Annotated in this window: 57 protein-coding genes and 1 riboswitch (2 of these 58 running past the window's edge); of the genes, 17 read left to right on the plus strand and 40 right to left on the minus strand. The window is 65.8% G+C overall.

The annotated features are described in order from the left end of the window. Positions 1–654 carry the 3' end of an APC family permease gene (locus ACFO0J_RS10815; protein ID WP_376813092.1) on the plus strand. It extends 789 nt beyond the left edge of the window, so the window shows 654 of its 1,443 coding nt (coding positions 790–1,443); its start codon lies off the left edge, out of view; its stop codon occupies positions 652–654. 52 nt (positions 655–706) lie between these two features. Here ACFO0J_RS10815 and pdxR read toward each other — a convergent pair whose 3' ends face one another. The 5 genes from pdxR to ACFO0J_RS10840 all read right to left on the minus strand — a co-directional run bounded on the left by pdxR (position 707) and on the right by ACFO0J_RS10840 (position 6,221). Further along, the gene (gene pdxR, locus ACFO0J_RS10820; RefSeq protein WP_376813093.1) at positions 707–2,215 is read right to left on the minus strand and encodes a MocR-like pyridoxine biosynthesis transcription factor PdxR; all 1,509 of its coding nucleotides are present in this window, start codon (positions 2,213–2,215) and stop codon (positions 707–709) included. A gap of 12 nt (positions 2,216–2,227) precedes the next feature. After that, positions 2,228–3,058 carry an ABC transporter permease subunit gene (locus ACFO0J_RS10825; protein WP_376813094.1) on the minus strand — a complete coding sequence of 277 codons (831 nt, stop codon included), beginning with the start codon at positions 3,056–3,058 and terminating at the stop codon, positions 2,228–2,230. Positions 3,059–3,093: 35 nt separating this feature from the next. Continuing rightward, positions 3,094–3,909 (minus strand): taurine ABC transporter ATP-binding protein, encoded by an 816-nt coding sequence (locus ACFO0J_RS10830; protein WP_376813239.1) that lies wholly within the window; start codon positions 3,907–3,909, stop codon positions 3,094–3,096. A 113-nt stretch (positions 3,910–4,022) separates the two neighbouring features. After that, complete coding sequence (tauA, locus tag ACFO0J_RS10835) at positions 4,023–5,066, minus strand: taurine ABC transporter substrate-binding protein (protein WP_376813095.1); 1,044 nt, start codon at positions 5,064–5,066, stop codon at positions 4,023–4,025. Positions 5,067–5,360: 294 nt separating this feature from the next. Next, on the minus strand, positions 5,361–6,221 hold the full coding sequence (locus ACFO0J_RS10840) for a DMT family transporter (protein WP_376813096.1): 861 nt from the start codon (positions 6,219–6,221) through the stop codon (positions 5,361–5,363). Between the two features lie 197 nt (positions 6,222–6,418). On the opposite strand from ACFO0J_RS10840, the gene ACFO0J_RS10845 reads away from it, so the two are divergent. From ACFO0J_RS10845 to ACFO0J_RS10870, 6 genes are all read left to right on the plus strand, one after another. After that, the gene (locus ACFO0J_RS10845) at positions 6,419–7,489 is read left to right on the plus strand and encodes a YeiH family protein (protein WP_376813097.1); all 1,071 of its coding nucleotides are present in this window, start codon (positions 6,419–6,421) and stop codon (positions 7,487–7,489) included. Positions 7,490–7,590: 101 nt separating this feature from the next. Then, complete coding sequence (mltG, locus tag ACFO0J_RS10850; protein WP_376813098.1) at positions 7,591–8,598, plus strand: endolytic transglycosylase MltG; 1,008 nt, start codon at positions 7,591–7,593, stop codon at positions 8,596–8,598. 3 nt (positions 8,599–8,601) lie between these two features. After that, on the plus strand, positions 8,602–9,261 hold the full coding sequence (gene tmk / locus ACFO0J_RS10855; protein WP_376813099.1) for a dTMP kinase: 660 nt from the start codon (positions 8,602–8,604) through the stop codon (positions 9,259–9,261). Continuing rightward, positions 9,258–10,295 carry a DNA polymerase III subunit delta' gene (gene holB / locus ACFO0J_RS10860; RefSeq protein WP_376813100.1) on the plus strand — a complete coding sequence of 346 codons (1,038 nt, stop codon included), beginning with the start codon at positions 9,258–9,260 and terminating at the stop codon, positions 10,293–10,295. The genes tmk and holB overlap by 4 nt, the downstream gene beginning before the upstream one ends. Before the next feature lie 50 nt (positions 10,296–10,345). Continuing rightward, on the plus strand, positions 10,346–11,128 hold the full coding sequence (locus ACFO0J_RS10865) for a TatD family hydrolase (protein ID WP_376813101.1): 783 nt from the start codon (positions 10,346–10,348) through the stop codon (positions 11,126–11,128). 66 nt (positions 11,129–11,194) lie between these two features. Continuing rightward, the gene (locus ACFO0J_RS10870) at positions 11,195–12,049 is read left to right on the plus strand and encodes an ankyrin repeat domain-containing protein (RefSeq protein WP_376813102.1); all 855 of its coding nucleotides are present in this window, start codon (positions 11,195–11,197) and stop codon (positions 12,047–12,049) included. A 29-nt stretch (positions 12,050–12,078) separates the two neighbouring features. On the opposite strand, the gene ACFO0J_RS10875 is transcribed toward ACFO0J_RS10870, so the two are convergent. From ACFO0J_RS10875 to ACFO0J_RS10895, 5 genes are all read right to left on the minus strand, one after another. Then, the gene (locus ACFO0J_RS10875; RefSeq protein WP_376813103.1) at positions 12,079–13,146 is read right to left on the minus strand and encodes a sulfate/molybdate ABC transporter ATP-binding protein; all 1,068 of its coding nucleotides are present in this window, start codon (positions 13,144–13,146) and stop codon (positions 12,079–12,081) included. Beyond that, positions 13,143–14,033 (minus strand): sulfate ABC transporter permease subunit CysW, encoded by an 891-nt coding sequence (gene cysW, locus ACFO0J_RS10880; RefSeq protein ID WP_376813104.1) that lies wholly within the window; start codon positions 14,031–14,033, stop codon positions 13,143–13,145. The genes ACFO0J_RS10875 and cysW overlap by 4 nt, the downstream gene beginning before the upstream one ends. Positions 14,034–14,051: 18 nt before the next feature. Next, positions 14,052–14,906, minus strand: a complete 855-nt coding sequence (cysT, locus tag ACFO0J_RS10885) for a sulfate ABC transporter permease subunit CysT (RefSeq protein WP_376813105.1) — start codon at positions 14,904–14,906, stop codon at positions 14,052–14,054. Positions 14,907–14,909: 3 nt separating this feature from the next. Beyond that, complete coding sequence (locus tag ACFO0J_RS10890) at positions 14,910–15,923, minus strand: sulfate ABC transporter substrate-binding protein (protein WP_376813106.1); 1,014 nt, start codon at positions 15,921–15,923, stop codon at positions 14,910–14,912. Between the two features lie 136 nt (positions 15,924–16,059). After that, the gene (locus ACFO0J_RS10895; RefSeq protein ID WP_376813107.1) at positions 16,060–16,899 is read right to left on the minus strand and encodes an RsiV family protein; all 840 of its coding nucleotides are present in this window, start codon (positions 16,897–16,899) and stop codon (positions 16,060–16,062) included. Positions 16,900–17,004: 105 nt separating this feature from the next. Between ACFO0J_RS10895 and arsC the strand changes: the two genes are divergently transcribed. Together arsC and ACFO0J_RS10905 are read left to right on the plus strand one after the other, a co-directional pair. Then, positions 17,005–17,349, plus strand: coding sequence for an arsenate reductase (glutaredoxin) (gene arsC / locus ACFO0J_RS10900; RefSeq protein ID WP_376813108.1), 345 nt, complete (start codon positions 17,005–17,007; stop codon positions 17,347–17,349). A gap of 43 nt (positions 17,350–17,392) precedes the next feature. Next, complete coding sequence (locus tag ACFO0J_RS10905) at positions 17,393–18,199, plus strand: bestrophin-like domain (RefSeq protein WP_376813109.1); 807 nt, start codon at positions 17,393–17,395, stop codon at positions 18,197–18,199. An 87-nt stretch (positions 18,200–18,286) separates the two neighbouring features. Here ACFO0J_RS10905 and ACFO0J_RS10910 read toward each other — a convergent pair whose 3' ends face one another. Further along, positions 18,287–19,546, minus strand: coding sequence for an NAD(P)/FAD-dependent oxidoreductase (locus ACFO0J_RS10910; RefSeq protein WP_376813110.1), 1,260 nt, complete (start codon positions 19,544–19,546; stop codon positions 18,287–18,289). Positions 19,547–19,691: 145 nt separating this feature from the next. After that, a complete protein-coding gene (locus ACFO0J_RS10915; protein ID WP_376813111.1) occupies positions 19,692–21,551 on the minus strand; it encodes a methyl-accepting chemotaxis protein in 1,860 nt (619 codons plus the stop codon). Between the two features lie 193 nt (positions 21,552–21,744). On the opposite strand from ACFO0J_RS10915, the gene ACFO0J_RS10920 reads away from it, so the two are divergent. Both ACFO0J_RS10920 and ACFO0J_RS10925 read left to right on the plus strand, forming a co-directional pair. Further along, entirely contained in the window at positions 21,745–22,041 is a 297-nt protein-coding gene (locus ACFO0J_RS10920; RefSeq protein ID WP_376813112.1) for an acylphosphatase, read from the plus strand. Between the two features lie 138 nt (positions 22,042–22,179). Next, on the plus strand, positions 22,180–22,608 hold the full coding sequence (locus tag ACFO0J_RS10925) for a DUF411 domain-containing protein (protein WP_376813113.1): 429 nt from the start codon (positions 22,180–22,182) through the stop codon (positions 22,606–22,608). A gap of 42 nt (positions 22,609–22,650) precedes the next feature. On the opposite strand, the gene ACFO0J_RS10930 is transcribed toward ACFO0J_RS10925, so the two are convergent. The 14 genes from ACFO0J_RS10930 to ACFO0J_RS10995 form a co-directional block, all read right to left on the minus strand. Then, complete coding sequence (locus ACFO0J_RS10930; RefSeq protein WP_376813114.1) at positions 22,651–23,931, minus strand: OmpA family protein; 1,281 nt, start codon at positions 23,929–23,931, stop codon at positions 22,651–22,653. Further along, positions 23,928–24,743, minus strand: coding sequence for a motility protein A (locus tag ACFO0J_RS10935; protein WP_376813115.1), 816 nt, complete (start codon positions 24,741–24,743; stop codon positions 23,928–23,930). The genes ACFO0J_RS10930 and ACFO0J_RS10935 overlap by 4 nt, the downstream gene beginning before the upstream one ends. A 224-nt stretch (positions 24,744–24,967) precedes the next feature. Next, the gene (locus ACFO0J_RS10940) at positions 24,968–25,867 is read right to left on the minus strand and encodes a hypothetical protein (protein WP_376813116.1); all 900 of its coding nucleotides are present in this window, start codon (positions 25,865–25,867) and stop codon (positions 24,968–24,970) included. A gap of 20 nt (positions 25,868–25,887) precedes the next feature. Then, positions 25,888–26,514: a HutD/Ves family protein gene (locus tag ACFO0J_RS10945; protein WP_376813117.1), complete on the minus strand. Its 627-nt coding sequence runs from the start codon at positions 26,512–26,514 to the stop codon at positions 25,888–25,890. A 23-nt stretch (positions 26,515–26,537) separates the two neighbouring features. Beyond that, positions 26,538–27,473 carry a formimidoylglutamase gene (gene hutG / locus ACFO0J_RS10950; RefSeq protein WP_376813118.1) on the minus strand — a complete coding sequence of 312 codons (936 nt, stop codon included), beginning with the start codon at positions 27,471–27,473 and terminating at the stop codon, positions 26,538–26,540. Then, the gene (locus ACFO0J_RS10955; protein ID WP_376813240.1) at positions 27,470–28,237 is read right to left on the minus strand and encodes an amino acid ABC transporter ATP-binding protein; all 768 of its coding nucleotides are present in this window, start codon (positions 28,235–28,237) and stop codon (positions 27,470–27,472) included. Before ACFO0J_RS10955 ends, hutG begins: the two co-directional genes overlap by 4 nt. Before the next feature lie 14 nt (positions 28,238–28,251). Further along, the gene (locus ACFO0J_RS10960; protein ID WP_376813119.1) at positions 28,252–28,920 is read right to left on the minus strand and encodes an amino acid ABC transporter permease; all 669 of its coding nucleotides are present in this window, start codon (positions 28,918–28,920) and stop codon (positions 28,252–28,254) included. Continuing rightward, complete coding sequence (locus ACFO0J_RS10965; RefSeq protein ID WP_376813120.1) at positions 28,917–29,660, minus strand: transporter substrate-binding domain-containing protein; 744 nt, start codon at positions 29,658–29,660, stop codon at positions 28,917–28,919. Before ACFO0J_RS10965 ends, ACFO0J_RS10960 begins: the two co-directional genes overlap by 4 nt. Before the next feature lie 36 nt (positions 29,661–29,696). Beyond that, positions 29,697–30,455 carry an IclR family transcriptional regulator gene (locus tag ACFO0J_RS10970; RefSeq protein WP_376813121.1) on the minus strand — a complete coding sequence of 253 codons (759 nt, stop codon included), beginning with the start codon at positions 30,453–30,455 and terminating at the stop codon, positions 29,697–29,699. 157 nt (positions 30,456–30,612) lie between these two features. Beyond that, a complete protein-coding gene (locus ACFO0J_RS10975; protein WP_376813122.1) occupies positions 30,613–31,548 on the minus strand; it encodes a LysR family transcriptional regulator in 936 nt (311 codons plus the stop codon). Between the two features lie 4 nt (positions 31,549–31,552). Continuing rightward, on the minus strand, positions 31,553–32,722 hold the full coding sequence (locus tag ACFO0J_RS10980; protein WP_376813123.1) for an ABC transporter substrate-binding protein: 1,170 nt from the start codon (positions 32,720–32,722) through the stop codon (positions 31,553–31,555). Positions 32,723–32,747: 25 nt separating this feature from the next. Further along, a complete protein-coding gene (locus tag ACFO0J_RS10985; RefSeq protein WP_376813124.1) occupies positions 32,748–34,634 on the minus strand; it encodes an FAD-dependent monooxygenase in 1,887 nt (628 codons plus the stop codon). Positions 34,635–34,789: 155 nt separating this feature from the next. Next, positions 34,790–36,070: an arsenic transporter gene (locus tag ACFO0J_RS10990; RefSeq protein WP_376813125.1), complete on the minus strand. Its 1,281-nt coding sequence runs from the start codon at positions 36,068–36,070 to the stop codon at positions 34,790–34,792. Next, positions 36,070–36,645, minus strand: a complete 576-nt coding sequence (locus tag ACFO0J_RS10995) for a TMEM165/GDT1 family protein (RefSeq protein ID WP_376813126.1) — start codon at positions 36,643–36,645, stop codon at positions 36,070–36,072. Before ACFO0J_RS10995 ends, ACFO0J_RS10990 begins: the two co-directional genes overlap by 1 nt. Positions 36,646–36,722: 77 nt before the next feature. Then, positions 36,723–36,860, minus strand: a riboswitch (yybP-ykoY riboswitch). An 87-nt stretch (positions 36,861–36,947) separates the two neighbouring features. Here ACFO0J_RS10995 and nadA point away from each other — a divergent pair. Then, positions 36,948–38,087, plus strand: a complete 1,140-nt coding sequence (gene nadA, locus ACFO0J_RS11000; RefSeq protein WP_376813127.1) for a quinolinate synthase NadA — start codon at positions 36,948–36,950, stop codon at positions 38,085–38,087. A 67-nt stretch (positions 38,088–38,154) separates the two neighbouring features. Continuing rightward, positions 38,155–39,027, plus strand: coding sequence for a carboxylating nicotinate-nucleotide diphosphorylase (nadC, locus tag ACFO0J_RS11005; protein ID WP_376813128.1), 873 nt, complete (start codon positions 38,155–38,157; stop codon positions 39,025–39,027). 53 nt (positions 39,028–39,080) lie between these two features. On the opposite strand, the gene nadB is transcribed toward nadC, so the two are convergent. Together nadB and ACFO0J_RS11015 are read right to left on the minus strand one after the other, a co-directional pair. Beyond that, positions 39,081–40,715, minus strand: coding sequence for an L-aspartate oxidase (gene nadB, locus ACFO0J_RS11010; protein WP_376813129.1), 1,635 nt, complete (start codon positions 40,713–40,715; stop codon positions 39,081–39,083). 105 nt (positions 40,716–40,820) lie between these two features. Then, complete coding sequence (locus ACFO0J_RS11015; RefSeq protein WP_376813130.1) at positions 40,821–41,153, minus strand: c-type cytochrome; 333 nt, start codon at positions 41,151–41,153, stop codon at positions 40,821–40,823. Between the two features lie 225 nt (positions 41,154–41,378). On the opposite strand from ACFO0J_RS11015, the gene ACFO0J_RS11020 reads away from it, so the two are divergent. Next, positions 41,379–41,870: a thioredoxin domain-containing protein gene (locus tag ACFO0J_RS11020; protein WP_376813131.1), complete on the plus strand. Its 492-nt coding sequence runs from the start codon at positions 41,379–41,381 to the stop codon at positions 41,868–41,870. Here ACFO0J_RS11020 and ACFO0J_RS11025 read toward each other — a convergent pair. The 6 genes from ACFO0J_RS11025 to ACFO0J_RS11050 all read right to left on the minus strand — a co-directional run bounded on the left by ACFO0J_RS11025 (position 41,827) and on the right by ACFO0J_RS11050 (position 46,922). Beyond that, the gene (locus tag ACFO0J_RS11025) at positions 41,827–42,543 is read right to left on the minus strand and encodes a slipin family protein (RefSeq protein ID WP_376813241.1); all 717 of its coding nucleotides are present in this window, start codon (positions 42,541–42,543) and stop codon (positions 41,827–41,829) included. The two genes, ACFO0J_RS11020 and ACFO0J_RS11025, sit on opposite strands and share 44 nt — an antisense overlap. Positions 42,544–42,611: 68 nt before the next feature. Next, positions 42,612–42,941, minus strand: a complete 330-nt coding sequence (locus tag ACFO0J_RS11030) for an NfeD family protein (RefSeq protein ID WP_376813132.1) — start codon at positions 42,939–42,941, stop codon at positions 42,612–42,614. Between the two features lie 89 nt (positions 42,942–43,030). Continuing rightward, a complete protein-coding gene (locus tag ACFO0J_RS11035) occupies positions 43,031–43,411 on the minus strand; it encodes a DUF488 domain-containing protein (RefSeq protein WP_376813133.1) in 381 nt (126 codons plus the stop codon). Continuing rightward, positions 43,408–44,805, minus strand: a complete 1,398-nt coding sequence (gene fumC / locus ACFO0J_RS11040) for a class II fumarate hydratase (protein WP_376813134.1) — start codon at positions 44,803–44,805, stop codon at positions 43,408–43,410. The genes ACFO0J_RS11035 and fumC overlap by 4 nt, the downstream gene beginning before the upstream one ends. Before the next feature lie 4 nt (positions 44,806–44,809). After that, positions 44,810–45,919, minus strand: coding sequence for a type I glyceraldehyde-3-phosphate dehydrogenase (locus ACFO0J_RS11045; protein WP_376813135.1), 1,110 nt, complete (start codon positions 45,917–45,919; stop codon positions 44,810–44,812). A 22-nt stretch (positions 45,920–45,941) separates the two neighbouring features. Next, a complete protein-coding gene (locus tag ACFO0J_RS11050) occupies positions 45,942–46,922 on the minus strand; it encodes a D-2-hydroxyacid dehydrogenase (protein ID WP_376813136.1) in 981 nt (326 codons plus the stop codon). 99 nt (positions 46,923–47,021) lie between these two features. Between ACFO0J_RS11050 and ACFO0J_RS11055 the strand changes: the two genes are divergently transcribed. After that, positions 47,022–47,633 carry a glutathione S-transferase family protein gene (locus ACFO0J_RS11055; RefSeq protein WP_376813137.1) on the plus strand — a complete coding sequence of 204 codons (612 nt, stop codon included), beginning with the start codon at positions 47,022–47,024 and terminating at the stop codon, positions 47,631–47,633. Between the two features lie 89 nt (positions 47,634–47,722). Here ACFO0J_RS11055 and ACFO0J_RS11060 read toward each other — a convergent pair whose 3' ends face one another. The 6 genes from ACFO0J_RS11060 to proC all read right to left on the minus strand — a co-directional run bounded on the left by ACFO0J_RS11060 (position 47,723) and on the right by proC (position 53,608). Further along, positions 47,723–48,424: an ABC transporter ATP-binding protein gene (locus ACFO0J_RS11060; RefSeq protein ID WP_376813138.1), complete on the minus strand. Its 702-nt coding sequence runs from the start codon at positions 48,422–48,424 to the stop codon at positions 47,723–47,725. A gap of 2 nt (positions 48,425–48,426) precedes the next feature. Beyond that, complete coding sequence (gene livG, locus ACFO0J_RS11065; protein ID WP_376813139.1) at positions 48,427–49,191, minus strand: high-affinity branched-chain amino acid ABC transporter ATP-binding protein LivG; 765 nt, start codon at positions 49,189–49,191, stop codon at positions 48,427–48,429. Continuing rightward, on the minus strand, positions 49,188–50,423 hold the full coding sequence (locus ACFO0J_RS11070; protein ID WP_376813140.1) for a high-affinity branched-chain amino acid ABC transporter permease LivM: 1,236 nt from the start codon (positions 50,421–50,423) through the stop codon (positions 49,188–49,190). Before ACFO0J_RS11070 ends, livG begins: the two co-directional genes overlap by 4 nt. A gap of 1 nt (position 50,424) precedes the next feature. Continuing rightward, a complete protein-coding gene (gene livH / locus ACFO0J_RS11075; protein ID WP_376813141.1) occupies positions 50,425–51,354 on the minus strand; it encodes a high-affinity branched-chain amino acid ABC transporter permease LivH in 930 nt (309 codons plus the stop codon). 96 nt (positions 51,355–51,450) lie between these two features. Beyond that, positions 51,451–52,569, minus strand: a complete 1,119-nt coding sequence (locus tag ACFO0J_RS11080; RefSeq protein WP_376813142.1) for a high-affinity branched-chain amino acid ABC transporter substrate-binding protein — start codon at positions 52,567–52,569, stop codon at positions 51,451–51,453. Positions 52,570–52,774: 205 nt separating this feature from the next. Further along, on the minus strand, positions 52,775–53,608 hold the full coding sequence (gene proC / locus ACFO0J_RS11085; RefSeq protein ID WP_376813143.1) for a pyrroline-5-carboxylate reductase: 834 nt from the start codon (positions 53,606–53,608) through the stop codon (positions 52,775–52,777). Between the two features lie 201 nt (positions 53,609–53,809). Here proC and ugpB point away from each other — a divergent pair, with 201 nt between their 5' ends. Continuing rightward, a complete protein-coding gene (gene ugpB / locus ACFO0J_RS11090) occupies positions 53,810–55,120 on the plus strand; it encodes a sn-glycerol-3-phosphate ABC transporter substrate-binding protein UgpB (protein ID WP_376813144.1) in 1,311 nt (436 codons plus the stop codon). Positions 55,121–55,139: 19 nt separating this feature from the next. Then, positions 55,140–55,538, plus strand: partial view of a sn-glycerol-3-phosphate ABC transporter permease UgpA gene (gene ugpA, locus ACFO0J_RS11095; protein ID WP_376813145.1) — the 5' portion only. Its footprint extends 483 nt past the window's final position; only the first 399 of its 882 coding nucleotides appear in the window; the start codon lies at positions 55,140–55,142; the stop codon falls past the right edge of the window.

A 55,538-nucleotide genomic window follows, 5' to 3' on the forward strand; every position in this document is an offset into this window, starting at 1 on the left:
CTGGCCATCCCCTGGCTGGACCTGGTGGATCTGCGCGAAATCTGGGGCACGGGCTGGGCCGTCCAGCAGGTGCTGGGCACGGCCGGCCTGGCCGCGCTGGTGGTCGCGCTCTGCATGGGCATTTTCACCGGCCTGATCGGCTTCTACATCTCGTGCAGCCGGCTGATGTTCGCCATGGGCCGCGCCAAGGCGCTGCCCGCCGTGTTCTGCCGCCTGCATGGCAAGCACGGCACGCCGTGGGCCAGCATCGTGTTCGTCTGCGCGATCTGCCTGCTGGCGCCCTGGTTCGGCCGTTCCGTGCTGCTCTGGATCGTGGACATGTCCGCCGTAGGGATCTCGATCGCTTTCATCTACTACTGCGCCGTCGCCTACCGGCTGTTCAAATGGACCGCATCGCAGCGGGCGCCGGCCTTCTGCAAGGAAGTCGCGCCGGGCAAGAAGCTGATCGCGCTGGCGGGCATGCTCTGCAGCATCGGCCTGCTGGGGCTGCTGCTCGTGCCCGGTTCGCCCGCGTTTCTGGAAACGCCTGCCTGGATCGCGCTGGGCTGCTGGGTACTGATCGGATTGGGGTTCTATCTGACGTTGGCGCGCGAATACTGCAACACGCCGAAAGCGGAGATGGATCGGCTGATCCTCGGGCACGCCGCGGCCTGAGCGTGAATGCGGCGAAGGCGGGCGCTGCGATGCGCCCGCCTTCGGTTGCTTCTCAGCGGGACGACTGCGCCACGACCCCGGCCAGCGCGGCGATGCCTTCGGCGATCTTGTCCCGATCGATGGACGAGAAGCCCAGCCGGATGTGCCGGTGGTCCTGCGACCGGGGATCCTGATAGAAGACCCGGCCGGGCTCGATCACCACACCGGCCTGCAGCGCCGCTTGCGCGAGCCGGTCGGTGTCGAGATAGGGCGGCCCCTCCACCCACCAGGACGAGCCGCCGTGGATCGGTCTGCCGCTGAATTGCGGCAGATGGGTCCGGACCGCTTCCTGCAGCACCTGGGCCCGTTCGGCATAGACCTGGGACAGCCGGCGCAGCAGCGCATGATAGTGTCCCAGCGAAATGAACAGTGCGAACGCCCGCTGCAGATAGGCGGGCGGATGGCGGATCATCAGGCGGCGCAGGGCGCGCAGTTCGACCATCAGTTCGCGCGGCGCCACGATGTAGCCCAGGCGAAGCCCGGGCGCGAAGCTTTTCGACAGGCTGCCGATGTAGAGCACGCGGCCGTGCTTGTCCAGGCTCTTGAGCGCCGGCGAGGGATGCCCGTCGTAGCGGTTCTCGGTCTCGTAGTCGTCCTCGATCAGGATGCTGTCCGTGCGGCTGGCCAGTTCCAGCAGCGCGACCCGCCGCTCCATGGACAGCGTGGCGTTGGTCGGACACTGATGGCTGGGCGTGACGAACACATAGTCGCACTCCCTCAGCGCGGGCGAAGGGATCAGGCCCTCGTCGTCGACGGGCAGGGGGATCAGGCGCTCGGTGCGGTGCGCGAAGATATTGCGCGCATCCGGATAGCCGGGGTCTTCCATGCCGACCACGGTGTGGCTGTGGATCAGCAGGGTGGCCACCAGATAGAGTGCATGCTGGGCGCCCAGCGTGACCATGATCTCGTTGTCCTCGGCCCAGATGCCGCGCCGGGGCAGCACCTGGTTGCGGATCGCTTCCACCAGGGCGGAATCGTCGCTCGCGATCAGGTCCGGCGCCCACATGCGGATGTCCAGCACGGACAATGCCCGCAGGCAGCATTCGCGCCATTCGGCCGTGGGAAACTGCTTGGCGTCGAACTGGGCGTAGCTGAAGGGATAGGGCAGGCTTTGCCAGTTGGCCGGCTTGACGATGTTGCGCTGGGAAAACGGATGGAACACCAGGCGCCTGGACCAGTCCGCGCCGGTGCGCGGCGGCGGTGCGGCGGCCGGCGCATCCGCCGGGACGGCCTGCTGGTTGGCCATGCCCTTGGCCACGTAGTGGCCGCTGCGCTCGCGGGATTCCAGATAGCCTTCGACCACCAGTTGCTGATAAGCGAAGACCGTGGTGTTGCGCGCGACTCCCAGGGCCCTGGCCAGTTCCCGGCTGGACGGCACTGGGGCGCCCGGCGGCAGGTGCCCGCTCAGGATGGCGGACACCAGCATCTTGCGGATGCGGCCCTGCAGGCTGAGGTTGTAATCGTCGACCCGTTCGAACAGGGCCGACCACTGCACGGTGCCGGCGGAGCCGCTTTCTGGCATGGAGGACGTTCCTTAAATTTTGCCTTTCCAGGGGATCATGGCGCGTTCGAGATAGCGCAGCAGCAAGTCGAACGAGAAGGCGAAGAATCCGATCACGATGATACCCATGATCACGGTGTCGCTCGCCAGGTACTGGGCGGCGTTCAGCACCATGAAGCCCAGGCCGCGCGCCGCCGCCACCATTTCGGCGGCCACCAGCGTCGTCCAGCCCACGCCGATGCCGATGCGCATCCCGGTGAAGATCTCGGGCAGCGCCGCCTTCAGGATGACGTGGAAGATGATCTGGCGGCTGCTGGCCCCCATGGCGTAGGCGGCGTGGATCTGCTCGATGGACACGGACTTGACCCCGGCCCGGGCGGCGATGGCCATCGGCGCGAAGATCGCCAGGAAGATCAGGAAGACCTTGGGGAACTCGCCGATCCCGAACCAGATGATGACCAGCGGCAGGTAGGCCAGCGGGGGCAGGGGACGGTAGAACTCGATGATGGGGTCGAACAGCCCACGCATCGTCCGGTTCACGCCCATCATGATGCCGATCGGGACGGCCGTCACCAGCGCCAGCAGGAAGGCGCCCATGACCCTGCCCAGGCTGACCAGGGTGTGCTGGGCCAGGGTGGAATTGGCGACGCCCTCGGTCGCGGCCTCGATGAATTTGCCGTAGACGGCGCCCGGCGAAGGCAGGAAGATGGGCTTGATCCACCCCATGCCGGTGACGAGAAACCACAAGGCGATCAGCACGAGCGCCGTCATGAGGCTGATGTGGCCGCTGTAGCCGGCCCCGGGGGCGCCGTAGACTTTCCCGGGCTCCGCTGCGCGGCGCTTCCGCGTGGATACGATCGACATGCTATGACTCCGATAGGCGGTTTTGAGGAAGCGGCTCAGGCGTTCTGGTGAAACTCGGGATCGCCGGCGGCCCGTTCGTCCCCATAGATGATGTCCAGCACGGTTTCCCGCATCTGGATGAAATCGGGACTGGATTTGATGGCCCGCGCGTTCCGGTCCTTCAGGAAGCGCCGGTTGAAGTCGAGCTCGTAGGTGTTGGTGACGCGCCCCGGGCGGGGCGACATCACGATCAGCTTGGTGCCCAGGAACAGGGCTTCCTCCACGCTGTGCGTGATGAAGAACAGCATTTTGTGGGTGTGCTGCCAGACGTCCAGCAGCAGTTCCTGGATGGTCTCGCGCGACAGCGCGTCCAGTGCCGCCATCGGCTCGTCCATGAGCAGCATGGCCGGATCGCAGGTCAGCGCCCGGGCGATCCCGACCCGCTGCTGCATCCCCCCCGACAACTGGTAGATCATGTGCTTGTGGAAATCCTTCAGGCCCACCAGTTCGAGATTCCGGGCGGCGATCTCAAAGCGCTTGTTCTTTGGCACCCCGCGCAGCTTCAGCCCGAACTCCGTGTTATCGATCACATTGAGCCAGGGCAGCAGGGCGTGTTTCTGGAACACCACGCCCCGGTCGGCGCCGGGGCCGATGACCGGGTCGCCCCCGAGCAGGACCTCGCCCTCGGTCGGGGTCAGAAACCCCGCGATCACGCTGAGCAGCGTGGTCTTGCCGCAGCCGGAAGCTCCCAGGGCGACGACGAAGTCCCCCGGGGCGATTTCGAGATTGACGTCCTTGAGCGCGGTGACCGCGCCGCCCATCATCTGGGAGGGATACGTCACGCTGACATTGCGGATGCTGAGATTGGCCATGGCGGCGGACATGAGAGACTCCTTCAGGGATGGTGTCCGGCCGCCGGAGCATCATGGGGGCAAGGCCCCGGCGGCCGCCCGGACCGGTTCAGGTCCGGGATGTTGCCATTACATTACTTCACGGTTTTCGCGGCTTCGTCGGCAAAGCTGGAGGTCACGAAGGGGGTGTAATCGCCCAAGGGCGCGTTGATCTGGCGCTGCGCCTTGAGGAACGTCGCGCTGGCCGTCAGCGCCTTGGCGGCGCCGCCTTGCGCGCCGCCGCCCAGCCAGACGTTGGACGCCTGTTCCTTCACGTCGGGAAAGAGCAGCAGGTTCATGGCGCTGACGATGTCGGCGGGCGTGCCGCCGATCATCTTCACGATGCCCTTGATCTCGGGAGAATCCGGCGTCAGGGAACCCTTGCGCGCATCGAAGCCTTGGTAGGACTTGGCCAGGACCTCGGTGAAGGCGGCCATGAACTTGGGATTCTTGGCTGCCCAGGCCTTGTCCACCACGATGCCGTCGAAGGTGGGAACGGTCTTGGCGCCGATTTCCTCGGAATTGGTGATTTCCTTGCCGGTCTTCATGATTTCCGTCAGTGCCGGCGGCCAGACGTAAGCGGCGTCGATGTCGCCTCGCTGCCAGGCGGCCACGATCTGCGGCGGCTGCATGTTCAGGATCTGCACATCGTTGGCCTTGATGCGCCAGATGTCGTTCAGGGCGAGCAGCAGGTGGAAGTGCGACGTCGACACGAAGGGCACGCCGACTTTCTTGCCCACCAGATCCTTGGGTTTCTCGATGCCCGAGCCATTGCGCGCGATCAGCGCCTCGGACTTGCCGATGTTGTCCAGAATCCAGAAAAGCTGCATGTCCACGCCGCGCGTCACGGCGGCCGTGATCCCGGTGGATCCCAACACCCCCACCGGCACGTCGCGCGAGGCAAAGGCGCTGGAAATATCACCCGCCGAACTGAACTGGCGCCAGTCCACTTCATACCCGACTTCCTGCAGCGCCTTGTCGAAGCTGCCATCGGCGATGGCGCTGACGAAGGGACCTACGATCTGCTGATAACCCACCACGACCTTGGTCGCGGCGTAGGCGCCGCAGCTCAGGCTCAGGGCCCCCGCGGCCACGCCCAGCACGGTCAGCTTGCGAATGAAGCGAAAAGATGGTTTCACGGTCGTCTCCTTGATGGAAGCCGCGTCGGATGCCAGTCCGTGGATCTGTTCCAGTGCGGCTCTTGTCCACTCATGGTGCCTATAGTCCGGCCGGCAAACTAGGTCCAGTTTGTTTCTAACTTTAGAGCCAGAATATTCCGAAAATTGATCCAGATCATCGAAAAGTGGCGTAAACATTGACCGATCGACCGGAAGCACGCGGAATCCGGTCCAGGTGATCTAGGGTAAATGCTGATGCCAGCCCGGATTTTCCGCATCGACGGCGTCGCGCCGGGGGCGGGGCGGCGCTGGCCGCTATGGGGCCAGACGCAGCACGATCACGCCCAGCACCAGGACGCAGCCGCCCGCGAGGCGGGCGGGCGTCAGGCGCTCGCGCAGGAACAGGCCTGAAATCAGGATGCCGAACAGAATGGAGGTCTCGCGCAAGGCGGCGATGACCGCAATGGGCGCCAGCGTCATGGCCCAGAGCGCCACGCCGTAGGAAATCACGGAGCCGAATCCGCCCAATACGGCCGCGCCCCAATGGGCCCGGAAATGGCCCGCCAGATCCCGGGCCCGATGCGGCAGGGCCAGGCCGACCATGACGATGCCTTGCAACAGAAAAATCCAGAGCGTGTAGCCGGCCGGGGCCTGCGAGAGCCGGGCGCCCGTGCCGTCCACCAGGGTGTAGCCCGCGATCACGACGGCGTTCAGCAAGGCAAGCGGCACGCCGCCGGACTTGCGTGACCGGGCGATGCCGGGCAGGCCGATGCACAGAATGCCGGCGCAGATCGTGGCCACGCCCGCGAGCGCGACCGGGCTCGGGTCGTCATGGAAGAACACGATGGACACGAGCGCCACCAGCAGCGGCGCGGTGCCCCGCATGACGGGATAGCTGACGCTCATGTCGGCCACGCGGTAGATATGCGCGACCAGCCGCATGTAGACGACCTGCAAGACCAGCGATGCCAGCAGGAAGGGCCAGCTGGCCGGCGCCGGCTGCGGCAGCCAGGGCAGACAGAGCGCCGCGATCAGGGTCGACACCCCGGTGATGCCGATGGCGCTCAGCAGCTTGTCGGAACTGCCCTTGATCAGCGCGTTCCAGGTCGCATGAAAGAGGGCGGCGGCCAGCACTGCACCGTAAATGAAATCGACGCTGGGCAATAGGGCAGGCACGAGGGAGGCGGCGCAGGCGGGAAAAGGTGACCGCCTAGGATAGCGCGAACCGGCGCCGGACCCGGCCGGATCCGGCGCGCAAATCGCACTAATTCAATATTTTTTATGTACTTACTAAAATGATTTGAATTTATTTATTCATACCCCATGCCTAGAATGGCCTCCATCCAGTTTCCCTCCATCGACGAGCCTTCAGCATGCTGCCCATCTCCGCTGTTCCGCACCCTCTGCCATCGGCCTCCGGCCGCCCCGCCGCCCAGACGCAGTCCCGTGGCTCGTCGCGCACGCCTTCGCTCTGGTACGGGCTGCTGCTCGCCGGGGGGCTGGGCCTGGTGGCCTGGTGGCTGGGCGCCCGGTTTCCGCTGATCGGCGGCCCCGTATTCGGCATCCTGCTGGGCATGGTCTGGCGCAACGTCCTGGGCCTGTCGCCGATTTTCACTCCGGGGGTGGTCTTCAGCAGCCGCCAGGTGCTGAAATGGTCCATCATCGGCCTGGGCTTCGGCCTGAGTTTCGGCCAGGTCCTGAAGACCGGAGCCTCGTCCCTGGCCGTGACCCTGATCACCCTGTCCGTGGCCTTCCTGAGCGCCTGGCTGCTGGGCCGCTGGCTGAAACTGGGCAGTCACCTGTGCACCCTGATCGGCGTCGGCACCGCGATCTGCGGCGGCTCGGCCATTGCGGCCGTTGCGCCCATCATCAAGCCCGACGACCACGAGACGGCCCTGTCGATTTCAACGATCTTTCTGTTCAACGTCGTGGCGGTGCTGCTGTTTCCGCCCCTGGGCCACTGGATGGGGCTGAGCGACCATGGCTTCGGCCTGTGGGCCGGGACTGCCATCAACGACACGTCCTCCGTGGTGGCGGCGGGCTACAGCTACAGTGTGGCGGCGGGAGACATCGCCACCATCGTCAAGCTGACCCGCGCGACGCTCATCATCCCGATCTGCATCGTCATCGCCTTCTGGGTGGCCTGGCGCAACCAGCATTCGGAAACCCGGGTGTCCCTGGCCTCGATCTTTCCCTGGTTCATTCTCTGGTTCCTGGCGGCTTCGGCGACGCGCAGCCTGGGCCTGATCCCGGAAGTCCTGCTCGGACCGCTGCATCTGCTCTCGCAATTCCTCATCATCATGGCGCTGACCGCCATCGGCTTGTCCTCCGATCTGCGCCGCATGGCCCTGGCCGGCGTACGACCGCTGCTGCTGGGCCTGGGGGTCTGGACTGCCGTCTCAATCAGCAGCCTGATCGTGCAATTGCTGATGGGCAGCCTCTGAGGCTAAAAGTCACAAGCCCGCCGGTCGCCCGCCAATGATCCAGTTAAACTGGCGGGCATGGAAAAAGTCTCCTATACCTTTCATCTTGGGACGGCCCTGCGATGAAAGGGCTCCTGCGCGGATTTCTCTGGCTGCTGATCCTCGGCCTGCTGGCCGTGGCGATCGCCATCGGCTCGGCGGCCTGGTGGGGCTGGAAGCGCCCCGTGCCCATGAAAACTCCGGTCGTGGACTATCTGATCGACGCGGGCAGCACGCCGCGCCAGATCGCCGTGGCGATGCGGGACGCGGGCATCGACGTCCAGCCGGATGCCTTCATCTGGCTGGCGCGCCTGAGCGGCCGCGACAAATTGCTGAAGGCCGGCGCCTACGAGGCCCGCGAGGGCGACACGCCCTGGCTGCTGCTGGAACGCATGGCCAACGGGGACATGACCCAGACCCGGCTGACCTTTCCCGAAGGCTGGACCTTCGGCCAGATCCGGGCGGCGCTGGACGCCAGTCCCCAGGTCCGCCACGACACGCGCGGGATGGATGACCAGGCCTTGCTCCAGCGCCTGGGTCTGGAAGCCGATGCGCCCGAAGGCCTGTTCTATCCCGACACCTATGTGTTCGCACCGGGCAGCTCCGACCTGGACGTCCTGCGCCGCGCCGCCCAGGCCGGCCGCCAGACGCTGGAGCGCGCCTGGGCCGAACGGGATCGCGATCTGCCGCTGGAAACGCCGTATCAGGCGCTGATCCTGGCCTCCATCGTCGAAAAAGAAACCGGCCACGGCGCCGACCGGGCGCGCGTCGCCGGCGTTTTCATCAATCGCCTGAAGATCGGCATGCCCTTGCAGACCGATCCCACCGTGATCTACGGACTGGGCGCCGATTATCAGGGCCGTCTGCGCAGAAAGGACCTGGAGCGCGACACGCCCTGGAACACCTACACCCGCGCGGGCCTGCCGCCCACGCCCATCGCCAGTCCGGGCAAGGCGGCGCTGGATGCGACTTTGCACCCGGAACGGCACAAATACCTGTATTTCGTGTCGCGGGGCGACGGCACCAGCGAATTTTCCACCGACCTGTCGGCGCACAATCGCGCCGTCAGCAAATACATCCTGAAACGATAGCCCATGACGACCCGAGGCGCCTGCTTCATCACGCTCGAAGGCCTGGATGGGGCCGGCAAGAGCACGCATATTTCCTGGATCGAGGACCGGCTGCGCCGGGCCGGGGTGGCGCTGCTGTCCACCCGTGAGCCCGGCGGCACCCCGCTGGGGGAAACCTTGCGCGAACTGCTGCTGCACCGTCCCATGGACCTGCGTACCGAAACCCTGCTGATGTTCGCCGCCCGCAACGAACACTGGCGCACGCGCATCCTGCCCGCTCTGGAAGCAGGCCAGTGGGTGCTGTGCGACCGCTACACCGACGCCTCGTTCGCCTACCAGGGCGGCGGCCGGTCCCTGGGCGCGGAACCGGTCCGTATCCTGGAAGACTGGGTGCAACAGGGCAGGGGGCCGGACTGCACGCTGCTGTTCGACGTGCCGCTGGAAACCGCCCGCGAACGCCTGGCGCAGGGACGGGCCCAGACCGACCGTTTCGAGCGCGAGGACGAAGCCTTTTTCGAGCGCACCCGTCAGGCTTACCACGCCCGGGCGGCGACCGATCCGGACCGCTTCCGGGTGATCGACGCCCGCCGGAGCATCGAGGCGATCCGCCTTGAGCTGGGCGGCATTCTGGACGGGCTGCTGCGCACGCGCGGCTACGCGCCCGCCACGCTGGATCCGGTATGACGGACTTTCTACCCTGGCAACAGACGCCGGCGCGCCGCTGGCTGGCCACGCGCGAACGCTTTGCCCACGCCTGGCTGATCCACGGCCGGCCCGGCTGCGGCCAGATGGAATTCGCCCTGGCGGGGGCCGCCAGCCTGCTGTGCGAGTCACCCCGCGACGGGCTGGCCTGCGGCGAATGCCAGGCCTGCCGTTGGGTCAAGGCCGGCAACCATCCCGATCTGCGCCGCATCCGGCCCGACGCCCAGGCCGTGCGCGAAGGCGCGCTGGACGTGGCCGAGGACGCCAAGAAACAGCCCTCGCGCGAGATCCGCATCGAACAGATCCGCAGCCTGCTGCCCTGGTTCAACACCGCCACCCACCGGGGCGGCTGGCGCGTCGCGCTGCTGTATCCGGCCGAGGCCCTGAACACCATTGCGGCCAACGCCCTGCTCAAAATCCTGGAAGAACCGCCCGAACACACCGTATTTCTGTTGTCGGCCCAGGCCCCCGACCGCCTGCTGCCCACACTGGTATCGCGTTGCCGGCGCCTGCCGCTGGCCGTGCCGCCTGTGGCCGAATCCCTCGCCTGGCTCGAAGCCCAGGGCGTGAAGGACGCTGCCGCCCGGCTGGCGGCCGCCGGCGATGCGCCGCTGCTGGCGCGGGAGCAGGCGCAAGAAGGACGGCCCGTGATGCCCGCCTGGCTGGATCTGTTCCTGGACCAGGCCGGCCGGGACGGCGACGGCGCCGCGCTGGCCGACGCGCTGCAGGCGGGGCAGCCCGCCGACTGGGTGGATGACTTCCAACGCCTGTGGCTGGACCTGAGCCTGGGCGCCCACGGCCTGCCGCCGCGCTATCATCCCGCACAGGCGGCCCGGATCGCGACGGTCGCCCAGGCCCTGGATCCGGCGGCCCTGGCCCGCACCGCCGACTGGCTGCGGGACCAGCGGCGCCTGGCGCATCACCCCCTCAATCCCAAGCTGCTGGCCGATCACGCCGCCCGCACGCTGCTGCAATCGGTGCGGCCCGTCCGCGCTGATCCCAAGGGCCGTGCCTGATCCTGCGGCCCGACCCGTTTTCGATCTGAATCCCCCGATATCGTCCGATCATGTACATCGATTCTCATTGCCACCTGAACTTTCCCGATCTGCAAGCCCAACTGCCCGAGGTGCTGGAGCGCATGCGCACGGCCGGCGTCGGCCATGCCCTGGTGGTCAGCGTCAATCTGCGCGACTGGCCCGGCCTGATGGCGCTGGTGGAGCAGCATCCTTTTCTGCGGGCCTCCGTCGGCGTGCATCCGGACAATGATGCCGGAGACGAGGACAACGCCGAGCCGACCGTGGAGGACCTCGTCAGCCGCGCCGGCCATCCCAAGGTCGTCGCCATCGGCGAGACCGGGCTCGACTATTACCGCCTGAGCGAACCGCTGGACTGGCAGCGCGAGCGCTTCCGCACCCACATCCGCGCGGCGCACGAAACCGGCTTGCCGCTGATCATCCATACCCGCGCCGCCGCCGAGGACACCCTGCGCCTGATGCGCGAGGAACGCGCCCCGGCCGGCGTCATGCATTGCTTCACCGAGTCCTGGGAAGTCGCGCAAGGCGCACTGGACCTGGGGTTCTACATTTCCCTGTCGGGGATCGTGACCTTCAAGAATGCCGCCCAGATCCAGGACGTGGCCCGCCGGGTGCCGCTGGACCGCTTGCTGATCGAGACCGATTCCCCCTATCTGGCGCCGGTGCCGTACCGGGGCAAGATGAACGATCCGTCCCGGGTGATCCACGTGGCCGAAAAGATTGCCGAACTGCGCGGCGTGCCCGTCGCCGAGATCGAGCAGGCCAGCGCCGAAAACTACTGGCGGCTGTTTCACAAGGCGGCTGCAGCCGCTTGAACTGCTGTTCTCCCGGCCCGTCGCCCGGGCCGCCTGTCCCCCTTTCCGCCGACGGAGGTTTCCGCCATGTCTTTGTCCACTCTTGTTCGCATCGGCGCCCGGCGCGGCCGGCTGGCCGGTCTGATGCTGGTCCTGGCCCTGGGCATCGGCGCGCCGCCCATGGTCTCCGCCCAGCAGGCGCCGACGTCCGATTGGTGGTCGGCCATCCGCCGCGATGATCTGTCCACCGTGCAGGGCCTGCTGCTGCGCCACACTGACCCGAACGCGTTCAACACCCTGGGCAACCCCGCACTGACCCAGGCGGCGCGCGACCAGTCCTGGAAGGTGTTCGACGCCTTGCGCGCGGCCCCCGGCGTGCAGATCGACGCGCCCAATGCGCGCGATGAAACGGCGCTGATGTACCTGTGCATCCTGGGCCAGACTGACCGGGCCCGGACGCTGATCGCGGCGGGCGCCCAGATCAACCGCCTGGGCTGGACGCCCTTGCACTACGCCGCGTCCAAGGCGCAGATGGAGACGGCCCGCATGCTGATCGAACGCGGCGCCATCATCAATGCGCCGGGCCCCGACGGCACCACGCCGCTGATGATGGCCGCCCTGTCCGGCAAGCCGGAGATCGTCCGCCTGCTGCTGGAACACGGCGCTGATCCCACCATGTTCAATGCCGCCCACGAGACGGCTGCGGACTGGGCGCGGAAGAACAACCATGCGTCCTTGGCCGATGGCCTGGACCAGGTTGCCGCCCAAAGAGCACAAGGCCGCCAGGGCGGGGCGGCAGGGGCCGCATCAGCGGGGGCCGCGCCCGCGCAAGCGCCGTCCGCAGCCGCTTCCCCGGCGTCCGGCCGGGGCGCGGAAGATGCGTCCTCGTTCTCGCGCTACTTCGACCTGGGTCGTTTCGAGGATACGGCGCCGGGCAAGTAAGGCGACGGCTCGGCGGCCGACGCCGTGTCCTAGTTCAAGAACACCCGCGCCTGCCGGGGCCGGGCGACGAAGCGCTGGTGGCCCTGCGCCCGGATCCGGTCGAATTCCAGGCTGGGCATGACCACCTCGATGATTTCCTGGGTGTCCTCGCGCCGCAGCTCCAGTTGCGCCAGCGGCCCGAAGGCGTGCGCCCGCTGCAGATTCACCAGCAGGCCCTGGTCCGCGGAAGAGCCTGCCGGCAGCGGCTCGATCTGGATGTCATGCGGCCGGACGTAGGCCGTCCCCGCCGCGTCGGCCGCGCCCTCCAGGCCCGGCATCTCGATGGCCGCGCCCCCCGTGTGCAAGCGCCCGTCGCGCACCCGGCCCTGGAACAGATTCACATGTCCCAGGAAGCCGTAGACAAAGGCCGTTTCCGGCGTGTCGTACACCGCCTGCGGCGCGCCTTGCTGCTCGACCCGGCCCTTGTTCATGATGACGACCTCGTCGGCGACCTCCAGGGCTTCTTCCTGGTCGTGCGTGACGAACAGGCTGGTCATGTGCAGTTCGTCGTGCAGGCGGCGCAGCCAGCGCCGCAGTTCCTTGCGGACCTTGGCGTCCAGCGCGCCAAAAGGCTCATCGAGCAGCAGCACGCGCGGCTCCACCGCCAGGGCGCGCGCCAGGGCGATGCGCTGGCGCTGCCCGCCCGACAGGGCCGCCGGCCGGCGGTCGGCCAGCCAGTCCAGTTGCACCAGCTCCAGCAACCCCATGACTTTTTCGCGGATCCGGCGCTCGTCCGGCCGCCGGCCGCGCGGCTTGACGCGCAGGCCGAAGGCCACGTTCTCGAACACCGTCATGTGCTTGAACAAGGCGTAGTGCTGAAACACGAAACCGACCTGCCGCTGGCGCACGTGCGTGCGGGACGCATCCTGGCCTTCGAGCAGCACCTGGCCCGTGTCGGGATGCTCCAGGCCGGCGATGATGCGCAGCAGCGTGGTCTTGCCGCACCCCGACGGCCCCAGCAAGGCGGTCAGCTTGCCGTCCGGAAAGGCCAGGGATACGTCATCCAGCGCCGTGAACGCGCCGAACTGCTTGTGGATGTGGCGGACTTCGATGCTCATGAGGCGTGCTCCGATACGGTTCGAGCGGCCTGGGCGCGCAGGCGCCATTCGGCCAGGGACTTCAGGGCCAGCGTCAGCAAGGCCAATAACGCCAGCAGCGAGGCCACCGAAAAGGCAGCCGCGAAGTGGTATTCGTTGTAGAGGATTTCCACGTGCAGGGGCAGGGTGTTGGTCAGGCCGCGAATATGGCCCGACACCACCGACACCGCGCCGAATTCCCCCATGGCGCGCGCATTGCACAGGATCACGCCGTAGAACAGCCCCCAGCGGATATTGGGCAGCGTGACGTGCCAGAAGACGCGCCAGCCCGAGGCGCCCAGCACGATGGCGGCTTCCTCTTCTTCACAGCCTTGCGACTGCATCAGCGGGATCAGCTCGCGCGCCACGAAAGGCACGGTGACGAAGACCGTGGCCAGCACGATGCCCGGCACGGCGAACAGGATCTGGACATTGTGCGCCTGCAGCCAGGGGCCGAACCAGCCCTGGGCGCCGAACATCAGCACGTAGATCAGGCCGGCAATCACGGGAGACACGGAAAAGGGCAGGTCGATCAGGGTGATGAGCAGGTTCTTGCCCCGGAACTCGAAGCGGGTGACGGCCCAGGCCGCGCAGACCCCGAACACTAGGTTCAGCGGCACGGCAATCCCGGCCGCGATCAGCGTCAGACGGATCGCCGCCCGGGCGTCAGGCTCGGTGACGGCCGCCACGCAGGCTTCCCAGCCCTTGCCCAGGGCCTGGTGAAAGACCGCCGCCAGCGGGACGAACAGGAACAGGAACAGGAAGGCAAACGCCGTTCCCATCAGCACCCGCCGGGCGAGTCGGCCTTCGGTGGCCGGCCGCGCAGCGGCAGCGGCTTGGGGCAATGAATCAAAAGCGATGGTCGTCATGGATACGGAACACTCGTGTCAGGCCCGGCCGGTCGAACGGCGGCGCACCCAGGCTTGCAGCAGGTTGATGGCCAGCAGCATCAAAAAGGAAATCCCCAGCATCACCACGGCGATGGCCGTGGCGCCCGCGTAGTCGTACTGTTCCAGCTTGGTGACGATCAGCAGCGGTGCGATTTCCGAGACCATCGGCATATTGCCGGCGATGAAGATCACCGAGCCGTATTCACCGGCCGCACGCGCAAAAGCCAGGGCGAAACCCGTCAGCAAGGCCGGCAGGATCGCGGGGAACACCACGCGGACGAAGACCTGCACGCGCGAAGCCCCCAGGCTGCTGGCGGCCTCCTCGTATTCGGGCGCCATGTCCTCCAGCACCGGCTGGACGGTGCGCACCACGAAGGGCAGGCCGATGAAGATCAAGGCCACCACCACCCCCAGCGGCTTGAAGGCCACCTGGATGCCCAGCGGCGCCAGCAGCCCGCCCAGCCAGCCTGTGGGCGCGTACAGGGCGGTCAGGGCGATCCCGGCCACGGCCGTCGGCAAGGCGAAAGGCAGGTCCACCAGGGCGTCGATCAGCCGCTTGCCGGGGAATGCGTAGCGCGCCAGCACCCAGGCCACGATGCCGCCGAACACCGCATTCACGGCCGCCGCCAGCAGCGCAGCGCCGAAGCTCAGGCGGTACGAGGCCAGCACCCGGGGCGCGGTGACCGCTTTCCAGAACGCCTCCGCGCTCAGGGTCGAGGCCGTCAGGAATGCCGCCGAGAGCGGCAGCAGGACCACCAGGCACAGATAGGTCAGCGTCAGGCCCAGCGTCAGGTTGCGGCCGGGCAGGACCGGGGACGCGATGGGGACGGACGGTGCGAGCGTCGTGGACATGGGCTATTGCGCGCTCGGCTGGTAGATCTGGTCGAACACGCCGCCGTCCGCGAAGTGCGTCTTCTGCGCTTCGGCCCAGCTTGGCGCCACGTCCGTCAGGGTGAACAGCGCAATGTGGGGAAACTGTCCCGCATGCCGCTCGGCGACCGCCTTCAGCGTGGGCCGGTAGTGGTGCTGCGCCGCGATCTCCTGGCCGGCCTCGGAATACAGATAGTCCAGGTAGGCCTGCGCCACGGCGCGCCTGCCCCGAGCGTCGACCACCTTGTCCACCACGGCGACGGGCGGTTCGGCCAGGATGCTGACCGAGGGCACGACGATGTCCGCCTTGTCGGGCCCCAGTTCCCGGATCGCCAGAAAGGCTTCGTTTTCCCAGGCCAGCAGCACGTCGCCGATGCCGCGCTCGATGAAGGTCGTGGTCGACCCCCGGGCGCCCGAATCCAGCACCGGCACCTGGCGGTAGAGCTTGCCCACGAAGTCACGCGCTTTTGTTTCGTCGCCGCCGGGCTGGCGCAGGGCGTAGCCCCAGGCCGCCAGGTAGTTCCAGCGCGCGCCGCCGGAGGTCTTGGGATTGGGGGTGATGACCTGCACGCCCGGCTTGATCAGATCGCCCCAGTCGTGGATGCCCTTGGGATTGCCCTTGCGCACCAGAAAGACGATGGTGGAGGTGTAGGGCGCGCTGTTCAGCGGGTTTTGCTGCTGCCAGTCCGGGCGGATCGCGCCGCGCGCGGCGATGGCGTCGATGTCCGGCGCCAGCGCCAGGGTCACCACGTCGGCCTGCAGACCGTCGATCACCGAACGCGCCTGCTTGCCCGAGCCGCCATGCGATTGGCGGATCGTGACGTGATCGCCGGTCTTGTCCTGCCAGTACTTGGCGAATGCCGTGTTATAGGCCTGATACAGTTCCCGCGTGGGGTCGTAGGACACATTCAGCAGGGTGACGTCGGCGGCGTGCGCGGCGCCTGCCAGGCTCAACGCAGCGGCCAGGGCAAACAGGCGCGGCGGGAATCGGAATCGCATGAAAAGGACCTCGTCGTGATGCGTGAATCAAGGCATCAGCTTAAAGAGATCCTTTTCAAAGCCGAACGAATCGTTTTGTCCAACGATATGAACGCCGCACATTATGCGGCGCTGCTATATGCGTATGTGTGTCTGCCTAAGACGTCGGCGGCAGAAACTGCGGGCGCAGGATGTCCCGCAGGCGGTCGTAGGGGATCAGCAGTTCCGGCTGCCCCCAGGCGTAGGGCGCGATTTCGTAGGGCTGGTACTTGACCAGCACACCCAGGTCGGTCAGCCCCACATTGTCGCTGGGGGCAAAGGGCCACATGCGGTTGAAATTGTCCCGGTTGTCGATGGCGTCGGCATGCTGGTCCAGCCAGCGGGCGTGTTCGGCGCGCAAGGCCGCGTCGAAGGCCGGGCGGGCGCCCGGCGCCAGCAGATTGTCGATCGTCAGGGCTTTTTCGGCCGTATTGTCCCAATTCAGCAATTGCGATCCGGCCATGCCGTGGGCCATGCCCGTGCGGTACTGGCCCGCGTCCAGTTCAACCACGGTCAGGCGCTCGTTGCGGTAACGCGTCCGGGCGCTCAACTGGACCTCGTCGCGGGACTCGGCGGTCTTCCAGTAATAAGCCTCGAAACCGTCCAGCGTGTCGTAGGGCGCGGCGCTTTGCGCATCGACCCAGGTCATGGCCGCCAAGGCGTGGTCGACCAGTCCCGTCAAGCGGGGATGTCCGGGGAACGCCAGGGAATCGACCGTCAGCTTCGGGCATTCGCCCTGGCAGCCCGGCCGGGTGCGCGACCATTTCACCGGTTGCGTGAACAGCCCGTCCCGGCTGGTCTGCTGATCGAGCTGGGCCGGCACCAGGCTGAGATTGTCCTGGGGACCGCTGGCGCAACCACCCAGGACCAGGACCAGGACCAGGACCAGCGCCAGGGCGGGCAGGGCGGTGCGCCCGTAAAACGGCGGGCGGGGTTCGGACGGCGAGTGCATCGGCATGGGGCTCATCGACTGGGTGTCATGCGGTATTCGGGATCGTGCGCGGAAAGGGCATTCCGCGCCGCCTGATCGTGGATAATAGGGGCTTTCCGTTGGGGAGCGCCCATGATCAGAATCTACCACAACCCGCGTTGCAGCACGTCACGCAAAGCGCTCGAAACACTCCAGGCCACGGGGCGTTCCGTCGAGGTGGTCGAATATCTGCATGCCTTGCCGCCGCGCGCCGAACTGCGCGAGCTGATCCGGGCTGCGGGCCTGACGGTGCGCGCGGCCCTGCGCCCCAAAGAAGCGGCCTACGAGTCGCTGGGGCTGGCGGACGCGGCGCTGACGGACGAACAATTGCTCGACGCCATCGAGCAGCATCCCGTCCTGCTGAACCGGCCCTTTGTCGTGACGGACAAGGGCACGCGCCTGTGCCGCCCCTTCGAGACGATCCAGGACATCCTCTGACCCGCTGCTGACTTCCCGGTCCGATTTCCCGACGAGCCGGCGCTTGCCGACATCCAACGAGGGCACCATGTTCGATTTCATGTATGAATTGCCCGAATGGCTCATGTTCGTCGTCTGCGTCCTGCTGGTGGGCTGCCTGTCCCTCGCCGCCGTCGCGCTGATGACGGCCTTGCGGCGCCTCTGGCCGACCGGCTCGCACGGCGCCAATATGATCGACACCATGCTGTCGGGCATCCTGCTGCCCACGGGGATCGTGATCGCTTTCGTGGCATCCGACATCTGGCAGCAGGACACCAAGGGCCGCGCCGCCGTCGAGCAGGAAGCCATTGCCGTGGCCGACGCGCTGCGCATCTCCAAATTCCTGCCGGCCGATCTGCGCGAACAGGTCACGGGGGTGCTTGACGACTACATCCGCGAGGTCGTCGGGAACGAATGGGCGCTGATGGGTGAAGGCCAGGCAAGCCAGATCGCCGAAGATCAACTGGAAAGCCTGGTGGTCATCTCGGTGCGGATCGAAGCCGGCACCGACCAGATCGGCCTGCAACGCGCCGCCGAATCGCTGCGGCGCTACACGTCGAACATCGAAAGCGCGCGCAATCAGCGCCTGCTGGTTTCGCATGCCCGGGTCAAGATGACCAAATGGGTCACCGTGCTGGTGATGCTGTTCGTCGCCGCCTGCGTGCTGAGCGAACTGCACCGGACCAGACGACGACCGCTGTGCCTGGCCTTGGGGCTGTTTTCCCTGGCTTTCGGCGCGACGCTCTACCTGATCACCTCGTACGACCGGCCCTTCACGGGCACCACCATCATCGAGCCGACTTCGTTGTCGGTGCTGTTGGTCAGGGGATAGGGGCTCAGCCGCGGACATGAACACGCCCCGGACCGCCGCTTGCGAGGCGATCCGGGGCGTGTGCCGGGGATGCGTCGGGGCAGGGCGTCAGGGCTGGACCGAGGGCACGCCGGCCGGAAAGCGGCGCGTGCGGTGCGTCACCGGCAGGCCGCGGCCTTTCAGCAGGATGTTCCAGTAGAACCAGGGCATGAAACTGCGCTTGAGCCACCAGTAAGCACGGCGCGGCACACGCGGGTCGAAGGGGAAGCTGGGCGTGATCGTGCCGCCGTAGGTGAATTCAGCCAGCAGCACCTTGCCGCGCGAGGTCGTCAGCGGGCAGGCGGCGTAGCCGTCGTAGCTCTCGACGTTGCCCGCGCCGCGCAGCACGCTCAGCAGGTTCAGCGTCAGCACCGGGGACTGGCTCTTGATGGCGGCGGCCGTCTTGCTATTGGGCGTCGAGGTGCAATCCCCCAGACCGAACACATTGGGATACCGGGTATGGCGCAGCGTGTGCTTGTCCACATCCAGCCAGCCGTTGGCGTCAGCCAGGGGGCTGTTGCGGATGAAGTCGGGCGCCCCTTGCGGCGGCACGACGTGCAGCAGGTCATAGGCGACTTCCTCGCGCACCTTTTCACCGTCCACCACGGACTCGAAGACGGCGATCTTGTCCTCGCCGCGCACCTGGACCAGGCTCTGGCCAAAGCGCGGCTGGGCATCGTAGGACGCCATGACCTTGTCCAGCGCCTGGGCGTAGAAGGGCACGCCGAAGACCGTCGCACCGGCCGTGCGGAACTGCAGGCTGTCGGCCTTCACGCCCCGGCGGCGAAACTCGTCGGCGGCCAGGTACAGGGCTTTTTGCGGCGCGCCCGGGCATTTCACCGCACCGGCCGGCTGGGTGAAGATCGCCGTGCCGCCCTGGAACTGGCGCACCAGTTCCCAGGTATAGGGCGCCAGATCGTAGCGGTAGTTGCTGGTCACGCCGTTCTTGCCCAGGGCATCGGCCAGGCCGTCGATGGCGTTCCAGTCGATCTGGATGCCGGCGGCCACCACCAGATAGTCGTAGGCCACGCGGCTGCCATCGCCCAGCGCCACCTGGCGCTCGTCGGGCAGCAGGGCGGTCACGGCCTGCGCAATGTGGCGCACGCCGCCGGGGAGGCAGTCGTGCAGGGGGCGGCGGGTGTCCTCGGCTTTATACGCACCGCCGCCCACCAGGGTCCAGGCGGGCTGGTAATCGTGGTGGCTGGACGGATCGATGACGGCGATGTCCAGGTCGGGCTCGTGGCGCCGAAGCTGGGCAGCGACGGCGGTGCCGCCGGTGCCGGCGCCGACGATCACCACGGTATGTTTGCGGACGGATGCGTTGCTCATGAAAGCCTCGAATGGGTCGGATGGTGCCTGGGGCGAAGCGCCCTTAAGCACAGCCATTCTAGAGATCAGCGCTTTCAGAACGAACGACTGTTGGGCTATGTCTTTATGACCCTCTCATCAAGAAACCGGACGGTTCTCATGGGTATCAGTTTCCCGGAGCGGGCAGGGCGGCCGGCCTGGCGCCGTGGCCGTCGTGGTCGAGCTTGAAGCCTGCGACCGCCTGGGCCAGGACCTGCGCCTGGTCGCGCAGGCTGTCGGCCGCGGCGGCCGACTCCTGGACCAGGGCGGCGTTCTGCTGCGTCATGCCGTCGAGCTGCTGCACGGCGATCTCGATCTGGCTGATGCCCAGGCTCTGCTCGCTGGTGGCGACCTTGATCTCGCTGATGATGTCCGTCACGCGCTGGACTTCGGACACGATCTTGTCCATGGCGGCGCCTGCCTGGCGGACCTGTTCGCCGCCGTGCGCCACCTGCGACACATTGGCGTCGATCAAGGCCTTGATCTCGCGGGCGGACTGGGCGCTGCGCTGAGCGAGCGAGCGGACCTCGGACGCCACCACGGCGAAACCCGCGCCGTGCTCACCGGCCCGGGCGGCCTCGACCGCCGCGTTCAGGGCCAGGATATTGGTCTGGAAGGCAATGCTGTCGATCACGCCGATGATGTCGCCGATCCGCGATGCGTTGTCATTCATGCCCTGCATGGTTTCGACCACGCGGTTCATCAGTTCGCCGCCTTCGCGGGCCGCCGCGCGGGCGCTCTCGGCCAGCGCCACGGCGGCATTGCCCGAATCGGCGGTCTGCTTGACCGTGCTGGACAGTTCCTCCATCGAGCTGGATGTCTGCTGCAGGCTGGCGGCGGAGCCTTCGGTGCGGCGCGCCAGGTCGCTATTGCCGGCGGCAATCTCGTCCGAGGCCAGATGCACCGAATCCGTGGTCTGGCGGATGCTGCGCAAGGTGTCGGCGATCTTGTCGACGAACTGATTGAACGAAGTCCCGACCTGGGCCAGTTCATCGTGGCCGGTCTGGTCCAGGCGCCGGGTCAGGTCGCCTTCGCCGGAGGCAATGTTCTGCAGGGCGTCCTTGAGCAGCCCCAGGCGGCGCAGCAGCGCGCGGGTCAGGAGCGCCAGAGCCAACGCCGCCAGGACGATCATGACGAGACTGGTCGCCAGGGCCTGCAGGCGCATATGGCGGACCCCTGCCAGAATGTCGCCCTGATCCAGGGCAATGACCAACAGCCAGTCGGCGCCCTGGATGCGGTGCGCGCTCAGCCAGTACTGGCCGGCGGCGTTTTCGGCATCCGCCAGCGCGCCGGACTGATCCGCCAGCCCTTGCAGCCGGGGCATGTCGTAGCCGGCAAAGACCTCGGTCGCCGGTTTCAATGACAATTGGGCATCCGGGTGGGCGATGATCTTGCCGTCGCCTGCGACCAGGTAGGCAAAGCTGTGCTCGGTGGGACGCAGCGCGCGCGTGCTGGCGACGATGTCGTCCAGCCCGATGTCCGACGAGATCACGGCGCGGGTCTTGCCGTTCTCCTGTACCGGCACCGAGACGCTGAGCACCAGGCCGCGCGAAGCCGCGTCCAGGTAGGGCGCGGTCAGAATGGGCTTGCCGGCCTGCGCGGCCAAGGCATACCAGGGCCGCGAGGTCGGATCGTAGTCATCCGGCAGCTTGATCAGTTCGCCGAATTTCATCTTCTTGTCCGCATAGCCGATATAGGCGGACTTGAAGCGCCCGGCGTTTTGCGCCTGCAACAGAAAGGGCTCGGGCGCGTCCGTCAGCGCCACGGGCAGGAGCGAGGACAGGATGGAGACCTTGTCCCGCGCCCAGCTTTCGATTTCCCGGGCATTACTATTGATCAGGCTTGCCGTCTGAGTGACGACGAGGTCCTTGACGGTGTTTTGAGCAGAGTGCAGATTGGCGGCAGCCAGCAGCCCCATGGCCACGGCGACGGTAACCGCAGAGGCCAGAACGAGCTTGGCCCGGATGGATAAGGAACGGATGCCCATGGGATCGGAGTCCTGGTGATCAATCGGTATCGGCGCACGGCCAACTGGATGAAGAAGCGAGGCAGGGCGGGGGGCTTTCCCCCGGGCGCTCATCCAGGAACCCGGTTTACGGTCCCTTTCGGTTACAGTTTAATGTTCAATCAACGCCTCGCGTCTTGGCTGAAACCCTGATTGCTTTCCAACCCATGATCGTATGAAATCTTTGCCTGAACACCATGACTTCGAAACCCTGTCCGTCCTTGTCGAAGGCCGTGTGCAGGGCGTCGGCTTTCGCGCCGCCTCTGTACGCCAGGCGCACCAGCTCAAGCTCGGCGGCTGGGTACGCAATCTGCCCGATGGCCGGGTCGAGGTCCTGATCCAGGGCGACCACGCCGCAGTGGATCGCATGCTGTCCTGGCTGCTCCAGGGGCCGCCCGCCGCCCGGGTCACCCACGTGACACACACGGAAATCCAGACCGAACGCCATTACGAGCGGTTCGAGCAGATCTGATGACGACCTCCGGGCGGAGTGAACCAATCGACGGTTTCACACTCCAATCCATGAGTCTGCCGGCTTCGGCGGACTTCTGCTCTCCGTCGGGTTCAAGAGAACCCGGCGAGATTTTTTGATCCTTATCCGGAAATGCGCATGAAACGACTCACCGCTCTCGGCCTGCTGGCCGCCGCCCTGGGAATCACCCTGTCCGTCCACGCCCAGGCGGGCGAGGCCGTCACGGTCTACCAGGATCCGAACTGCGGCTGCTGCCACGGCTGGGCCGAGCACATGCGCGCCGAAGGTTTCGAGGTGCGCGAGGTGTCTTCGTCCGATATGGCAGCGGTCAAGGCCCGCCTGGGCGTGCCCATGGAACTGGCGTCCTGCCACACGGCACAACTGGCATCGAGCGGCCAGATCGTCGAGGGCCACGTCCCGGCCTCGGCCGTGCGCAAACTGCTGGCTTCGAAGGACACGCGCGGCGCGGCAGCGCCCGGCATGCCACTGAATTCGCCCGGCATGGGACCGATGGACGGCAATCTGGTCACGCTCGACTTCGACGGCAAGCCGTTCTCTCGCGATTGAAACGGCTGAGACGGAATCCGCCCGGGCCGGGACCCGTCCGCCTCAGTGCGAAGCGGGCTCGGATTCGGCTTCGGAGTCGGGGCCGGCCACGTGCGCCGTCGGCGCGGGCAGTTCACCGGCAGGGCGCGCGGCCGGAGCAGGCGAGACCTGCGCAGCGGGCCGGGCGGCCGGGGCAGGCCGGGTTTCTGCGGGCCTGGCTGCTGCCGGCTTGGCGGCCCCGCTCCCGGGTGACTTTTCCACCACCAGCTCGACCCGGCGGTTGCGCGCGCGGCCGTCGGCCGTCTGGTTGTCCGCGATCGGTTTGGCATCGGCATAGCCCACGGCCTTCAGATGCCCCTTGCCGATGCCGTTGGCCTGCAGATAACGCACCACGCTGCCGGCCCGGGCGCTGGACAGCTCCCAATTGGACGGATAGCGGGCGTTGCTGCGTACCGGCACGGAATCCGTATGGCCCTCGACCGTGATGTCGTAGCCGGCGTCGGTCAGCACCTTGGCCATGCGCTTCAGCACCGACAGCCCCTCGCGGCTGAGATCCGCCTGGCCCGTGCCGAACAGGATCTCGCTGTTGACGCGAAAGCTGATGGAGCGCTGGTTGACGATCACCTCGACGTCGTGGCCCAGATCCCCCAGGGGCAGCGAGGCCGCCAGGGCAGCACCTTCGGAGGGTTCCTCCGTGTCGGGAGCAGGCGCGGCCGGCGGATTTCCATCCGTCTTGTCTGCGTGCGAGCCCAGGGAAGGCGAGGCGAAGGCGAGCGCGGCGTCCTGAGCAGAATAGGGCGCGATGTCGTCCGGCGGCGGGATCTGCGCCAACGTCGCGGGCTCGGCATCGGGCATCACCGGCGTTCCGGCGGCCGCCACGGGCGCCTGCGCCGGCTCGGCCGCGAAATCCGGGAAGGTTCCGAACAAAGGCGAATGCCCGGGCTCGGACGGAGCGCTGAACGCGATCGCAGCGTCCTCGGCGGAATAGGCGTATGCCTCGTCCGGCGCGGGAATCGGCGCCAGAGCCACGGCCGGCGGCGCCTGCGTCCGGACCGCCTGGGCGGCCGGCGTCAGCACGGAGGCCCGTTTGCCGATGGACCCGGAAAACGCCAGCATCACGATCATGGCGACCAGCAGCAGCGTCATCACATCCAGGTACGTCAGGAACCAGCCTTCTTCCTGGGGGGACTCCGTCGTCTGCCCCAGGCTCCAGCGGTCGGACACGCTGGTGCGCTTGCGGTCGCGCCGCAGGGCCTGGCGCGCCTGGAACAGCTCGGCCTCCATCTCCCGCATGCGCTGGGAGAAGGCCTGGGCGGGGTTCAGTTCGGCAGGTCCGCGCCTCATGAGGGCTCCGGCTCCTTGTCCTTGATCGCCGCAACCGGTCCCTGGTCGCGGATTTCATCACGGATTTCGGCGATGAAGGCTTTCAGCGTTTCCCGCATCAGGGCAGGGCTGCGCTTCTGGCTCATCATGGCGATGCCCTGCATCAGGGTGTTCATCAGGATCAGGCGCTGCTCGGTGCGCCGTTCCAGCTTGACCGCCACAGGCTTGAACACCAGATTGGCCAGCAGCACGCCGTAAAAAGTCGTCATCAGGGCCAGCGCCATCTGCCGCCCGATCGCCGTGATGTCGCCGTCGCCCAGCAGGAACAGCAGATTGACCAGGCCCACCAGCGTGCCCACCATGCCGAAGGCCGGCGCAAAGCCCGCCATGACGCGGAACAACTGGGCCTCGGCATGTTCCTTGGCCTTCAGGCGGGCGACACGCCATTGCAACAGGTCCAGAATGTCCTGTTCGGGCACATTGTCGATCACGAACTGCACGCCGTTGCGCAGAAACGGGCTGGACACGCGTTCCAGGGCCTGCTCGACGGCGTGGATGTCGCTCTGCATCCAGATGCGCGCGATTTCGACCAGGTCTTCCAGGTCCTTGTCGACGTCCAGGCGTTCGTGGTGCACGACGCTGCGGATCAGGCCGAAAATCCGCATGACTTCGCGCAAAGGATAGGCGATGAAGGTCGCCGCCGCCGTGCCGATCAGCACGATGCCCAGGCCCGGCCAATCAACGAACAATCCCGGATCCTCGGCCGACAGGAACAGGACGATGGCCAGCATCAGAATGCTGGCGACGATGCCGATCAGGGTGGATGGATTCATGCGCGGAGCCGTTGGAGGAAAAACAGTGGCATCTTACCGTGATCGGCGTCACGGGCGCTCGAAGAACAGCAGGCTCTTTTACGGTCGCGGAATGGACGCCCCAGGACCGGCCGTTCGCCGTGCGGCCTGTGCCTGGCTTGCTGTTATTTAATTCGCATAATGTATATTATGTAAAGTCAAAGAAAGAACCGGATACGGACACGGAAAGCACCCGGGCAAGCCACTCACCTGATCTTGGCCGCGTTGGTCTTGACCCAGTTCTGGTATGCCAGCACGTACTGCCGGTGATTTCGGACGATGCATTCGGTCATCGCGTAGTGCTGGCGCGAAAGGCCGATCTGATGCGCGGATGACGAACTGGTGCGCAGCACGTCGTCCAGGCTCTTTTTCGCATGCTGCAGAACTTCGGCGTACCGCAGGCCGGGATGCATATTGCCCAGCAATACGATCCCCGTATAAATGGACTCCGCCGAAATATAGTAGTCCTGACTCTCCCAGGTGCCGCGCATCACCGACTGCTTGATGTAAACGGGGTCCCCCGCCACCGTGCGATAGACCTTCGCGTCTGCGGTCGCGCAGGGGCCGCCGCTGGCTTCCAGCACTTTCTTGCCATCGGACCGGGTGGTGATCTTGAACAGGAAGCCGTCCATCTCATTGGACGTTCCCTTGGGCATGCGCGAGGCCAGCGTTCGGGCGATCCGGGAAATATCGTATCGATCCACCGCCCTGCAGTCCGGATCGGCCATGCAGTCGGTCTTGGAGATCGGCCCGAAATAGGTCTGGGCGGATGTGGACGGAATGATTTTCCAGTACGAAATGGCTTGAGTGCGTGGACGGTACTGCTTCATGTAGGGCGCGGCGGCGATGAATTTCCCCCGGGCGAACGTCATGACGGCGACGAAACCATCGCTGGCCATGCCGCCCGGACTTTCGACGATCTTGGCTCCTAGGCCGTCGGCCAGCCCATCGACGCACTTTCCATCCCATTCGAAGCGATTGACCGGCACGGACAGATCCCGACAGGTCTGGAGCGAGCCGGCGTGCACCTGCCGCAGCCCGAATGGCGAAATCGAAGCCAGCGCGGCGGCCAGCGCGAAGATCCGCATTTTTCGGTATCGAGTCATAGGGACGCTCCAGATTTTCGTCAAGAATACTCGATCCGCGCGACGATCAGCCGGGCGTCCCCGGTTCTCGGCGTCATCCTCAAGACCGGGCAGTCGCCCGAGGCCACGGAAAGATGCAGCGTGTCGCCGGCCTCCAATACACCCTGACTCAAACGGCCTGGCACCTCGACGGCGTAGGTCCCTTGCCACCCATGCCACAGCCAGTGCCCTGGCGCAAGGCGCTGGACGGCTGCCCCGTGGCATGTCGTCACGTGACCTTGTGCTTTCGTCCGCCGCAGCATCAGATTGAAATCGCGCACGGGTCCTGCGGGCAGTTCGCTGCAATACGGCTCCTCTCCAGTAAAACGGAAAGCCTGGCCGGCAGGCAGGACGACGGTCCGTTGCGTGTGCTGCTGGATCAGATGCACCGGGCCGCCGTGGGTGACCAGCAACACCCGGTCCACGCCTTCCCAGTAGGAGAATGGCCCAGGTGCTGCGACCTCGGCGGCGCTGATCCGCCACAAGAAATCGTCCATGCCGGCATCGGCGGGATGAATCGCGATCTCCCGCGTGATGCCGCCGCCATTCTTCCAGGGACTTGCACGCAGCTCGGCGGCGCGGATGAAGCGCAACCGGGTCGCAACCGATGCGCCACGAAACGTCGACATGGCTGGAGCGCCTTCGGAACTCGTCAGGGCCTCAGCAAATGCCAGACCAGCCGGGCTGCGGCACGGGCCGTGTGCTGATCGATGTCGTGATCCGGGTTCATCTCCGCGATGTCGGCCAGACGCAACTTACCGCTGCGCTTGACCGCCAGCACACAGGCTTCCACGACGCTCATGGGTACGCCGAAAGCAGCGGGCGCCGACACGCCGGGCGCCACGCCGGCAGGCAGCACGTCCAGGTCGATCGTCAGATAGACCAGATCCGCCTCGGCCAGCAAAGCGTCGAGCTGCTGCAGACGCTCGGACAAATGGCGCTCCTGCATGTCCGTGTCTTCGACGTAAAAGACGCCCAGCGCCCGGGCATGATCGTACAGCCCCTTCGTATTGCCCAAGCGCGACACGCCGAGACACGCATAGCGGACCGGCAGGCCGTGATCGCGGCCATATTCCAGGATCTGGTCGAACGGCGTGCCCGACGATCCCGGCCGGCTGGAGCGCAGGTCGAAATGCGCATCCAGATTGACGATCAGGATGCGCGGCGGTGCGCCGCCCTCTTCTTCCAGGTGCGCGGCCAGCCCCTGGAAGCTGGACCAGGCGACCTCATGCCCCCCGCCCAGTGTGACGGGGCGCGCGCCCGCGCCCAGGGCCGCAGCCACCTTGCGTCCCTGGGTGTGCTGGGCCTCTTCCAGCGCGTCGCCTTCACACGTGACGTCGCCGGCGTCCCAGAATCGCTCCAGGTCGTGCGCGGGCAGGTTCGCCAGCATGCGGCGGATGGCGTCGGGGCCCTTGGCGGCGCCCGGACGGCCGTGATTGCGCCGCACGCCCGCATCACTGGCAAAACCCAACAGCACGGCGTCCCCCGTCCCGTAGCCGGTCGACTCCGTACGCACGATCTGATGCAGCCTGCGGGTGTCGCCGCTTTCGGCAGCGTCGTCGCGTCCTTTCCAGCGTGTGTCGCTCATGATGCGCCCGCCTCCATGGGGCCTTTGCTGAGTACTGCCTGCAGGAACGAACGGGTGCGCTCGTGCCTGGGTTGTTGAAAGATGACATCGGGCCGGTCGGCCTCGATGACCCGGCCGTAGTCCATCACGACCACGGTGTCCGCCATTTCGCGGGCAAAGCCCATTTCGTGGGTGACGACCATCATGGTCATGCCTTCTTTGGCCAGCAGCTTCATCACCTGCAGCACCTCGCCAACCAGTTCCGGGTCCAGCGCCGACGTCGGTTCGTCAAACAGCATGACCTCCGGTTCCATGGCCAACGCCCGGGCGATCGCCACCCGCTGCTTCTGTCCGCCCGAAAGGCTGTTGGGCATGGCTTGCGCCTTGGCCTCGAGCCCGACCTTGGTCAGCAGCGCCAGCCCTTTTTTCTCCGCCTCTGCGGCTGAAACCCCGCGCAGGGTGCGGGGGCCGATGGTGACGTTTTCCAGCACGGTCAGGTGCGGGAACAGATTGAAGGACTGGAACACCATGCCCACGCGGGTGCGCAGGTGGTTCAGGGCTTTTTCGGGCATCAGCGTGCCCGCGTCGATCAGGCGCTCGCCGCAGATGTCGATGCTGCCTTGCTGGGCGATTTCCAGGCCGTTGCAACAGCGCAGCAAGGTGCTCTTGCCCGAACCGCTGGGGCCGATCACGACCACGACCTGGGACCGGTCGACCTCCAGATCGATCCCCTTGAGGACTGCGTTCTCGCCATACGACTTGTGCAACTGGCGGATCTTGATCATGACATCGGACGCGCTCATTGGACCATGCCTCCCGCCTGCAGGCGCAGCTCGACGCGGCGCAGGATTTTCGATGTGGCGCTGGTGAGAATCCAGTAGATCAGCGCGATCACCAGATAGACCTCCAGCGAGCGATAGGACACGCTGATGATCTTCTGGCCTTCGTGCATGACGTCGTGGATGGTGACCAGGGACACCAGCGCCGAGTTCTTGATCAAGGCGATGAACTCATTGCCCAGCGGCGGAATCATGCGCACGACGGCCTGCGGCAGGATGATCTTGACCATGGCCTGGGTCGAGGACATCCCCAGGGACCGGGCGGCCTCCATCTGGCCTTTGTCCACCGACTGGATCGCGCCGCGCACGACCTCCGAGACATAAGAGGCCGAATACATGCCCATGCCCAGCACGCCGCAAACGAAGGCCGGCAGCAGAATGCCAAATCGGGGCAGCCCGAAGAACCAGATGAAGAGCTGCACCAGCAGGGGCGTACCGCGAAAGCAGGACAGGTAGATGCTGCAAATCTTGTAGGTGATCCTGCGCTGCGGATTCAGCCGGCCGATGCCGATCAGCAGACCCAGGCAACAAGACAGCACGAGTGCGCACAGGGTGACTTCGATCGTCACCCCGGTGCCGCGCAGCAAGTCCTCCCAGCCGACAAGTGCGGGCGTGAAGTCAAGATTCATTTTTTACCCTCGAACCACTTGTTGACCAGGCGCTGGTACTCACCGTTGGCCTGGATGGTCTTGAGCGCCTGATTCAGTTCCTTGGTCAATTCGGGCTCGCTCTTGCTGACGGCGATGCCGTATTCCTCGGTCGTGATCTGCTCGTCCAGCACCGTGAAGCCGGGGTTCTGCTGGGCGAACAGCTTGGCGGCGGGCTTGCCGGTCACGGCGGCATCCGCCCGGCCGATGTCGACCAGGTTGAACATTTCCTGGTTCTTCTCCACCTCGACGCGCTGCACCTTGGGATAGTGCTCCTGCATGTAGTTCACGGACTTGGTGCCGACCTGCACCGTGACACGCTTGCCGTCCAGATCCTTCAGCGTCTTGATCGGGCCGTCGCTCTTGGTCAGCACCACCAACCCGCCGGCATAGTAGGAATCCGTGAAATCCACGGCCTGCTTGCGGGCGTCCGTGATGTAGATCGCCGACATGGCGGCGTCCGCTCGCCCGGACAGTACGGCGGGAATCAGGCCCTTGAAGTCGATGTCGGTCCACTCGATTTTCTTGCCTGCCGCATGGGCCAGCGCCTCGGTCAGTTCGATGTCAAAGCCTGTCCGCTTCCCGTCCACGGTCATTTCCATCGGCGGAAACGTCGGGTCGGTCACCACGCGGATGGTGTCGGAGGCCGCCTGGCCGGCGGCCGGAACGCCGCCCAATGCCAGGGCCAGCAAGGTGATGCGCAGGGTATGGGGAAATTTCATGAGAGTCTCCTTGGTATGGGCGTGTCGTGTTGGGGGTCAAAGGTCTTGCAATTGCGACGAGATGTGCGCCGCCCCGCGCACGGTCATTTCGATGAAGTGATCTTCTTGTCCTTGCGCCCGCAGCGCAGGCGCCATCATGGTGATGACGGCGACGGCCGGATGGCCCGTGTGCTGGAACAGCGGCGCGCTCGCCCCCCAGATGCCGACATCGACCTCGCCGTTGGACACGGCGTACCCCTGGGTGCGGATCCGCTCCAGCTGAAGTTCCAGGTCGGCTCGCGCCGCCTCATCCAGCCATTGATCGCGCAGCAGTTGATCCAGCACGGTGCGCCGCTGCTCCACGTGCATGAAGGCCAGCAGCGCCTTGGCCGAAGCCCCCTTGTTCAGCGGCAGCATCCGTCCTTTGACAAAGGAGCAACGCAGCGGGTGGCGGCTTTCCACCATGTCGAGACAAACGATCTGATGCCGGACGGCCACGAGCAGCCCGACGGACTCTCCGCTGAGGCTGGACAGCGCCTCCATCTTGTCGTGCGATTCATGCGTCAGAAAAGACGACTGGTCGAATCCCCAGGCCAGGGGCACGCACATCGGTCCGGGTGAGAATTCATTGTCCCGCCCGATCACAAAGCCCCAGCGCCGCAGCAACGACAACTGGCGGTACAGCGTGCTTTGCGCCAGCCCCGTCAACTCCATCAATTCGGCAATGGTGGCGCCGCGTCCAAGCCGGGCCAGTGTGGCCAGGACATGCAGGACCCGTTCGACACTGCCCTTGGCGGCGGCATGATCTGCTTGCATGCGGATGGGCCCTCGTGGTGGGAACGGCTCGGCGGCGGAACCGTGGCGGCAGGCGGATCGTTACCCGACCCCGCTCCTGCACGGAATGGAGCCCATCATAAATATATTCTGATAATTTCCAGCCTTATATTCTTATCTGATGAGAACGTAAGGGAAATCACTGAAGTTCGCCCGGCGCGCGCAGCACATGCCGGATGCAATCCAGCGCCAGTTCCACCGACTTCGGCTGGTATTCGTCCCGGCGCCAGTACATCGACACCGATCCGAAGCAGCGCAATTCCAGCGGCAGGATGCGCAACAGGTTCATGTCCTCCAGTGCGCTGGCTGAACGGTGCGAGGCGACGCCGATTGCATCGCTGTTGCGCAACAGGGCGATATTGGCGATGACCGAGTTGGATTCGATGTAATTGGGCGGCAGGCTCAGGCCCGCTTCGGCCAGAGAGGTCTCCAAGGCCTTGCGGATCGGCGAGCCCTTGGGCCAGACGACTAAACGATACTGCTGGACGTCTTCCCAACTGAGGGTCGCGCGGCCGACCAGCGGATGGTCGCGGCGCACAGCCAGGTCGACCGGCTCGGTATACAGCAGTTCGGCATCGAAACTGGCCAGGCTCGCATCACCCTCGATCGTGCGGCCGATGACGATGTCCAGATCCCCCTGGCTGAGCTGGTTCAGCAGCAGGTCCATGGTGCCTTCGACCAGATCGATGCGCAGGCGGGGCATGCGCGTCGCCATTTCCAGCACGGCGAGCGGACCGGCCTCGGTCGCCGCCACGCCCGAGGCGCCCAGGGCCACGTGCCCCGCCCCGCCCTCTCGCAGGATGTTCATGTCGGCGGCGGCGCGGTCGAGCTGGGCCTCGATGCGGCGGGCATGCTCGATCAGCGCCTGGCCGTGGACTGTGGGCGTGAGCCCGCGGGCGTGGCGCTCGAACAGCGTCAGGCCGACGTCGCTTTCCAGGTCCTTGAGCCATTTCGACAGGCCGGGCTGCGTGGTGTGCAGCGCGGCCGCCGAATGGCTGAGGTTGCGCGTCTGGGCCAGGCTGAGCAGAAACCTGAGGTTGCGCAGGCGAATGCGGTCGGTCCAGTCACTGCCCATGTCTTCACTTGCCCGGGTCCTTCACGGCTTCGAAGGTCGCGAATTCGACGTTCTGCAGCTTGCCATCGACCCGCTCCAGTTTGCGGATGTATTCATTCTGGATGATATCGCGGGTTTCAGGATCGATCTGCACGGGACCGCGCGGGCTTTCCCATTGCAGGCCCTTGGCCGCCGCGATGAAGGCATCGCCGCCGGCGTCGCCGCCGGTCTTTTCCAGCGCCTTGTAGATGAGCTGCATGCCGTCATAGCCGCCCACCGACATGAAGTTGGCGCGGTCCTGAGGATGGGCCTTGGTGTAGGCGGCGACGAAGGCCTTGTTCTCCGGCGAATCGTGCGCATCCGAGTAATGGAAGGCGGTGATCATGCCCAGCGCATTGTCGCCCAGCGCCGCCAGAGAATTTTCGTCGGTCATGTCGCCCGGGCCCATTTCCTTGATGCCCAGCTTGTCCAGCCCCATTTCGCGGAAGTTCTTGGCCAGCGCGACCATGGAACTGCCCGGCGGCACGAAGAAAAAGAGCGCGTCGGGACGGGTTTCCTTGACCCGCTGCAGGAACGGCGCGTAATCGGGCGTATTGACCGGCGTACGGACCTCGCCCAGCACCTTGCCGCCCAGTTCGGTGAAGGTCTTCTTGAACTGCGCCTGGGCATCGTGACCGGGGCCATAGTCCGCCACCAGGATGTAGGCCGACTTGATGTCGTTCTTGACCGCCCACTGGGCGATGGCCCAGGAACTCTGCGGCAGCGTCATCGACACGCGGGCGATGTAGGGCGACTTCTCCGTGATCGAGGACGTCGCCGCGTTCATCACGATCATGGGCACCTTGGCCTCGGTCGCCAGAGGCGCGACCGAGAAGGCATTGGGGGTCAGGTCAAAGCCGGCCAGGATGTCGACCTTGTCCTTGATCAGAAGTTCCTGCGCCTGGCGCTTGGCGATGGCCGGGGCAATGCCGGTGTCGTCCTTGACGATCAGCTTGACCTTGCGGCCGGCCACGGTGTCGCCATGTTGCGCCATGAACGTCTCGATGCCGTTCTGGATCTGCTTGCCGTAGTCGGAAAACGGCCCCGATACCGACAGCACCAGGCCGATCTTCAGATCCTTGGCCTGGGCGGGCGATGCGAGTGCCGCCGCACCGATGGACAGGGCGGCAACGCCCAGGATATTGCGCAGTTTCATGGTCTCTCTCCTTGTTTGACGAATTTCATTGCTGCCGGCCGGCGAAGGTCCGGATGAATCCGGCCAGTTCGTCGGTCGCCGTCAGCGCCAGCACGTTCGCCACGTACTGGTCGGGGCGCACGATCACGATGGCGCCTTGCCGATCGATGCCGCGCAAGCGGAAGATGTCCTGATCCGCCAGCGCGGCGTAGACGTTTTCCAGGTCGATCAGGCCGTGAGCGCCCACGCGCGGCAGGAAGGCCTTGGGCACCCGGCCGATGTCGACGGCGGTGTAATCCTGCTGGTAGATCAGCTTGAGATCGAACCAGGCGTCTGCATCCCGGCCGGCGGGTGTATAGCCCCGGATGGGGGATTCGGGGGATTCGTCCAGCCAGCGTCCCAGCGCGGCGACGGGCGAATCCTCGCCCGCGCGCGCCGCGTCGGCGAACACGTAGATCCGCCAACGGCCGTCCGCCCTCGCCTCATGGCCCAGATGCCGGCGATAAACGTCCGCGACCCGCATGACTTCGGCGGACCGGAAGCGCTTGCCGATCGGATAACCCGAGGCCAGGGCCTGGTGCGTGGCCGGGGCGGTGATCATGGACGGCCCGTATTGCGTCATGAAGCCTTGCGCGAACTCGGTGATCCGCAGATAGGCCTGCTCGAACTCGGCGTGACTGGCAAAGGCCTCTGCCGATTTGGCCATCTGCGTGGCCCAGCGCAGATCCTGATCGATCAGATCCCGGCCGATCTGCTGGCGCTCGGCCGAATAGGTCGACAGGAGCTCGACGGGGCTGCGGCCTTCCAGGACATGTCCAAGCTTCCAGCCCAGGTTGAAGCCGTCCTGCATCGAGGCATTCATGCCCTGCCCGGCTTTGGCGCTGTGGGTGTGGGCGGCATCCCCGGTGATGAAGACGCGCGGCGTGCGGCGTTCCGTTCCCGTCTGGGGCGCATCGTCGAAATGGTCGCACAGGCGATGGCCGACCTCGTACACGCTGTGCCAGGCGACCTCGCGCACGTCCAGCCGGTAGGGATGAAAAATCCGCTGCGCCCGGGCGACGATCTGCTCGAGCGGCATGTTGCGGACGGCGCCGCCGTCATGCGCGGAGACTTCGCCCAGATCGACGTACAAGCGGAACAGGAAACCGCCCTCGCGGGGGATCAGCAGGATGTTGCCGGCTTCCGACTGGATCGCGCATTTGATGCGGACGTCCGGAAAATCCGTATCGGCCAGCAGGTCCATCACGCCCCAGGCGTGATTGGACGACACGCCGCGCAGCGCCAGGCCCAGTGACTTGCGCACGCCGCTGCGCCCGCCATCGGCACCCACGACGTAGCGGGCGCGCACGATGCGTTCCCGCCCGCTCGCATCGCCGACACGCGTCAGCCGCACGGTCACCGGATGGTCGCCGGTGTCAGCGACCGTCAGGCCCTGGAATTCATACCCGTAATCGGGGGTCATGCGCGTGGGCGCACGGGCCATGCACTCGGCAAAATAATCCAGCACCCGGGCCTGGTTGACGGTCAGGTGGGGATATTCGCTGACGTCGTGCGGGTCCTCGGCGACACGGGACACACGGACGATGTCCGCCGGCTTGTCCGGGTCCGCTTTCCAGAAGACGGTTTCCGTCACTACGCAGGCTTCGGCGATCAACTGCTGCGCGAAACCAAAGGCCTCGAAGGTTTCGATGCTGCGCGGCTGCAGGCCGTCGGCCAGGCCGACCTCCAGGCGCCCGGTGCGGCGATCGATGATGCGCGTGACGACATCGGGGAACTGGGACAACTGGGCCGCCGTGATCATGCCGGCGGGTCCTGCCCCGACGATCAGGACGTCCACGTGGTCGGGCAATTCTTCGGGGCGATCGATGCCGGCGCCGGCCGGCGCCTGAATGCGCGGATCGTGCGACACGTATCCGTGATGATGGTATTTCAAGACAGTCTCCTGAAGGAATCGTGTATCGATCTTTTCGCGAGAAGAACTGTTGAATATTCTAGGTTCTGATCATGAATATTTCATAATTTTAAGAATGAAATATTCCTATCATCGATACTGAAAATCGTATACCTCAGGGATCCGTCCGTCCCCCTTCAGCCGATCCGCCAGGCCAGCACCGCCAGCGCCGCGCCCAGCACCGGCAGCGTCAGCACCAGGCCGATCCGGCAATACTGGCCCCAGCCGATGCGGATGTCCCGGCCGCGCAGCACGTGCAGCCATAGCAGCGTGGCCAGGCTGCCGATGGGCGTCAGCTTGGGGCCCAGATCGCAGCCGATCACGTGCGCGTAAATCATGGCCTCGCGCACCACGCCCTGCGCCTGGGACGCGTCGATCGACAAGGCGCCGATCAGGACCGTGGGCAAGTTGTTCATCAAAGAGGACAGCACCGCGCTCAGCAGCCCCGTGCCCAGGGCGGCCGTCCAGACCCCCTGCCCGGCCAGCCAATCCAGGGCCTGCGTCAGAAACGCCGTCAAACCGGCGTGGCGCAAGCCATAGACCACCAGATACATGCCCAGGGCGAACACGATGATCTGCCAGGGAGCGCCGCGCACCCGGCGCAGGACCGGGATGCGACCGCTCCGGGCGGCTACGCCGGCCAGGGCCAGAGCGCCGACCGCCGCCGTCGCGCTGACGGGAATGCCCAGCGGTTCCAGCACGAAAAAACCCAGCAGCAGCCAGGCCAGCACGCCCCACCCTGCCAGAAACGTCGGCCGGTCACGCACGACACTGGCCGGCGCGGGCAGCCGCTGCGCATCGTAGCGCGGCGGGATGACGCGGCGAAACACCAGCCCCAGGACGGCCAGCGAAGCGCAGACGGCCACAAGATTGACCGGCATCATCACGGCCGCGTATCGGGCAAAGCCGATACCGAAATAGTCGGCCGTCACGATGTTGACCAGATTGGACACCACCAGCGGCAGGCTGGCGGCGTCCGCGATAAAACCCGCCGCCAGCACGAACGCCAGCGTCGCCTTGGGGGAAAACCGCAGCGCCGCCAGCATGGCGACGACGATCGGGGTCAGGATCAGCGCCGCGCCGTCGTTATTGAACAGCGCGCTGACGCCGGCGCCCAGCAGGATCATCAGGACGAACAGGCGCCCGCCCCGGCCGCCGCCCCAGCGGGCCATGTGCAGGGCCGCCCATTCGAAGAACCCGGCAGCCTCCAGCAGCAAGCTGATGATCACGACCGCGACAAAGGTGCCGGTGGCGTTCCAGACGATGCCCCAGACCACCGGAATGTCCGCCGGCTGGATGACGCCGGTCAGCAGCGCCAATACCGCACCCAGGCCGGCGCTCCAGCCGATGCCCAGGCCGCGCGGCTGCCAGATGACCAGCGCCAGCGTCAGCACGAACAGGGCCAGGGCCAGCATCATCAGGCTCCCAGCCAGCCCGCGGCGCGCAGCAGCATCGCACAGCCCAGGACCGCGAACAGCGCAGCGGCAATACCGTGTACCAGGCGGGCGGGCAAGCGATCGGCGGCGCGCGCGCCGAAGTACACGGCCGGCACATTGGCCAGCATCATGCCCAGCGTGCTGCCGCCCACGACCGCGATCAGGCTGTCGTAACGCGCCGCCAGGGCGACGGTCGCGATCTGGGTCTTGTCCCCCATTTCCGCCAGAAAGAACAGCGTGATCGTCGCCGTCAGCACGCCCAGGCCGCGCATCGGCTTGGGCGCTTCGTCGAGTTTGTCAGGAATCAGCAGCCAGCCGGCCATGAGCAGGAAGGAAATCCCCAGCACCCATTGCAGCATGACGGGGTCGAGCAGTTGCGCGGCCAATTGCCCGGCCAGACCGGCCAGCGCATGGTTGGCCAGGGTGGCGATCAGCACGCCCAGACAGATCAGGCCGGGCCGGTGATAGCGGGCGGCCAGCATGATGGCCAGCAATTGGGTCTTGTCACCGATTTCACCCAGGGCGACCATGCCGGTGGAAACGAGAAAGGCATCCATGAAAGAGACATCCAGGGCTGACGCGACTACGTCCCCGCCGGCCCCTTGCGGCGGGAAACGCAGTCAGCGGTCTTGCCAAGTCCGGGATGCGATATCCACGGACCGCGTGCGCCATGGCCGGACGGCCAAGTGTGTTGACGCAAGCACCGCGCGGCGCGGCATCCGGGACGGATGTCTGCCCAAGCGCGAGTCGGCTACTCCCCGATGACGGGTGGCCCGAATTATAACCACACCGGACGATACCGGCAGCTTTGTCGTATGATGGCTTTCTACCCGTTTTTTCTGCCTCGATCCCAATCACCATGCTGCCTTCAGGTACCCGAATCGTTGAATTCGACCGCCCGGACATGGCTGTCGGCACCCACACGGTGGCCGAAGCCTGGGCCCGCGTGAATCCGCCGCTGTCTTCCCAGGAACGCGAATTTCAGAAGGACCGCGTGCGGCGCCTGCTGAAATCCCGCAACGCCGCCCTGGTCGCGCACTACTACGTAGACGCCGACATCCAGGATCTGGCCGAGGAAACCGGCGGCTGCGTGTCCGATTCGCTGGAAATGGCACGCTTCGGACGCGACCACGCAGCCGAAACCCTGGTGGTCGCGGGGGTGCGTTTCATGGGCGAGACGGCCAAGATCCTGTCGCCGGAAAAACGCATCCTGATGCCCGATCTGGATGCCACCTGTTCCCTGGACCTGGGCTGCGATCCGGTGGCGTTCGCCGCATTCCGGGCGCAGCACCCCGACCGCACGGTGGTGGTCTACGCCAACACCAGCGCCGCCGTCAAAGCCCAGGCCGACTGGATGGTGACCTCCTCCATCGGCCTGGACATCGTCTCTGAACTGCACCGCCAGGGCCACAAGATCCTGTGGGCGCCGGACCGCCATCTGGGCTCCTACATCCAGCGCGAAACCGGCGCGGACATGGTGCTGTGGCAAGGCTCCTGCACCGTGCATGACGAGTTCAAGGGCCTCGAACTGGACCTGCTGCGCAAAGAACACCCGGGCGCCCAGATCCTGGTGCACCCCGAATCGCCCGCGTCCGTCGTGGCCCAGGCCGACGTGGTGGGGTCGACCTCGCGGCTGCTGGCCGCCGTGACCGAGTCGCCGGCCACGACCTTCATCGTCGCCACCGATCAGGGCCTGCTGCACAAGATGCGCCTGGCCGCGCCCGACAAGACTTTCATCGCCGCGCCCACCGCCGGCGAATCCGCCACCTGCAAGAGCTGTGCCCACTGCCCCTGGATGGCCATGAACTCCCTCAAGGGCGTGGCCGACGCGCTGGAATTCGGCGCCCACGAAATCCACCTGGACACGGCGCTGGGCCGTCAGGCCAAGGTCTGCATCGATCGCATGCTGGACTTTGCCGCTGCACGCCGCAGCAACACCCGGCCCGGCCCTGACCTGGCGCAGGAACAAGCCCTGTTTTCGGGGATTGGTCCCGCATGAGTACGCCGAGCCGCCTCAAGTGCGAATTCCCCCTTGGGGGGACGGCGGGCAGCGCCAAGGGGGCCGCATGAGCCTTTCATCCACTCTGGGCAATCCACACGCCCCCTTCTCCGCTGAGCTGCAGGCATCCCTGGACACCAATGTCGAGCGAGCCCTGGCCGAAGACGTCGGTACGGGCGACCGCACCGGCTTGCTGATCCCCGACGAGCAGATCGAAGCCGCCCGCGTCATCGTGCGCGAGCCCGCCGTGCTGTGCGGCGCGCCCTGGTTCGAGGCCGTGATGCACCGGGTGGATGAGCGCATTTTGCTGGACTGGGCTTACGCCGAAGGCGATCTGATGGAAGCCGACGCCGTGGTCTGCCGCCTGCACGGCCCGGCGCGCGCCCTGTTGACCGCCGAGCGCACCGCCCTGAATTTCTTGCAGTTGCTGTCCGGCGTGGCCACCGCCACCCGCCGCTACGTGGACCTGACGGCCGGCACGCGCGCGTCCATCCTGGACACCCGCAAGACGCTGCCCGGTCTGCGCCTGGCCGAAAAATACGCGGTGCGCGTCGGCGGCGGCAAGAACCAGCGCCTGGCCCTGTACGACGGCATCCTGATCAAGGAAAACCACATCATGGCGGCGGGCGGCATCGCCGCCGCCCTGCGGGCCGCGCAGGACGTGTCGGGCGGCGTCCCGGTCCAGATCGAGGTCGAATCGCTGGACGAACTGCGACAGGCGCTGGACGCCGGCGCCGTCTCCGTGCTGCTGGACAATTTCAGCCTGGATGATCTGGCCGCGGCGGTCGCGCTGAACGCCGGCCGCGCCCTGCTGGAAGCCTCGGGCGGCATCCGCCACGACACCGTACGCGCCATCGCCCAGACGGGCGTGGACCGGATTTCCATCGGCAGCCTGACCAAGGACATCCAGGCTGTCGATTATTCGATGCGCATCGTCTAAAACACGCCTGGAACGCATCCAGGCCCCGCATCCAACGCGGGGCCTGCAGCAGCTCAAAGAAAGCCGTCTTCCGGCGTCATCACCGTGGGCAAGGCCCGGGGCAGCGTCCAGGGGAAATCCTGGCAATAGTGCAGGCCCCGGCTTTCCTTGCGCGACATTGCCGCAGCCACCACCAGGGCCGCGACCTGAATCAGGTTGCGGCATTCCAGCAGATCGGTGGTGACCCGGTGCGCCTGATAGTACGCCTCGATTTCCTGATCCAGCAGGCTGATGCGCTGGCGCGCACGGCTCAGGCGTTTCTGTGTACGCACGATACCGACGTAGTTGGACATCAGGCGCCGGACTTCGTCCCAGGCATGGGTGACCAGCACGGCTTCGGAGCTGTCGCGCGCCCGGCTGTCGTCCCAGTCCGGCACGCGGCCGGGCGCGGATTCCGCCGCCGGCCGGGCATCGATGTCGTGCGCGGCATTGCGGCCGATCACCAGGCATTCCAGCAGCGAATTGCTGGCCAGACGGTTGGCGCCGTGCAGACCGGTGTAGGCGGTTTCTCCCACCGCATACAGGCCCGGGATGTCGGTGCGGCCATTCATGTCGACCACCACGCCGCCGCACGTGAAGTGCATCGCCGGCACCACCGGGATCGGCTCGCGGGTCATGTCGATGCCGAACTCCAGGCAGCGGGCGTAGATGGTCGGGAAGTGCTCGCGGACGAATTCGGCCGGACGGTGGCTGATGTCCAGATCCACGTGGGTCAGGCCGCGCTTCTTGATCTCGAAGTCGATGGCGCGGGCGACCACATCGCGCGGGGCGAGTTCCAGGCGCGCGTCGTGCCACTGCATGAAGCGCTCGCCTGCCTGGGCGCCGGCTGAAGCCGGCAGGCGCAGCACCCCGCCCTCGCCGCGCACGGCCTCGGAAATCAGGAAGGACTTGGCCTGCGGGTGGTACATGCAGGTCGGGTGGAACTGCATGAACTCCATATTGGCCACGCGGCAGCCCGCCCGCCAGGCCATGGCGATGCCGTCGCCGGTGGAGGTGTCGGGATTGCTGGTATGCAGATAGACCTTGCCCGCCCCGCCCGTCGCCAGTACCACGCAAGACGCCAGCACGGTATGCACGCGGTCGGCATGCTCGTCGTAGACATAGGCCCCCAGGCAGCGGGCCGGCTGGTCGGCCGCGACCGGCCCGCCGTCGGCCAGAATGCGGCTGGTGATGAGCTCGACCCCGGAATGGTATTCGAGCAGGGTGATGTTGTGGTGCGCCCGGACCTGCTGCTCCAGCGTCTGCTGGACCAGGTGGCCGGTGGCGTCGGCGGCATGGATGATGCGCCGCTGGCTGTGACCGCCTTCGCGGGTCAGGTGAAAGCCCAGTTCAGCGCCCTGATCGGGGGTGAAGGGCACGCCCAGCTCGATCAGCCAGTCGATGGCCGAACGGCCCTGCTCGACGATGTGGCGCGTGGCATCGGTGTCGCACAGCCCGGCGCCTGCGACCAGTGTGTCGGCAATGTGCTCGTCATGGCTGTCCTGGGAATCCAGCACGGCGGCGATGCCGCCCTGCGCCCAGTTGCTGGCGCCGTCGAGCAAAGCCTTCTTGGACAACACGGCGACTTTCTTGTCGGCCGCCAGGTGCAGCGCCACCGTCAGGCCGGCCAGGCCGCTGCCGATGATCAGGACGTCGTACTGATGGTTCATCCACGAACTCTCAAAGAACGCTTATCGAATTTTTCAATAAAACAAAAAACCCTGCGGCGGCCGATGGCCGCGCGCAGGGTCGCTGCCGATCAGGAGATCAGGCGATCAGTGCGGCGCGCCGGCGACCAGCCAGTCGACCACGGTCTTGATGTCGGCGTCGGAAATGCCGACATTGGGCGGCATCGGGATCGGGCCGTAGACGCCGGAGCTGCCGCCCTTGATGTGCTTGGTCAGGACTTCGGCGGCATCCGCCTGGCCCTTGTGCTTGGCGGCGACTTCTTCGTACGCCGGGCCGACGACCTTTTTATCGACCGCGTGACAGGCCAGACAGGCGTTCTTGGTCAGGATGTCCTTGACCTGGGCGAAGTCCGGCGCAGCGTGCGCGACCTGGCCCATGGCCAGCAGGGAAAGGCTCAAGGCGAGAGCGGACAGTTTCATGGGTAAGTCTCCGTCATACTAAACAAAGAAAGTTTCCAACGAGTATCCGGCAGGACACCCGACACGTCTTCCGCCGGCCAGGCGAAAGCGCCTCATTACACCACGGGCAGCGGGCAGGCGGTAGATTACCACTACGATCCGTAGGTTTTCCGACACCCGCGTCTTTCCTCGATTGTACGCTCGTCCTATGATGGAACTGCACGACTTCCACTACGGAGTTTCACCATGATCAACGGCGCGCCGCCTCCCTCCTGGGACATCGAAACCTGGCTGAACATCCACGAGGCTGCGCCCACGCTGGAATCCCTGCGCGGCACCGTGGTGGTCGTGCATGCCTTCCAGATGCTGTGCCCGGGCTGCGTGTCCCACGGCTTGCCCCAGGCCAAGGCGATCCACGAATCCTTTCCGCCAGGACGCGTCCAGGTGATCGGCTTGCACACGGTCTTCGAACACCACGCGGCCATGGGCGAAATCGCGCTGCGGGCGTTTTTGCACGAATACCGGATCCGCTTTCCCGTGGGCATCGACCGGCCCTCGCCTTCCGGCAATCCGATCCCCCTGACCATGCAGGCCTGGGGCCTGCAGGGCACGCCGTCCCTGGTGATTCTGGACGCCCAGGGCAGCGTGCGCCTGCATCATTTCGGCCGCCTGGACGACCTGCGCACGGGTGCGGTCATTGGTCAGCTTCTGGCCGAGGCGGACGCGACGGCCCCATGAATCCGGCCAGCAGATCGATGGGGATCGGGAACACCAGGGTGGACGATTTGTCGCCCGCCACCTGGGCCAGGGTCTCCAGGTAGCGCAACTGCATCGAGGAAGGTTCCCGCGCCAGGGTGCCGGCCGCTTCGGCCAGCGCCTGCGCCGCCTGGCGTTCGCCTTCGGCGTGGATGACCTTCGCGCGACGCTCGCGCTCGGCCTCGGCCTGGCGCGCCATGGCCCGTATCATGGTCTCGTTCAGGCCGATATCCTTGATTTCGACGTTGGTGACCTTGATGCCCCAGCCGTCGGTCTGGGCGTCCAGGATGGTCTGGATGTCCAGGTTCAGCTTTTCACGCTCGGCCAGCATCTCGTCCAGCTCGTGCTTGCCCAGCACCGCCCGCAGCGTCGTCTGCGCCAGCTGGCTGGTGGCCTCCAGGTAGCGTTCGACCTGGATGATGGCCTTGCTCGGGTCCACGACGCGGAAATACAGGACCGCGTTGACCTGCACCGACACGTTGTCGCGGGAAATCACGTCCTGAGGCGGAATGTCCAGCGTCACCACCCGCATGTCCACGCGCACCGCCTGCTGCAGAAAGGGAATCACGACGATCAGCCCCGGCCCCTTGCTGCCCGTGTACCGGCCCAGCGTGAAGATCACCGCGCGATCGTATTCACGCAGAATGCGGAACATCTTGAACAAGATGAACACCAGGAAGATGAGCGCCAGCAGGACGAGGCTCGAATCCAGTTCCAGAAACATCATGAGGGTTCTCCCAGAGAAACATCCCGCTCGGGGACGGGTTCGACTTCCAGCATCAGGCCGCGCTCGGCCCGGACACGGACCGTCTGTCCGGGCTGCAGCGGCGCATCCGCATGCACCTGCCAGATCTCGCCGCGCACCAGGGCGCGGGCCCGGCCGCGCTCGTCAGACGCTTGCGTGACCTCGCCGACCATGCCGGGCAGTTCTTCGTTGCCGCCGCGGGCGCGGCTGCGATGCGCCTGGATGGCGATGATCACGCCCAGCAGCAGGATCAGCCCCAGCAGCGCCATCGCCCAGACCGATTGCGAACCAAAATAGACCAGCAGCATGTCCTTGTCCAAAAAGATCGATGGAGGCGCGGTCCGGACAGCCGGGGGCCGCGCCCGCAGGATGCAGCAAAGCCGTGGCGGAGGCGCGTTCAGCCGAGGCGGTGCCGTTTGGCGTAGCCGTTCATCGCATCAGCCAGGATCAGCGCATGGTTGTGCTCCGGGTCCTTGGCGCCAAACACCAGCGTGATACGCCGGCCCTGGGCCGCCGCAAAGACTTCGCCCATGCGGACCTGCATCTGCTCGTCCTGCAATTCGGCTTCATAGTCGCGGCGGAAGCCGTCCCAGTGCTCGGGCTTATGTCCAAACCAGGTGCGCAGCGCCGGGCTGGGCGCCAGGTCCTTGCACCACAGATCGTAATGGAACGCGTCCTTGGAGACACCGCGCGGCCAGAGCCGGTCGATGAACACACGCAAGCCGTCGGTGTCTGACGGCGCTTCGTAAACGCGCTTGATCTGTACAGGCGTTTTCATGATGGATGCGTCATATCCAGAGGAACGATCCATTCATCGTACTGCGCATCCGTCAGAAAGCCCAGTGACAGCGCGGCTTCGCGCAAGGTGCTGTGTTCCTTGTGGGCCTTCTTGGCGATCGCAGCGGCCTTGTCGTAGCCGATGTGGCGATTCAGCGCCGTCACCAGCATCAGGTTCTTGTTCAGGTTTTCGTCGATGCGCGGCCGGTTGGGCTCGATGCCGACGGCGCAGTGCTCGTCGAAGGACAGGCAGGCGTCGGCCAGCAGCCCGATGGACTCCAGCACGTTGTGCACCATCACGGGCTTGTAGACGTTCAACTGGAAATTGCCCTGGGACCCGGCAAAGGCCACGGCGGCGTCATTGCCGTAGACCTGGGCGCAGACCATGGTCATGGCCTCGCACTGGGTGGGATTGACCTTGCCCGGCATGATGGACGAACCCGGTTCGTTTTCCGGGATCAGCAGTTCGCCGATGCCGCAACGCGGACCGCTGGACAGCCAACGCACGTCGTTGGCGATCTTCATCAGCGCGCCGGCCAGGGTGCGCAGCGCCGCCGACAGGTTCACCAGCGCGTCATGGGCCGACAGGGCGAAGAACTTGTTTTCCGCGCTGCGGAACGGCAAGCCGGTGATGTCGGCGATGCGGGCCGCCGCCAGTTCACCAAAGCGCGGATGGGCGTTCAGGCCGGTCCCCACGGCGGTGCCGCCGATGGCCAGGTCGTAGACGCCCGGCAGCGCCGCCTGCACGGCGTCCAGGGCAAAATCGATCTGCGCCACCCAGGCGCTGATTTCCTGGCCCAATGTGATCGGCGTGGCGTCCTGCAAGTGGGTGCGCCCGGTCTTGACGATGTCCTGGAAGGCCTTGGCCTTGGCATCCAGCGTGGCCCGCAGGCGTCCGACGGACGGGAAGAAGTGGCGCGACAATTCCTCGGCCACCGCAATGTGCATGGCCGTGGGGAAGGTGTCGTTGGACGACTGGCCGCGATTGACGTGGTCATTGGGATGCACCGGGGTCTTGGAACCCACCTGCCCGCCCGCCAGTGCAATGGCCCGGTTGGAAATCACCTCGTTGGCGTTCATGTTCGACTGGGTGCCTGATCCTGTCTGGAACACCACCAGCGGAAATTCGCCGTCGAGCTTGCCCTCGATGACTTCATCGGCGGCGCGCACGATCAGATTGCCGATGTCGGCGGGCAGCTCGCCCAGTTCGGCGTTGGCCTGGGCGGCGGCCTTTTTCAGCACGCCCAGGGCGCGGATCACCGGAGGCTGCCATCGAAACCGCGCCACACCGATCGGGAAATTCTGGATCGAACGCTGCGTCTGCGCGCCCCAGTAATGCGCCGAGGGCACCTCGATGGCGCCCATGGAATCGGTTTCGGTACGGCTGTCGGCCATGATGTCAAACTCCGGAAGATGAGGAAGAGGATACGGTGCGCCCGGATGCGGCGGCCGGGTCTTGAAACTGATCCGCCCAGGTCCGCGCCACGTCGAGCATGCGGTTGGCAAAGCCCCATTCGTTGTCGAACCAGATCAGCAGATTGGCAAAGCGGCCCTGGTTGACCCGGGTCTGGCCCAGATCGACGACGGCCGAGTGCGGATCGTGGTTGAAGTCCACCGAGGCGTGGGGCTGGTCGGCGCAGGCGATCAGATCGGGCCGGCGCCGGGCCGCCTCGGTGAACAACGCATTCAGGGCGTCCGGACTGGTGTCCTGGCGCAGGTTCACGGCCAGGTCGATGGCCGAGACGTTGAGGATGGGCACCCGCACCGCCTTGGCCTGGATGCGGCCCGCCAGATCGGGCAGCATGCGCTCGATGCCTTGGGCCAGGCCCGTGGCGACCGGCACGATGGACTGCATGGCCGAGCGGGTGCGGCGCAGGTCGGTATGGTGATAGCCGTCGATCATGGGCTGATCGTTCATCACCGAATGCAGCGTGGTCAGAAAGGCGCCGTCCACGCCCAGGCGGCGTTCCAGCAGGTCCAGAATCGGGACGGCGGCGTTGGTCGTGCACGAGGCCGCCGACACGATGCGCTGATCGGCGCGCAATTCATCATCATTGATGCCGTGGACGATGGTGCAGTCCACGTCCGCGGCGCTCTTGCCGGGATGAGAGACCAGCACCCGCGGGCAGCCCGCATCCAGAAAGGCCTGCAGGTGTTCACGCGTCGGGAAGACCCCGGAGCATTCCAGCAGCAGGTCGAATTCCAGTTGGCCCCAGGGGCCATCCGCCGGATCCTTGGCATGAAAGACGGGGATCACCCGGCCGGCGATCTCCAGGCCGCCCCCGACTTCCCGGACCGTGCCCGGAAAAATGCCGTGGGTCGAGTCGAAGCGCGTCAGGTAGGCCATGGACTCCAGGTCGGCCGGCTCGTTGATCGCCACGACCTGCAGGCGGTCGCGATAGGGGGATTCCATCAAGGCGCGCAACACGCAACGCCCGATCCGGCCGTAGCCGTTGATGGCGATGCGCAAGGGATGGGACACGGCGGGTTCGGGGCGGTCGGCAGGCATGGAAGCAGGATCGGGAAGAAAATCAGCGCGCGGCACGGAAGCCGGCCACCACGTTGCGGGGGTCGTCGCGCAAGAAGGCATCGATGTTGTCGCGCACCTGGCGGATCATCGCCCGGATGGCGGCGTCGCTGCTCCAGGCCATGTGCGGGGTCAGGATGAAATTCGGCAGGTCCAGCAGCCGCATCAGCGGATGGTCCGGCGCAGGCGGTTCCTGGGAGGCCACGTCGAAACCCGCGCCGCTGATCTGGCCGGAACGCAGCGCGTGCTCCAGCGCGTATTCGTCCACCAGCCCGCCGCGCGCAGTATTGACCAGCAGCGGCTTGCGTTCCATCAGGGCGAATTCGGCCGCGCCGATCATGCCCCGGGTCTGGGCGTTCAAGGGGCAATGCAGGCTGATCACGTCACTGGTGCGCAGGACGTGGTTGAAATCGGTGTAGTCGCTGGTGGGTTCATTGGCATCCCGCCGCGCGGCAAACTGGACCTTCATATCAAAGGCGCGCGCGATCTCGGCCACCGCTTCTCCCAGCGCGCCCCGGCCTATGATGCCCAGGGTCGAGCCGGCCAGGTCGCGCACCGGGAAATCAAAGTAGCAGAACTGGCCGCTGGCCTGCCAACGGCCGTCCTGCACCGATTGGCGGTAAGCCAGCAGATTGCGCTGCAAGGCCAGCATCAAGGCAAACGTATGTTCTGGCACGGCATGCACGGCATAGTCGCGCACGTTGGACACGATGATGCCATGCTGGTCGCAGGCATCCAGATCGACGTTATCCGTGCCGGTGGCGGTGATGGCGATCATCTTCAGGCGCGGCGCCTGGCCGATCGCATCGGCGGCCAGCGGGACTTTATTGACGATGACGATATCGGCGTCCCGGATGCGTTCGGCCACCTGTTCAGGCGCCGTACGCGGGTACGTGACCAATTCGTGGGGGGCCTCCGGGCCGGTAAAAGCCTCCGTCGCGGGCAGAGAGTCCCGGTCCAGGAAAACGATACGCAGGGTGTCCATTGAACGAGCCTCATCGAAAGACAGCATCAGCCCGGATAGTCTACCGCACGACAGGTGGTGGTATAACTCTGGACGCCCCTTCCCCACTCTGGAAATGCAATGAAACTCTATTATTTCCCCGGCGCCTGCCCCCTGGCCAGCCACATTGTCCTCGAATGGATCGGCAAGCCCTACGAAACCGTGCTGCTGACCCGCGAACAGACCAAGGAAGCCGACTACCTGGCGCTGAATCCGACCGGCGCCGTCCCCACCCTGGTGGACGGCGACTTCGTCCTGACCCAGAGCGCCGCCATCCTGAACTATCTGGCCGAGCTCAATCCCCAGGCCGGCCTGCTGGGCGACACCGCCCGCGAGCGCGCGGAAACCCACCGCTGGCTGGGCCTGTGCAATTCCGATCTGCACAAGACCTTTTCCCTGGTCTTCGGCCCGACCTATTACACCAATGGCGACGCGGCCCTGGGCAAGATCGTGGCGGACAAGGCGATCGAAAAGCTGGCAAGCCTGTTCGCCATCATCAACGACCGCCTGCGCGATCACGACTGGCTGAGCGGCAAGCGCTCGGTGGCCGACGCCTACCTGTTCGTGCTTCTGCTGTGGGCGGACGCGAAGCAGGTCCCGCTGGCGGGTCTGGATGCGCTGCGCGCATTCCAGGCGCGCATGCGCACCGACGCCGGCGTCCAGGCCGCCATGAAGGCGCAGAACCTGATCTGAAGCAGGACCGTCTTCAAAAACAATCGGCCCCGTCTTCCAGCGGGGCCGATTGCCGTCTGACGCGATACCGCGTGACGCCTAAAATCGCCTCAGGCGCCGAGATACGCCTTGCGGACCTCATCGTTGGTGAGCAGATTGGCGCCGGTGTCGGCCAGCACGACCTTGCCGGTTTCCAGGACATAGCCCCGGTCGGCCACCTGCAGCGCCTTGTTGGCGTTCTGCTCGACCAGGAACACCGTCACGCCTTCTTCGCGGATGGTGCGGATGATGTCGAAGATCTGCGCAATGATCAGCGGCGCCAGGCCCAGGGTGGGCTCGTCCAGCAACAGCAGCTTGGGACGCGTCATCAGCGCCCGGCCGATGGCGAGCATCTGTTGCTCGCCGCCGGACATGGTGCCGGCGCGCTGGTTGGCGCGTTCACGCAGGCGCGGGAACAGGTCGAAGACGTGTTCCATGCCTTCCTCGGTCTGGGTACGGTCCAGGAAGAAGGCTCCCATGTTCAGGTTTTCAGCCACCGTCAGGTCGGGAAACACGCGCCGGCCTTCCGGCGAGATGGCGATCCCGCGCTGCATGATGACGTGCGTGGGTTCCTGGGTGATGTCCTGATCCAGGAAGGTGATCTTGCCCGCGCGGGCGCGCGGATTGCCGCAGACCGACATGAGCAGCGTGGTCTTGCCGGCGCCGTTGGCGCCGATCAGGGTGACGATTTCCCCCTGGTTGACCTCCACGGATACCTCGTTCAGGGCCTGGATGGCCCCGTAGAACGTGCTGACGTTTTCGAGCTTGAGCACGGTCATTCCCCCAGATAGGCTTTGATGACGCGGGGATCCGCGCGGACTTCGTCGGGCAGGCCGGTCGTGATGGGCTTGCCGTGTTCCATGACCAGGATGCGGTCGGACACCCCCATCACCAGGCTCATGTCGTGCTCGATCAGCAGCACGGCCACGCCGAACTCGCGCCGCAACTGATCGATCAGCGACTGCAGATCGCGCTTTTCCTGGGGATTCAGGCCGGCGGCCGGCTCGTCGAGCATCAGCAGACGCGGCTGGGTGATCATGCAGCGGGCGATTTCCAGGCGCCGCTGGTGACCGTAGGCCAGGTTGCCGGCCTCGCGGTTGGCGTACTGGCGGATGCCCATGAAATCCAGCCACTGGACCGCGCGCTTTTTGGCTTCGGTTTCAGAATGCCTGAACGAGGGCAGCTTCAGCAGCCCCTGCAACAGGCCGGTTTCCATCCGGGTGTGCTGCGCCACCATCAGGTTTTCCAGCACCGTCAGGTTTTTGAACAGGCGCACGTTCTGGAACGTGCGCACCAGCCCGTGGCGGGCGACCTTGTGGCTGGGCTGGCCGGTGATGGGCTTGCCATCCATCAGGATGTCGCCCGTGGTGGGCTTGTAAAAGCCGCCCACGCAGTTGAATACGGTGGTCTTGCCGGCGCCGTTGGGGCCGATGATGGCAAAGACCTCGTCGCGGCGCACGTCGAATCCGACCTGATCGACGGCCAGCAGGCCGCCGAACCGCATGGTCAGTCCGCTGACCTTCAGCAATGTTTCACTCATGATTCCAATTCCACTTGCGGACGTTTCACCGGCAGCAGGCCCTGCGGGCGCCAGACCATCATGACGACCATGACCAGGCCGAAGATCAGCATGCGATATTCGGCGAATTCGCGGGCGATCTCGGGGATGACGGTCAGCAGCACGGCGGCCAGGATGACCCCCAGTTGCGAGCCCATGCCGCCCAGCACGACGATGGCCAGGATCAGCGCCGATTCGATGAAGGTGAAGGATTCCGGATTGACCAGGCCTTGGCGCGCGGCGAAGAACGCCCCGCCAAAGCCGGCGAACATGGCGCCCATGGTAAAGGCCGAGAGCTTGATGTTGCGCGGGTTCAGACCCAGCGAACGGCAGGCGATCTCGTCTTCGCGCAGGGCTTCCCAGGCACGGCCGATCGGCATGCGGATCAGGCGGCTGGTGAAATACAGGGTGAACAACACCAGCACCAGCGCCATCAGGTACAGGTAGATCACCACGTCCTGGCTGTTGAAGGACCAGCCCATCAGTTCATGGAAGGTCGGCGTGCCGTCCACCGAGCGGCGCACCATCTGGTAGCCGAAGAAGGACGGCTTGGGGATCCCCGAGATGCCGTCCGGACCGCCGGTGAAGCTGGTCAGGTTGATGAGCAGCAAACGGATGATTTCACCAAAGCCCAGCGTCACGATGGCCAGATAGTCGCCTCGCAGCCGCAGCACCGGAAAGCCCAGGATGAAGCCGAAGAAGGCCGACATCAGGCCGGCGAACGGCAAGGCTTCCCAGAAACCCCAACCCGCCCAGTGGTACAGCAGCGCGTAGGTATAGGCGCCCACGGCGTAGAAGCCGACGAAGCCCAGGTCCAGCAGGCCGGCGAAGCCCACCACGATGTTCAGGCCCAGACCCAGCATCACGTAGATCAGCACCAGCGTGGCGATGTCCACCTGCGCACGGCCGGTGAAGAACGGCCAGACCAGCGCGAACAGGACCAGCACCAGGATCGCCCGATGACGGAACGTGTCGGTGATGGCGGGGATGCGGAAACGCGAAGGGGCGGCGACCTTTCCGGCCCGGTGCTGACGCCATACGGCGTTCAGGATGTGGAACACGAAGACCGCCAGCATGCCGCCGAGGATCATCTTCCAATCGGGTTGCAGATAGGTTTCCTGGCCGCGGCGCAGGATCTGCAGGCCATACACGGGGGCAATGATCACCCCTGCCAGCAGCGAGGCAATCGCTGCATTCTTGAGATACTGATTCATATTAGACTTTTTCCACCTCGGGTTTGCCCAACAGCCCCGTGGGACGGAACAGCAGGATGAAGACCAGCAGCAGGAAGGCGACGATGTCCTTGTACTGCGAGGAGATGAAAGCGGCGGCGAAGGTCTCGGCCAGGCCCAGCAGCACGCCGCCCAGCATGGCGCCGGGGATGCTGCCGATCCCGCCCAGTACGGCGGCGGTAAAAGCCTTGATGCCGGCGATGAAGCCGATGAAGGGGTTGAGCTTGCCGATGGCCAGCGCGATCAACACGCCGCCGACGGCGGCCAGCATGGCGCCGATCATGAAGGTGAAGGAAATGATCCGGCTGGTGTCGATGCCCAGCAGATTGGCCATCTTCAGGTCCTGGGAGCAGGCCCGCGACGCCTGGCCGGTGCGCGAATATTTGATGAACAGGGTCAGGCCGATCATCATCAGCACCGTGACCACGATGATCAAGATGCGGGAATACGGCGTCGTCACGCTGAAATCACTGGCGCCGATCGTGAAATTGAACGATCCACTGATCAGCGCGGGCACGGCCATGTCGCGCGCGCCCTGCCCCGTGGCCACCCAGTTCTGCAGAAAGATCGACATACCGATGGCGGAGATCAGCGGCACCAGGCGGGGGCTGTTGCGCAGCGGCGCGTAAGCGATTTTTTCGACGGCAAAGCCGTAGACCGCAGTCACCAGCACGGCCATGATCAGCATGATCAGCACCATCAGGGGCAGCGGCAGGCCGCTGCCGATACCGATCGCCGACAGCGTGACCAGGCCCACGTAGGCGCCGATCATGTAGATTTCACCGTGGGCGAAGTTGATCATGCCGATGATGCCGTACACCATGGTGTAACCAATGGCGATCAAGGCATAGATGGCGCCCAGCGACAAGCCGTTGAACAGCTGTTGCGTCAATAAAGGAAGCAGGTCGGACATAATGTCGAGGGGGGAGTAAGACGAAAAGACGGCCGGGCGGCGAACGCCCGGAAGAATCGCAGCGGCCCCGGCGCGAGCCGGGGCCGACCGAGCCGGTTAGGGCTGGATCTGGGTCAGGTTGCCGTTGGCATCCCAGCGGAAGACCGCGAACTCGAAGTGCTTGAGGTCACCCTTCGCATCATAGTCGACCTTGCCGATGGCGGTGTCGAAGCTGTTGCTGTGCATGTAGTCGGCGACCTTGGCCGGATCGGTACCGACCGCGTTGATGCTGTCGGCCAGCACCTGCATGGCCGCATAGGCGGTCATGGTGAAGGCGCCGTCGGGGCTGCGCTGATATTTCTTGAACTGTTCGAGAATCTGCTCGTTGCCCTTGCGCTTGGTGAAGTCGGCCGGCAGCGTCACCAGCAGCTTGTCCACGGCCGGACCCGCGATGGCGGCGAGATCCTTGTTGGCCACGCCTTCGGGACCCATGAACTGGGTTTCCAGGCCTTGTTCACGCGCCTGGCGCAGCAGCAGGCCCAGTTCGGGGTGGTAGCCGCCGAAGTAGATCAGGTCGGGACCCAAAGCCTTCAGCTTGGAGATGACGGCGGAATAATCGCTGTCGCCGACGTTGATGCCTTCGAACATGGCGATGTTCACACCGTCTTTTTCCAGGGCCTTCTGGACCTGGGTGGCCACGCCGTTGCCGTAGGTCTGCTTGTCGTGCAGGATGGCGACCTTTTTGGGCTTGAGCTGCTGGGCGATGTAGCCGGCGGCGAAGGGGCCCTGCTGGTCGTCGCGACCAATGGTGCGGAAGAAAAAGTGCGGCTTGATCGTGTCGGTGACCAGCGGGGACGTGGCGCCCGGGGTGATGGCGACGATGCCTTCTTGTTCGTAGACGTTCACGGCCGGGACGGTGGTGCCCGAGCAGGCATGGGCGACCGCAAACTTGGCACCGGCGTTGACCACGCGGTTGGCGGCCGGGACGGCCTGTTTGGGTTCGCAGCCGTCGTCGATCAGCAGAGGCTCGATCTTCATGCCCTTGATGCCGCCGGCTTCGTTCATGGCATCAATGGCCGTCAAGGCGCCCGCCTGGATCTGATCGCCATACTGGGTATTGGGGCCAGTCATCGGCTGCGGAATGCCGATCTTGAGGGTATCGGCATGGGCACCGGCAGCCAGAGCCAGGGCTCCGAACGCGAGGATGCAGGGGGTGATGCGCAGTTTGAACTTCATTCGATAGTCTCCGGTAGAGGCGCCAGCGGCAATATCTCGGTATCCCGGTTTGGGACCGAAGCCAGGGAGCGCCAAGCCTTGGTTTTGCTTCCGCCCTGAGCGGCAGGCGTATTCTGAAGGTTCACCCCCCGGAGTGTCACTACGGTTAATCCCTTATGACCGAACGTGACCGCGAGGTGCGCCCCCGGGCCTGAACGCCTTGCCTTCAGGCGGAGAACTCGCGCGCCAGTGCGCCGGCCCGGCGTGCGGCGGCGTCCACCGCTTCGCGCATGATGTCGGGCAGGCCGCGATCCTGGAAGACCGCCAGCGCCGCTGCGGTGGTGCCGCCCTTGGACGTCACCCGATCGCGCAAGACCGCGGGCGAATCCGGCGACAGCGCCGCCAACTGAGTTGCGCCATGGAAGGTGCCCAGCGCCAGTTGACGCGACTGCTCCGGCGTCAGGCCCTGTTCGATGCCGGCCGCGATCAGGGCTTCCAGGAACAGGAAGACATAGGCGGGACCGCTGCCGGACACCGCCGTGACGGCGTCGATGGCGGCATCGTCGTCCACCCAGATGACCTCGCCGACGGCGCGCAGCAGTTCCTCGGCCAAGGCGCGATCGGACGCATCCACGCCGGACAGGGCTGCCATGCCCGTCATGCCGCAGGCAATCAGTGCGGGCGTGTTGGGCATGCAGCGCACGATCCGGGCGTAGGGCTGCCCGTCGGCGCCCAGCCAGCGCGCGAGCGCCTCGCCGGGAATGCCGGCTGCGATGCTGATGATCAGGGTATCGGGACGCAGCCAGGGGCGGCATTGGCGCACGACTTCGGCCATGACCTGGGGCTTGACGGCAAAGAACCAGACGCGGCACTCGGCCAGGCGCGCATCGGGCGCCGCCGCCGTGGTGGTGCCCAGCGCATCCCAGCGCGCCCGGACGGCTTCGCCCGGGTCGATGACGTGGACATTGCCGGCGGCGCAACGCCGGCCGATCAGGCCGCTGGCCAGGGCGTTGGCCATATTGCCGCCGCCGATGAGCGCGAGAGAAAGTTCGGTTTTCATGACCTGGCATTGTACGGACAAGCGCTGCGGCATAGAAGGCCTTGCACGAGTCATCAGAAAAGAAACGGACAAGAAACGAAAAGAAAAGCAAGGAAATCAGGGATTGCCAAAGCTGTCATAAGCTGATCACAATGAGCCCCTAGAATCCCCTTCCGCCGCCCCTGCGGACAGGACCAGGGGGCACAATCACTGGAGACCACCATGGCTTTTTCCTTGCTCCGCACGACCGCGCTGACTGCCTTGCTGACCAGCGCCGGCCTGGCCCAGGCTGCGACTGACGTCACGTTCTGGCACTCGATGGAAGGCCCGCTGGGCGAACGCGTCGCCCAGCTCGCGCAGGACTTCAATGCCAGCCAGTCCGACTACGTCGTGCATGCCGTCTACAAGGGCAATTACGGCGAATCCATGAACGCGGGGATCGCCGCCTTCCGCGCAGGCAACGCGCCAGACATTCTGCAGGTCTTCGAGGTCGGCACGGCCACCATGATGTATGCCAAGGGCGCCGTCAAGCCCGTGCAGGCGCTGTCCGAATCCGTCGGCAACCCCATCGATCCCTCCGCCTTCCTGGGCGCCGTGGCGGGCTATTACTCGTCCCCGGACGGCAAGCTGGTCTCCATGCCCTTCAACAGCTCCACGCCGGTGCTGTACTACAACAAGGACGCCTTCGAAAAGGCCGGCCTGGATCCCAACACCCCGCCCAAGACCTGGCCCGAAGTCGCGGCCGCCGCCAAAAAACTGCGCGCCGCCGGCATGGAATGCGGCTATTCCTCGGCCTGGCCGTCCTGGATCCTGCTGGAAAACTTCGCCGCCTGGCACAACGTGCCCTATGCCAGCCTGGACAACGGCTTCGGCGGCCTGGACGCCCGCCTGCAATTGGACAGCCCGCTGTTCCGCAAGCACCTGAATTTCCTGACCGATATGGCCAAGGCCGGTGAATTCACCTACGGCGGACGCGGCGATGCGGGCAACGCCCTGTTCACCTCGGGCAAGTGCGGCATGTACACAGGTTCCAGCGGCATGCGCGCCTCCATCATCAAGACCGGCGGCTTCGCTTTCGGCACCAGCACCCTGCCCTACTATCCCGACGTGCCCGGCGCCCCCCAGAACTCCATCATCGGCGGCGCTTCGCTGTGGGTGTTCTCCGGCAAGTCCGACGACACCTACAAGGGCGTGGTGCAATTCTTCAAGTTCCTGTCCAACCCCGAGCAGGCCGCCGCCTGGCACCAGGGCACCGGCTACGTGCCCGTCACCAAGGCCGGCTACGAGGCCACCAAGGCCTCCGGTTTCTACGACAAGAACCCGGGCACGGAAATCGCGGTCAAGCAGCTCGACGCGACCACCACCGCCAACTCGCGCGGCATCCGGCTGGGCTATCTGCCGCAGATCCGCGACATCGAGGACAGCACCATGGAACAGATCTTCGCCGGCAAGACCAGCCCCGAAGACGGCCTGAAGAAGATGAACGCCGAGGGCAACGTACTGCTCGAACGCTTCCAGAAGAACGTCAAGTAGGTCCGGGCACGCCGCCTCCATGGAAAAACGCGTCGTCTTCCGCCACCGCAGCCTGCCCTGGCTGCTGCTGGCGCCGCAACTGGCCATCACGCTGGTGTTCTTCTTCTGGCCGGCGGGCCAGGCCCTGTGGCAGGCTTTCCGCCTGGAAGACCCCTTCGGCCTGTCCTCGCAGTTCGCGGGCCTGGACAACTTCGCGGACCTGTTCGCCAGCGCCGACTACCTGAGCTCGTTTCGCACCACGCTCGGGTTTTCGGCGCTGGTGGCCTTCGGCGGGCTGGCGATCTCGCTATTGCTGGCCGTGATGGCCGATCGCGTGGTGCGCGGCGCCGGTTTGTACAAGACCCTGCTGATCTGGCCCTATGCGGTCGCAGCAGCGGTCGCCGGGGTGCTGTGGCTGTTCCTGTTCTCGCCCTCGGTC

The organism is Castellaniella hirudinis, from assembly GCF_042651965.1.
In the GTDB taxonomy this organism is placed as follows: domain Bacteria; phylum Pseudomonadota; class Gammaproteobacteria; order Burkholderiales; family Burkholderiaceae_B; genus Castellaniella; species Castellaniella hirudinis.

Coding starts and splice junctions, on each gene's coding strand:
- pdxR (WP_376813093.1), bottom strand. CDS start 2,215: ATGCCAGAAAGCGGCTCCGCCGGCACCGTGCAGTGGTCGGCCCTGTTC.
- ACFO0J_RS10825 (WP_376813094.1), bottom strand. CDS start 3,058: ATGTCGATCGTATCCACGCGGAAGCGCCGCGCAGCGGAGCCCGGGAAA.
- ACFO0J_RS10830 (WP_376813239.1), bottom strand. CDS start 3,909: ATGGCCAATCTCAGCATCCGCAATGTCAGCGTGACGTATCCCTCCCAG.
- ACFO0J_RS10845 (WP_376813097.1), top strand. CDS start 6,419: ATGCTGCCCATCTCCGCTGTTCCGCACCCTCTGCCATCGGCCTCCGGC.
- mltG (WP_376813098.1), top strand. CDS start 7,591: ATGAAAGGGCTCCTGCGCGGATTTCTCTGGCTGCTGATCCTCGGCCTG.
- tmk (WP_376813099.1), top strand. CDS start 8,602: ATGACGACCCGAGGCGCCTGCTTCATCACGCTCGAAGGCCTGGATGGG.
- holB (WP_376813100.1), top strand. CDS start 9,258: ATGACGGACTTTCTACCCTGGCAACAGACGCCGGCGCGCCGCTGGCTG.
- ACFO0J_RS10865 (WP_376813101.1), top strand. CDS start 10,346: ATGTACATCGATTCTCATTGCCACCTGAACTTTCCCGATCTGCAAGCC.
- ACFO0J_RS10870 (WP_376813102.1), top strand. CDS start 11,195: ATGTCTTTGTCCACTCTTGTTCGCATCGGCGCCCGGCGCGGCCGGCTG.
- ACFO0J_RS10875 (WP_376813103.1), bottom strand. CDS start 13,146: ATGAGCATCGAAGTCCGCCACATCCACAAGCAGTTCGGCGCGTTCACG.
- cysW (WP_376813104.1), bottom strand. CDS start 14,033: ATGACGACCATCGCTTTTGATTCATTGCCCCAAGCCGCTGCCGCTGCG.
- cysT (WP_376813105.1), bottom strand. CDS start 14,906: ATGTCCACGACGCTCGCACCGTCCGTCCCCATCGCGTCCCCGGTCCTG.
- ACFO0J_RS10890 (WP_376813106.1), bottom strand. CDS start 15,923: ATGCGATTCCGATTCCCGCCGCGCCTGTTTGCCCTGGCCGCTGCGTTG.
- ACFO0J_RS10895 (WP_376813107.1), bottom strand. CDS start 16,899: ATGCCGATGCACTCGCCGTCCGAACCCCGCCCGCCGTTTTACGGGCGC.
- arsC (WP_376813108.1), top strand. CDS start 17,005: ATGATCAGAATCTACCACAACCCGCGTTGCAGCACGTCACGCAAAGCG.
- ACFO0J_RS10910 (WP_376813110.1), bottom strand. CDS start 19,546: ATGAGCAACGCATCCGTCCGCAAACATACCGTGGTGATCGTCGGCGCC.
- ACFO0J_RS10915 (WP_376813111.1), bottom strand. CDS start 21,551: ATGGGCATCCGTTCCTTATCCATCCGGGCCAAGCTCGTTCTGGCCTCT.
- ACFO0J_RS10920 (WP_376813112.1), top strand. CDS start 21,745: ATGAAATCTTTGCCTGAACACCATGACTTCGAAACCCTGTCCGTCCTT.
- ACFO0J_RS10925 (WP_376813113.1), top strand. CDS start 22,180: ATGAAACGACTCACCGCTCTCGGCCTGCTGGCCGCCGCCCTGGGAATC.
- ACFO0J_RS10930 (WP_376813114.1), bottom strand. CDS start 23,931: ATGAGGCGCGGACCTGCCGAACTGAACCCCGCCCAGGCCTTCTCCCAG.
- ACFO0J_RS10935 (WP_376813115.1), bottom strand. CDS start 24,743: ATGAATCCATCCACCCTGATCGGCATCGTCGCCAGCATTCTGATGCTG.
- ACFO0J_RS10940 (WP_376813116.1), bottom strand. CDS start 25,867: ATGACTCGATACCGAAAAATGCGGATCTTCGCGCTGGCCGCCGCGCTG.
- ACFO0J_RS10945 (WP_376813117.1), bottom strand. CDS start 26,514: ATGTCGACGTTTCGTGGCGCATCGGTTGCGACCCGGTTGCGCTTCATC.
- hutG (WP_376813118.1), bottom strand. CDS start 27,473: ATGAGCGACACACGCTGGAAAGGACGCGACGACGCTGCCGAAAGCGGC.
- ACFO0J_RS10955 (WP_376813240.1), bottom strand. CDS start 28,237: ATGATCAAGATCCGCCAGTTGCACAAGTCGTATGGCGAGAACGCAGTC.
- ACFO0J_RS10960 (WP_376813119.1), bottom strand. CDS start 28,920: ATGAATCTTGACTTCACGCCCGCACTTGTCGGCTGGGAGGACTTGCTG.
- ACFO0J_RS10965 (WP_376813120.1), bottom strand. CDS start 29,660: ATGAAATTTCCCCATACCCTGCGCATCACCTTGCTGGCCCTGGCATTG.
- ACFO0J_RS10970 (WP_376813121.1), bottom strand. CDS start 30,455: ATGCAAGCAGATCATGCCGCCGCCAAGGGCAGTGTCGAACGGGTCCTG.
- ACFO0J_RS10975 (WP_376813122.1), bottom strand. CDS start 31,548: ATGGGCAGTGACTGGACCGACCGCATTCGCCTGCGCAACCTCAGGTTT.
- ACFO0J_RS10980 (WP_376813123.1), bottom strand. CDS start 32,722: ATGAAACTGCGCAATATCCTGGGCGTTGCCGCCCTGTCCATCGGTGCG.
- ACFO0J_RS10990 (WP_376813125.1), bottom strand. CDS start 36,070: ATGATGCTGGCCCTGGCCCTGTTCGTGCTGACGCTGGCGCTGGTCATC.
- ACFO0J_RS10995 (WP_376813126.1), bottom strand. CDS start 36,645: ATGGATGCCTTTCTCGTTTCCACCGGCATGGTCGCCCTGGGTGAAATC.
- nadA (WP_376813127.1), top strand. CDS start 36,948: ATGCTGCCTTCAGGTACCCGAATCGTTGAATTCGACCGCCCGGACATG.
- nadC (WP_376813128.1), top strand. CDS start 38,155: ATGAGCCTTTCATCCACTCTGGGCAATCCACACGCCCCCTTCTCCGCT.
- nadB (WP_376813129.1), bottom strand. CDS start 40,715: ATGAACCATCAGTACGACGTCCTGATCATCGGCAGCGGCCTGGCCGGC.
- ACFO0J_RS11015 (WP_376813130.1), bottom strand. CDS start 41,153: ATGAAACTGTCCGCTCTCGCCTTGAGCCTTTCCCTGCTGGCCATGGGC.
- ACFO0J_RS11020 (WP_376813131.1), top strand. CDS start 41,379: ATGATCAACGGCGCGCCGCCTCCCTCCTGGGACATCGAAACCTGGCTG.
- ACFO0J_RS11025 (WP_376813241.1), bottom strand. CDS start 42,543: ATGTTCCGCATTCTGCGTGAATACGATCGCGCGGTGATCTTCACGCTG.
- ACFO0J_RS11030 (WP_376813132.1), bottom strand. CDS start 42,941: ATGCTGCTGGTCTATTTTGGTTCGCAATCGGTCTGGGCGATGGCGCTG.
- ACFO0J_RS11035 (WP_376813133.1), bottom strand. CDS start 43,411: ATGAAAACGCCTGTACAGATCAAGCGCGTTTACGAAGCGCCGTCAGAC.
- fumC (WP_376813134.1), bottom strand. CDS start 44,805: ATGGCCGACAGCCGTACCGAAACCGATTCCATGGGCGCCATCGAGGTG.
- ACFO0J_RS11045 (WP_376813135.1), bottom strand. CDS start 45,919: ATGCCTGCCGACCGCCCCGAACCCGCCGTGTCCCATCCCTTGCGCATC.
- ACFO0J_RS11050 (WP_376813136.1), bottom strand. CDS start 46,922: ATGGACACCCTGCGTATCGTTTTCCTGGACCGGGACTCTCTGCCCGCG.
- ACFO0J_RS11055 (WP_376813137.1), top strand. CDS start 47,022: ATGAAACTCTATTATTTCCCCGGCGCCTGCCCCCTGGCCAGCCACATT.
- livG (WP_376813139.1), bottom strand. CDS start 49,191: ATGAGTGAAACATTGCTGAAGGTCAGCGGACTGACCATGCGGTTCGGC.
- ACFO0J_RS11070 (WP_376813140.1), bottom strand. CDS start 50,423: ATGAATCAGTATCTCAAGAATGCAGCGATTGCCTCGCTGCTGGCAGGG.
- livH (WP_376813141.1), bottom strand. CDS start 51,354: ATGTCCGACCTGCTTCCTTTATTGACGCAACAGCTGTTCAACGGCTTG.
- ACFO0J_RS11080 (WP_376813142.1), bottom strand. CDS start 52,569: ATGAAGTTCAAACTGCGCATCACCCCCTGCATCCTCGCGTTCGGAGCC.
- proC (WP_376813143.1), bottom strand. CDS start 53,608: ATGAAAACCGAACTTTCTCTCGCGCTCATCGGCGGCGGCAATATGGCC.
- ugpB (WP_376813144.1), top strand. CDS start 53,810: ATGGCTTTTTCCTTGCTCCGCACGACCGCGCTGACTGCCTTGCTGACC.